50 protein-coding genes, 1 tRNA gene and 1 pseudogene (2 of these 52 running past the window's edge) are annotated in these 57,671 nt (G+C 71.8%); 27 read left to right on the forward strand and 25 right to left on the reverse strand.

Going from position 1 to position 57,671, the window contains the following annotated elements:
- The 3 genes in view from ACIG36_RS19790 to rfbB are tightly spaced (at most 49 nt apart) and all read left to right on the forward strand, a layout consistent with a single transcriptional unit that may run on beyond the window.
- Positions 1-144 carry the 3' end of an FAD-dependent oxidoreductase gene (locus tag ACIG36_RS19790; protein WP_399929191.1) on the forward strand. Its footprint begins 1,251 nt before the window's first position, so the window shows 144 of its 1,395 coding nt (coding positions 1,252-1,395); its start codon lies beyond the left edge, outside the window; the stop codon is at positions 142-144.
- 49 nt (positions 145-193) lie between these two features.
- Positions 194-1,564, forward strand: a complete 1,371-nt coding sequence (locus ACIG36_RS19795; RefSeq protein WP_399929193.1) for a nucleotide disphospho-sugar-binding domain-containing protein — start codon at positions 194-196, stop codon at positions 1,562-1,564.
- 19 nt (positions 1,565-1,583) lie between these two features.
- The gene (gene rfbB, locus ACIG36_RS19800) at positions 1,584-2,582 is read left to right on the forward strand and encodes a dTDP-glucose 4,6-dehydratase (RefSeq protein WP_399929195.1); all 999 of its coding nucleotides are present in this window, start codon (positions 1,584-1,586) and stop codon (positions 2,580-2,582) included.
- A 72-nt stretch (positions 2,583-2,654) separates the two neighbouring features.
- Here the strand turns inward: rfbB and cmdF are convergent, their stop codons facing one another.
- The 3 genes from cmdF to ACIG36_RS19815 all read right to left on the reverse strand — a co-directional run bounded on the left by cmdF (position 2,655) and on the right by ACIG36_RS19815 (position 6,820).
- Positions 2,655-4,253 carry a tyrosine 2,3-aminomutase gene (gene cmdF / locus ACIG36_RS19805; RefSeq protein ID WP_399929198.1) on the reverse strand — a complete coding sequence of 533 codons (1,599 nt, stop codon included), beginning with the start codon at positions 4,251-4,253 and terminating at the stop codon, positions 2,655-2,657.
- Positions 4,254-4,350: 97 nt separating this feature from the next.
- Positions 4,351-5,799: an amino acid adenylation domain-containing protein gene (locus ACIG36_RS19810; protein WP_399929201.1), complete on the reverse strand. Its 1,449-nt coding sequence runs from the start codon at positions 5,797-5,799 to the stop codon at positions 4,351-4,353.
- Positions 5,800-5,893: 94 nt separating this feature from the next.
- Positions 5,894-6,820, reverse strand: a complete 927-nt coding sequence (locus tag ACIG36_RS19815) for a ParB N-terminal domain-containing protein (RefSeq protein WP_399929204.1) — start codon at positions 6,818-6,820, stop codon at positions 5,894-5,896.
- Between the two features lie 154 nt (positions 6,821-6,974).
- Here ACIG36_RS19815 and ACIG36_RS19820 point away from each other — a divergent pair, with 154 nt between their 5' ends.
- The 3 genes from ACIG36_RS19820 to ACIG36_RS19830 all read left to right on the forward strand — a co-directional run bounded on the left by ACIG36_RS19820 (position 6,975) and on the right by ACIG36_RS19830 (position 10,829).
- A complete protein-coding gene (locus ACIG36_RS19820; RefSeq protein WP_399929207.1) occupies positions 6,975-8,327 on the forward strand; it encodes an MFS transporter in 1,353 nt (450 codons plus the stop codon).
- Positions 8,328-8,422: 95 nt separating this feature from the next.
- Entirely contained in the window at positions 8,423-9,760 is a 1,338-nt protein-coding gene (locus ACIG36_RS19825) for a hypothetical protein (RefSeq protein WP_399929210.1), read from the forward strand.
- Between the two features lie 13 nt (positions 9,761-9,773).
- The gene (locus ACIG36_RS19830) at positions 9,774-10,829 is read left to right on the forward strand and encodes a UDP-N-acetylmuramate dehydrogenase (RefSeq protein ID WP_399929213.1); all 1,056 of its coding nucleotides are present in this window, start codon (positions 9,774-9,776) and stop codon (positions 10,827-10,829) included.
- Here the strand turns inward: ACIG36_RS19830 and ACIG36_RS19835 are convergent.
- The 4 genes from ACIG36_RS19835 to ACIG36_RS19850 form a co-directional block, all read right to left on the reverse strand.
- A complete protein-coding gene (locus ACIG36_RS19835; protein ID WP_399929215.1) occupies positions 10,780-11,484 on the reverse strand; it encodes a histone deacetylase in 705 nt (234 codons plus the stop codon). The genes ACIG36_RS19830 and ACIG36_RS19835 overlap by 50 nt on opposite strands.
- Positions 11,485-12,230: 746 nt before the next feature.
- Entirely contained in the window at positions 12,231-12,881 is a 651-nt protein-coding gene (locus ACIG36_RS19840) for a creatininase family protein (protein WP_399929218.1), read from the reverse strand.
- A 73-nt stretch (positions 12,882-12,954) separates the two neighbouring features.
- Positions 12,955-14,079: a hypothetical protein gene (locus ACIG36_RS19845; protein ID WP_399929221.1), complete on the reverse strand. Its 1,125-nt coding sequence runs from the start codon at positions 14,077-14,079 to the stop codon at positions 12,955-12,957.
- A gap of 186 nt (positions 14,080-14,265) precedes the next feature.
- On the reverse strand, positions 14,266-14,649 hold the full coding sequence (locus tag ACIG36_RS19850; protein ID WP_399929224.1) for a GntR family transcriptional regulator: 384 nt from the start codon (positions 14,647-14,649) through the stop codon (positions 14,266-14,268).
- A 663-nt stretch (positions 14,650-15,312) separates the two neighbouring features.
- Here ACIG36_RS19850 and ACIG36_RS19855 point away from each other — a divergent pair.
- The 18 genes and pseudogenes from ACIG36_RS19855 (at position 15,313) to ACIG36_RS19940 (ending at position 30,299) form a co-directional block, all read left to right on the forward strand.
- Entirely contained in the window at positions 15,313-15,498 is a 186-nt protein-coding gene (locus ACIG36_RS19855; RefSeq protein WP_399929227.1) for a hypothetical protein, read from the forward strand.
- A gap of 96 nt (positions 15,499-15,594) precedes the next feature.
- Complete coding sequence (locus ACIG36_RS19860) at positions 15,595-16,374, forward strand: DUF4097 family beta strand repeat-containing protein (protein WP_399929230.1); 780 nt, start codon at positions 15,595-15,597, stop codon at positions 16,372-16,374.
- A gap of 95 nt (positions 16,375-16,469) precedes the next feature.
- Positions 16,470-16,643: a hypothetical protein gene (locus ACIG36_RS19865; protein ID WP_399930124.1), complete on the forward strand. Its 174-nt coding sequence runs from the start codon at positions 16,470-16,472 to the stop codon at positions 16,641-16,643.
- Positions 16,643-17,293, forward strand: coding sequence for a GGDEF domain-containing protein (locus ACIG36_RS19870; RefSeq protein ID WP_399929232.1), 651 nt, complete (start codon positions 16,643-16,645; stop codon positions 17,291-17,293). The genes ACIG36_RS19865 and ACIG36_RS19870 overlap by 1 nt, the downstream gene beginning before the upstream one ends.
- A gap of 11 nt (positions 17,294-17,304) precedes the next feature.
- Positions 17,305-18,315, forward strand: a complete 1,011-nt coding sequence (locus ACIG36_RS19875) for a DUF2637 domain-containing protein (protein WP_399929234.1) — start codon at positions 17,305-17,307, stop codon at positions 18,313-18,315.
- A gap of 45 nt (positions 18,316-18,360) precedes the next feature.
- Entirely contained in the window at positions 18,361-18,672 is a 312-nt protein-coding gene (locus ACIG36_RS19880; protein WP_399929237.1) for a hypothetical protein, read from the forward strand.
- 860 nt (positions 18,673-19,532) lie between these two features.
- Positions 19,533-20,378, forward strand: coding sequence for a hypothetical protein (locus ACIG36_RS19885; RefSeq protein WP_399929239.1), 846 nt, complete (start codon positions 19,533-19,535; stop codon positions 20,376-20,378).
- 32 nt (positions 20,379-20,410) lie between these two features.
- Positions 20,411-20,851, forward strand: a pseudogene (locus ACIG36_RS19890) (XF1762 family protein); the annotation flags it as partial.
- Positions 20,852-21,147: 296 nt separating this feature from the next.
- Positions 21,148-23,259, forward strand: a complete 2,112-nt coding sequence (locus ACIG36_RS19895; protein WP_399929242.1) for a hypothetical protein — start codon at positions 21,148-21,150, stop codon at positions 23,257-23,259.
- Between the two features lie 207 nt (positions 23,260-23,466).
- A complete protein-coding gene (locus ACIG36_RS19900; RefSeq protein WP_399929244.1) occupies positions 23,467-23,661 on the forward strand; it encodes a hypothetical protein in 195 nt (64 codons plus the stop codon).
- Positions 23,662-23,674: 13 nt separating this feature from the next.
- On the forward strand, positions 23,675-23,929 hold the full coding sequence (locus ACIG36_RS19905) for a hypothetical protein (protein ID WP_399929247.1): 255 nt from the start codon (positions 23,675-23,677) through the stop codon (positions 23,927-23,929).
- Positions 23,930-23,948: 19 nt separating this feature from the next.
- Positions 23,949-24,248 carry a hypothetical protein gene (locus ACIG36_RS19910; protein WP_399929250.1) on the forward strand — a complete coding sequence of 100 codons (300 nt, stop codon included), beginning with the start codon at positions 23,949-23,951 and terminating at the stop codon, positions 24,246-24,248.
- 17 nt (positions 24,249-24,265) lie between these two features.
- The gene (locus tag ACIG36_RS19915; protein ID WP_399929253.1) at positions 24,266-24,766 is read left to right on the forward strand and encodes a hypothetical protein; all 501 of its coding nucleotides are present in this window, start codon (positions 24,266-24,268) and stop codon (positions 24,764-24,766) included.
- Positions 24,767-24,857: 91 nt separating this feature from the next.
- A complete protein-coding gene (locus ACIG36_RS19920) occupies positions 24,858-25,688 on the forward strand; it encodes a phosphoadenosine phosphosulfate reductase (RefSeq protein WP_399929256.1) in 831 nt (276 codons plus the stop codon).
- Between the two features lie 84 nt (positions 25,689-25,772).
- Entirely contained in the window at positions 25,773-26,660 is an 888-nt protein-coding gene (locus tag ACIG36_RS19925; protein ID WP_399929258.1) for a bifunctional DNA primase/polymerase, read from the forward strand.
- Positions 26,661-26,662: 2 nt separating this feature from the next.
- Positions 26,663-28,138 carry an ATP-binding protein gene (locus ACIG36_RS19930; RefSeq protein WP_399930074.1) on the forward strand — a complete coding sequence of 492 codons (1,476 nt, stop codon included), beginning with the start codon at positions 26,663-26,665 and terminating at the stop codon, positions 28,136-28,138.
- Between the two features lie 527 nt (positions 28,139-28,665).
- The gene (locus tag ACIG36_RS19935; protein ID WP_399929260.1) at positions 28,666-28,866 is read left to right on the forward strand and encodes a helix-turn-helix domain-containing protein; all 201 of its coding nucleotides are present in this window, start codon (positions 28,666-28,668) and stop codon (positions 28,864-28,866) included.
- A 68-nt stretch (positions 28,867-28,934) separates the two neighbouring features.
- Positions 28,935-30,299 carry a tyrosine-type recombinase/integrase gene (locus ACIG36_RS19940; protein ID WP_399930077.1) on the forward strand — a complete coding sequence of 455 codons (1,365 nt, stop codon included), beginning with the start codon at positions 28,935-28,937 and terminating at the stop codon, positions 30,297-30,299.
- Between the two features lie 45 nt (positions 30,300-30,344).
- On the opposite strand, the gene ACIG36_RS19945 is transcribed toward ACIG36_RS19940, so the two are convergent.
- The 10 genes from ACIG36_RS19945 to bldG all read right to left on the reverse strand — a co-directional run bounded on the left by ACIG36_RS19945 (position 30,345) and on the right by bldG (position 46,851).
- A tRNA-Thr gene (locus tag ACIG36_RS19945) sits at positions 30,345-30,418 on the reverse strand.
- Positions 30,419-30,517: 99 nt separating this feature from the next.
- Positions 30,518-32,119, reverse strand: a complete 1,602-nt coding sequence (locus ACIG36_RS19950; RefSeq protein ID WP_399929263.1) for an alpha/beta hydrolase — start codon at positions 32,117-32,119, stop codon at positions 30,518-30,520.
- Positions 32,120-32,316: 197 nt separating this feature from the next.
- Positions 32,317-33,531 (reverse strand): DNA polymerase III subunit delta', encoded by a 1,215-nt coding sequence (locus tag ACIG36_RS19955; protein ID WP_399929266.1) that lies wholly within the window; start codon positions 33,529-33,531, stop codon positions 32,317-32,319.
- Between the two features lie 173 nt (positions 33,532-33,704).
- The gene (tmk, locus tag ACIG36_RS19960; protein ID WP_399929268.1) at positions 33,705-37,259 is read right to left on the reverse strand and encodes a dTMP kinase; all 3,555 of its coding nucleotides are present in this window, start codon (positions 37,257-37,259) and stop codon (positions 33,705-33,707) included.
- A gap of 173 nt (positions 37,260-37,432) precedes the next feature.
- On the reverse strand, positions 37,433-40,300 hold the full coding sequence (gene topA, locus ACIG36_RS19965; protein WP_399929271.1) for a type I DNA topoisomerase: 2,868 nt from the start codon (positions 40,298-40,300) through the stop codon (positions 37,433-37,435).
- A gap of 256 nt (positions 40,301-40,556) precedes the next feature.
- Positions 40,557-42,086, reverse strand: coding sequence for a methyltransferase (locus ACIG36_RS19970; protein WP_399929274.1), 1,530 nt, complete (start codon positions 42,084-42,086; stop codon positions 40,557-40,559).
- A 98-nt stretch (positions 42,087-42,184) separates the two neighbouring features.
- Positions 42,185-42,760, reverse strand: a complete 576-nt coding sequence (locus ACIG36_RS19975) for a small secreted protein (protein WP_399929276.1) — start codon at positions 42,758-42,760, stop codon at positions 42,185-42,187.
- Between the two features lie 258 nt (positions 42,761-43,018).
- Entirely contained in the window at positions 43,019-45,409 is a 2,391-nt protein-coding gene (locus ACIG36_RS19980) for a sodium-translocating pyrophosphatase (protein ID WP_399929279.1), read from the reverse strand.
- 473 nt (positions 45,410-45,882) lie between these two features.
- Entirely contained in the window at positions 45,883-46,347 is a 465-nt protein-coding gene (locus ACIG36_RS19985) for an ATP-binding protein (protein WP_399929282.1), read from the reverse strand.
- A gap of 162 nt (positions 46,348-46,509) precedes the next feature.
- Positions 46,510-46,851: an anti-sigma factor antagonist BldG gene (gene bldG, locus ACIG36_RS19990; protein ID WP_030367299.1), complete on the reverse strand. Its 342-nt coding sequence runs from the start codon at positions 46,849-46,851 to the stop codon at positions 46,510-46,512.
- Between the two features lie 54 nt (positions 46,852-46,905).
- Here bldG and ACIG36_RS19995 point away from each other — a divergent pair, with 54 nt between their 5' ends.
- Positions 46,906-49,413 (forward strand): DEAD/DEAH box helicase, encoded by a 2,508-nt coding sequence (locus tag ACIG36_RS19995; protein WP_399929285.1) that lies wholly within the window; start codon positions 46,906-46,908, stop codon positions 49,411-49,413.
- 38 nt (positions 49,414-49,451) lie between these two features.
- Here the strand turns inward: ACIG36_RS19995 and ACIG36_RS20000 are convergent, their stop codons facing one another.
- From ACIG36_RS20000 to ssd, 7 genes are all read right to left on the reverse strand, one after another.
- A complete protein-coding gene (locus ACIG36_RS20000) occupies positions 49,452-49,784 on the reverse strand; it encodes an Rv3654c family TadE-like protein (protein ID WP_399929287.1) in 333 nt (110 codons plus the stop codon).
- 7 nt (positions 49,785-49,791) lie between these two features.
- Entirely contained in the window at positions 49,792-50,157 is a 366-nt protein-coding gene (locus ACIG36_RS20005) for a TadE family type IV pilus minor pilin (RefSeq protein ID WP_399929290.1), read from the reverse strand.
- Positions 50,144-50,479: a DUF4244 domain-containing protein gene (locus ACIG36_RS20010; RefSeq protein ID WP_399929292.1), complete on the reverse strand. Its 336-nt coding sequence runs from the start codon at positions 50,477-50,479 to the stop codon at positions 50,144-50,146. The genes ACIG36_RS20005 and ACIG36_RS20010 overlap by 14 nt, the downstream gene beginning before the upstream one ends.
- A gap of 78 nt (positions 50,480-50,557) precedes the next feature.
- Entirely contained in the window at positions 50,558-51,382 is an 825-nt protein-coding gene (locus ACIG36_RS20015) for a type II secretion system F family protein (RefSeq protein WP_399929294.1), read from the reverse strand.
- A complete protein-coding gene (locus tag ACIG36_RS20020) occupies positions 51,379-52,293 on the reverse strand; it encodes a type II secretion system F family protein (RefSeq protein ID WP_399930080.1) in 915 nt (304 codons plus the stop codon). Before ACIG36_RS20020 ends, ACIG36_RS20015 begins: the two co-directional genes overlap by 4 nt.
- Before the next feature lie 8 nt (positions 52,294-52,301).
- Positions 52,302-53,459: a TadA family conjugal transfer-associated ATPase gene (locus ACIG36_RS20025; RefSeq protein WP_399929297.1), complete on the reverse strand. Its 1,158-nt coding sequence runs from the start codon at positions 53,457-53,459 to the stop codon at positions 52,302-52,304.
- Entirely contained in the window at positions 53,456-54,529 is a 1,074-nt protein-coding gene (gene ssd, locus ACIG36_RS20030) for a septum site-determining protein Ssd (protein WP_399930083.1), read from the reverse strand. The genes ACIG36_RS20025 and ssd overlap by 4 nt, the downstream gene beginning before the upstream one ends.
- Positions 54,530-55,016: 487 nt before the next feature.
- Between ssd and ACIG36_RS20035 the strand changes: the two genes are divergently transcribed.
- Positions 55,017-55,916 carry an HAD family hydrolase gene (locus ACIG36_RS20035; protein WP_399929300.1) on the forward strand — a complete coding sequence of 300 codons (900 nt, stop codon included), beginning with the start codon at positions 55,017-55,019 and terminating at the stop codon, positions 55,914-55,916.
- 351 nt (positions 55,917-56,267) lie between these two features.
- Here ACIG36_RS20035 and ACIG36_RS20040 read toward each other — a convergent pair whose 3' ends face one another.
- Positions 56,268-57,089 (reverse strand): oxidoreductase, encoded by an 822-nt coding sequence (locus ACIG36_RS20040; RefSeq protein WP_399929302.1) that lies wholly within the window; start codon positions 57,087-57,089, stop codon positions 56,268-56,270.
- A gap of 101 nt (positions 57,090-57,190) precedes the next feature.
- Between ACIG36_RS20040 and ACIG36_RS20045 the strand changes: the two genes are divergently transcribed.
- On the forward strand, positions 57,191-57,671 hold the start of the coding sequence (locus ACIG36_RS20045) for an ATP-binding protein (protein WP_399929305.1). It continues 512 nt past the right edge of the window; only the first 481 of its 993 coding nucleotides appear in the window; its start codon is at positions 57,191-57,193; the stop codon falls past the right edge of the window.

Genomic DNA, 57,671 nt, shown 5'->3' on the forward strand with positions numbered 1-57,671 from the left:
GCCGGACTGGTCGACCCGCCGCAGGCCCTCCTGCGCCCCGGCCTGGCCCTGCGCGTCCTGCGCGGCTCCGGCCGCCGGGCCGCGCACGCCCGGCCGCGCCGCGACGGGCGGGCCGGCGAGACCGGCGCGCGGGCGTCGGCGTGAGCCGCCGGCCGCCGCCCTCCCCCGTCCGCACCGGCCCCGAGGGACCTCCATGCGCGTGATGTTCACGGTCTTCCCCGCACCGGCGCACTTCCTGCCGGTCGTGCACTACGCCTGGGCGCTGCAGAGCGCCGGGCACGACGTCTGTGTGGCGACCCCGCCCGGCTACCCCAGCGGCGTGTCCGTCCCCGACTTCCACCAGGTCGTCAACGCCACCGGCCTCAAGGCCGTGACCTGCGGCGACCCCGAGCCCCTTGCGGTGCACGACCGGGCGTACCCGGGGTTCGCCGGTCTGCTGCCCACGGCGGCCGAGGGCGAACGGTACGCGGCACAGCTGGGCATCGCCCCCGCCGACCGCGAGGCGTGGGACGTCTACTACCACTTCGCGCTGCTGGCCATCCGCGACTACCACCCGCCCGAGCCCCGGCAGGACGTGGCGGCGGTGGTCGACTTCGCCAGGGCCTGGCAGCCGGACCTGGTGCTGTGGGAGCCGTGGTTCCCCTGCGGCGCCGTCGCCGCCCGGGTCACCGGCGCCGCCCACGCGCGCGTACTGATCACCCCCGACTACACGGGCTGGGCGCACGAGAGGTTCGCCCACGCGCGCGTGCCCGACCCGCTGGAGACGGTCATGCGGCCGCTCGCCGAGCGGTACGGCGTCGAGGTGGACGACGAGCTGCTCCTCGGCCAGTGGTCGATCGACCCGTTCCCCGACGGCGTCGGGGTGTCCGCGGACGTCACGACGCTGCGCTCCCGCTACGTCCCCTACACCGGCGCCGGCGTCATGCCGCAGTGGCTGCACGCGCGTCCCGAACGGCCGCGCGTGGCCCTGTCCCTGGGGGTGTCGGCCCGTACGTTCCTCAAGGGCGACTGGGGCCGCACGGCCACGCTGATGGACGCCGTCGCGGACCTCGACGCGGAGGTCGTCGCGACCCTGAACGCCAACCAGCTCGCGGACGTGCCCGGCCCGCTCCCGGACAACGTCCGCGCCTTCGACTACCTGCCGCTGGACCACCTGCTGCCGACCTGCTCGGCGATCGTCCACCACGGCTCCATCGGCACCCTCGCCGCGGCGTCCACCCAGGGCGTGCCGCAGCTGGTCTGCGACACCGACGAGCCGGCGCGCTGCTTCGGCACCCCGACGGCGGACGGCATCGCGTGGGACTTCCCGTGCGAGAAGCAGATCACCGCCACCAGCGTCTCCTCGTACGTCACCCGGCGCGGCGCGGGCGTCCGGCTGAACCACCAGACGCAGTCGCCGGACGAGATCCGGCGGGAGCTGCTGCGCGTCCTCGACGGGCCCTCGTTCCAGGAGGGCACGGAGCGGGTGCGCCGCGACTGGCTGGCCGCGCCGAGCCCGGCCGAGCTCGTCCCGGCACTGGAGAAGCTGACCGCCGAACACCGCGGCGGCCGGGCACGTGGCTGACGGCGAAGGAGAGGGCGGCATGCGGATCCTGGTCACCGGCGGCGCCGGTTTCATCGGCTCGGAGTTCGTCCGGGCCACCTTGCGGGGCGAGCTGCCGGGGGCGGCCGGCACGCGCGTCACCGTCCTCGACAAGCTCACCTACTCGGGCAACCGGGCCAACCTCGACCCGGTCGCGGGCCTGCCGGGCTACCGGTTCGTCGAGGGCGACACCTGCGACCCGGCCACGGTCGAGGAGGCCGTGGCGGGCCAGGACGCGATCGTGCACTTCGCCGCCGAGTCGCACGTGGACCGCTCCATCGACAGCGCCCGGCAGTTCGTGACCACCAATGTGCTGGGCACCCAGATCCTGCTGGAGGCGGCCTCCCGGCACGGCGTGGGCCGCTTCGTCCACGTCTCCACCGACGAGGTCTACGGCTCCATCGACCACGGCTCCTGGACCGAGGACGCGCCGCTGTCCCCCAACGTCCCCTACGCGGCCACCAAGGCGGGCTCCGACCTGCTCGCGCTGGCCTGGCACCGCACCCGCGGCCTGGACGTCGTGGTCACCCGGTGCACCAACAACTACGGCCACTACCAGTTCCCGGAGAAGGTGATCCCGCTCTTCGTCACCAACCTCCTCGACGGCGGCCGGGTGCCGCTGTACGGCGACGGGGGCAACCGGCGCGACTGGCTGCACGTGTCGGACCACTGCCGGGCCATCCAGCTGGTCCTGCGCTCCGGCCGGGGCGGCGAGGTCTACCACATCGGGGGCGGCACCGAGCTGACCAACGAGGAGCTCACCCGGCGGCTGCTGGCGGCCTGCGGCGCCGACTGGTCGCGCGTCGACCACGTCCAGGACCGGCAGGGCCACGACCGCCGCTACTCCCTCGACATCACCAAGATCCGCGACGAGCTGGGCTACGAGCCCCGCGTGCGGTTCGAGGACGGGCTGGCGGCGACGGTCGCCTGGTACCGCGCCAACCGCCCGTGGTGGGAGCCGCTGAAGGCGAAGGCGGGGCTCGCGGAGGTCCGCGTCTGAGGGCACCGAACAAAGGAAGCGGAAGGGCCCGGGGGCCGAAGCCCCCGGGCCCTTCCGCTTCCCCGAGGTTTCTCAGCGCAGGTCGAGCCCCACGGCCGCCAGGAACGCGCCCCGCGCGATGGCGGCCGCGACCGTCTCGATGTCGTCGGCCATGAACCGGTCCGTCTCCAGCGTCGGCACCAGCGCCCGCACCGCCTCGTACGTCGCCCGCCCGGCCTCGCTCAGCCCCTCGCGCCGCCCGGCCACGTCCACGGCCTGCGCGGCCGCCAGGAACTCCACGGCCAGGATCAGGTCGTTGTTGCCCAGCACCCGGCGCGCGTTGCGGGCACCGATCAGGCCCATGCTGACGACGTCCTGGTTGTCGCCGTTGGACGGCACGCTCTGCGTGCTGGCCGGGCCGATCGTGCGGTTCTCCGCCACCAGGGCCGTCGCAGGGTACTGCGCCCCGGCGAAGCCGCTGTTGAGCCCGGGGTCGCCGGCGACCAGGAACTCCGGCAGCCCGTAGCTGAGATGGCGGTTGAGGACCCGGTTGGTCTGCCGCTCGGACAGCACGCCGAGCTGGGTGAGCGCGATCGTCACGAAGTCCATGACGAACGCGATCGGCTGGCCGTGGAAGTTGGCGCCGTGGAAGATCTCCTGGCCCTCGAAGAACAGCGGGTTGTCGTTGGCGGAGTTGAGCTCGATGACCAGCTTCTCCTCCGCGTGGTACAGGGTGTCCCGCACGGCCCCCAGCACCTGCGGGATGGCCCGCAGCGAGTACGCCTTCTGCAGGTAGATCTCCGACCGCTGGACCGTCTCGCCCGGCCGCTTGCCCTCCTGCACCTGGCGCCGCAGGTCCGCGTGCTCCACGGTCAGCCGGCTGCCCCGCATCAGCGCCCGCATGTTGGCCGCCGTGTCGATCTGCCCCTGGTGCGGGCGGGCGACGTCGTGGCCCTCGGCCAGGAACGGGCTGGTCGAGCCGCGCAGCGCCTCGATGAGCAGGGCAGTGCAGATCTCGGCCTGCCGCACCTGGTTCAGGGCGCGCCCCACGACCAGGGCGCCCAGGCCCGTCATCCCCGAGGTGCCGTTGATCAGCGCGAGGCCCTCCTTGAAGCGCAGCTGCAGCGGCTCCACGCCCAGCTCCCTGAGCACCGGGCCGGTCTCGACGCGCCGGCCGTCGCGCAGCACGTACCCCTCGCCGATGAGGGTGGAGGCTATGTGCGACAGCGGCGCGAGGTCACCACTGGCGCCCAGGGAGCCGATCTCGGGGACGGCCGGGGTGATGCCCTCGTTCAGGTACAGCGCCATGCGCTCGAGGACCTCGGGGCGCACCGCCGAATGGCCCTTGGCCAGGGCGTTCAGCCGGGCGGACAGGATGGCCCGCGACTCGTCCTCGGCGAACAGCGGGCCGACGCCGGCGCTGTGGCTGCGCACCAGGTTGGTCTGCAGTTCCACCTCCTTCGAGGCGTCGACCTGCATGTAGATCATCTCGCCGTAGCCGGTGGTGACGCCGTAGATGGGAATGTTCTGCCGGGCGATCTCCTCGAAGATCTTCCGGCTTGCGGCGGCCCGGTCCAGGGCGGCGGGGTCCACGCGGCAGGAGGCCCGGTCCTCGGCGACCTTGCGCACGTCCTCGATGTCCAGGGTCTCGCCGTCGAAGGAAACAGCGGCTTCGGTCTCGGTAGCAGTCAATGTCCCCACTCCATGCTGTCGTCACTGATGTCGCTGTCGTCGCTGTCGTCAGAGAATGTCCCGCCGGTGTCGGGCGGCTTCCTGGTGCTCTTCGTGATCAACGAAGCCGGGAGCGGTCCACCTTGCCGGCCGCGTTGCGCGGCAGCCGTCCGTCGAGGGTCTCGAACGTCGCGGGGAGCACCAACGTGCCGAAGCGCCCGCGCAGATGGGCCCGCCACGCCTGTGCCGTGGCGACGGGTTCACCGTCGGCGGCACGGCGCGGCACCACGTACACCACCAGCCGGTCGACGAGTCCGTCCCGGCCGGTCAGGACGCGCACGGCGCACTCCTCGACCGAGTCGTGCCCGGCGAGCGCCGCCTCGATGTCGGTGAGCTCCAGGCGGTGGCCGTAGAGCTTGATCTGGAAGTCCTTGCGCCCCCGGAACTCCAGCAGCCCGTCCGCCCGCCGCAACCCCAGGTCGCCGGTCCGGTACAGCTCCGGGAGCAGGGGCGTGACGTACGGACTGCGGATGACGATCTCCCCGGTGACGCCCGGCGGGCAGGGGTGGTCCGCCTCGTCCAGCACGCTCACCTCGCGCCCCGGGATGGGCCGGCCGATGGGCACCGTCCCGCTCATGGGCGTGGTGATCTCGTACCAGGTCGCCGCGATCGTCTCGGTGGGGCCGTAGAGGTTGAACAGCCGGGTGCCGGGCAGGGTCGCGCGCAGCTCGTTCGCCAGCCGGTCGGGCAGCGCCTCGCCCATCAGCAGCAGGTGGGAGAGTGCGGTGGGTCTCTCCCGGTCGAAGGCGGCCAGGAGTTCGCGGGCGAAGCCGGGGACGGTCTGCAGATGGGTGATCCGCTCCCGGGCCAGCCAGCCGGCGAGCCGTTCGGGGTGCACCCTGACGGCGTCGGGCACCGGGCACAGGGTGGCGCCCGCGACGAGCGCGGCGAAGGTCTCGCACAGCGCGGGGTCGTGCTCCGGGGTCACCCACTGGGCCACGCGGGAGCCGGGCCCGATGCCGAATTCCCGGGCCATCCAGGTGACGAACTGCGCGAGCGCGCCGTGCGTCTGCGGAATCGCCTTCGGCGTTCCGCTCGAGCCGGAGGTGTAGGCGACGTACGCCCAGTGCTCGGCCCGCGCGGGCGGGACGTTGCCCGGCCCGGCAGTCAGCTCCTCTGCCGCACCGTCCAGGACGTGCCCGCCGAGCTCGTCGCAGTACCAGCGCGTCAGCCCGTCGCGGGCCGGGGGCCCGTCCGTCACCAGGCAGCCGGGCCGCAGGTCGGCCAGCACCTGCCGGGTGCGGTCACCGGCCGTCTGCGGCCCGAGCCACAGCAGGTGCGCGCCGGCCTCGAACACCCCGAGCAGCGCGGCGATCCGCCGCGCTCCCGCCGGCATCCGCACCGCCACCGCCGTGCCCTCGCCCGCGCCGGCCGCGCGCAGGGAGGCGGCCGTCGCGGAGGCCTGCCGCATCAGTTCGCCGTAGGTGACGGCCTCGCCGTCCCAGGCGACGGCGACGGCACCGGGATGCCGTTCGCCCTGCCCACGCACCATTTCGAGGACCGCCACAGGCTCATTCTCATGCGGTGCCGCCGTGCCGCGCTTCTCCTGGAATGCGGAACCGGCACCCGCCCCGACGCCCCGCCGGGCCCCCGGCGTCCCGTCAGGAGACGCGCTTCTCCATCCCCCGGCGCTCGACCTCCCGGGCGAAGGTCAGCCACTGCTCGGCGCAGCGCCGGGCGGCACGCGCCACGTCGGCCGTGCGGTGCGGGGGCACGCTGTCGACGAGCCACCGCAGCTTGTCGCCGTCCAGCGAGCGGAAGCTCAGCAGCCGCAGCAGCATGCGGCCGGACTCGGAGAAGCGCAGCGAGGGATCCCTGCGCATGGCGGCGGCTCCCCGCTCGCACGGTTCGTGCGTCTCGGGCCCCGAACCGCGCTCGGCCGCCCGCAGCTTGGCCGGCACCGGGTCCTCGCCGTGCCGCAGCCGCTCCCGCACGTCACGGGCCGTCGCCACGGCCACCCCGGCCACCTGCGCGATCTCGCGCAGGGAGGCCCCCGGGCGGTCGGTGATGTACTGCACGGCCCGCCGCCGCCCGTCCGCCGCGTTCAGCGGCCGGACCCGTCCGTCGCGGCCCGTCCTGGCGCTCAGGCCCTTGTCACGGCCGATGGAACGTCTGCGCTGGGCGACGACGCTGGCCGAGATGCCCGTCACCGCCGCGATGCGCCGGTCCGACCAGTGCGGATGACTGACGAGGATGCGGGCGGCCGCGGCCGTGCGGTCCTCGTGGGTCAGCGGCAGCCCGTGGCCGGTGTTCAGCCGCACGGCGAGGACGAAGGCGTCCTGCGGCGTCCCGTCGACGAAGCGCACCTCGATGCGCGCGTCGCCCCGCAGCAGGGCGGCGCGGTGGCGGTGCGTCCCGTCGACGATGCGCATGGTGGGGCGGTGGACGACGACGGGCGGCAGCGCGTCCGCCGCCGTCAGCGCCAGTGCCCGGGTGTGCCGCGTGTTCTCCCCCGCGAGGCGCGGCGAGTCGGCCGGCAGCAGGGCATCGACGAGCACGAACTCGGTTCCGGCCAACACATCGGACATGGCTTCTACTCCCCCGTTCGACGCGCGAGTGGTGGGGTCAACTCCATCGCACCTGAGATCCTTTATGAAGGCATGACGGCGGTCAGCTTGGTCAGACCGGTCAGTTCGCCGTCGGGGGCGTGCCGAGGACGCGGCGGAGAGAGGACGAGGACCGGTGGCACCCCGAGGACGTACGCGCTGGGCGATCGGCGGGCTGATCGCCGGCGGCATCGTGGTCAACTTCGTCGACCGGACCGCGCTGTCCGTGGCGAGCTCGTCCATCGCCGCCGACTTCGGCCTCGACCTCACCCAACTCGGCATCGTCCTCTCGGCCTTCACCTGGTCGTACTGTCTGGTGCAGCTGCCGGCCGGCCTGCTCGTGGACGTCCTCGGCATCTCCCGCCTGACCCGCGTCGCCTCCCTGCTGTGGGCGCTGGCCGGGCTGCTGACGGCGGTGGCGAGCGGGCTGGGGATGGTCATCGCGGCCCGGCTGCTGCTGGGGGTGGCCGAGGGGCCCTCGATGGTCGGCGCGTCGAAGGCGACGGCGGCCTGGTTCCCGCTCGGCGAGCGCGGCATGGCCACGGCGCTCTTCGACGGGGCGACAAAACTGGCCAACATGGTGGCCTTCCCGGTGCTCGCCTTCGTGATGAGCGAATGGGGCTGGCGGGCGGGCTTCCTGTTCACCTCCGCGCTCAGCCTGCTCTTCACAGCCGTGTGGTGGTACGGCTACCGGGACCCGTCGGAGCATCCGCTGCTGCGCCCGGCGGAGCGGACGTTCATCCTCGAGGGCGGGGCCCGCGACGGCGACCGGGCGCGGGCCGGGCAGCTGCGCCGGGCGCTGCGCTCCCGCCGGGTGTGGACCCTCTCGCTGGGCTTCGCCTGCTACGGCTACACGATCAACATCGTGCTCACGTGGATGCCGGAGTTCTTCCAACGGCAGTTCCACGTCGAGCTGATGGCCTCCGGTCTGTACTCGATGGTCCCGTGGGCGGTGGCGACGGTCGCCGAGCTGCTGCTCGGCGGCTGGCTGGTCGACCACCTCGTGCGCCGGGGCCGCGACCCGTGGGCCGTCCGCCGGGCCGTGCTCGCCGGCGGCCTGGCCTGCGGCGCGACGATCGGCGCGGCCGGCACGGCCGGCTCCCCGGCGGCCGCCGTGTGCTGGATGTCCGTCTCGCTGGCGGGCCTGGCCGTCGCCGCGCCCGTGGCGTGGAGCCTGCCCGGACTGCTCGCCCCGGCCGGGGCGGTGGGGGCGGTGAGCGGGCTGATGAACTTCGCCAACACGGCGGCCACGGCGGGCGGCGTGCTGCTGACCGGCTGGCTGGCGCAGGCGACCGGCTCGTTCCACGCGCCGTTCCTGTTCGCGGACGCCGTGCTGGCCGTGGGGGTGGTGCTCTACTGGCTCGTCCTGCGGCCGGCCGCCGTCCGCGACTCCGGCCCCGGCCCCGGCTCCGGCCCCGGTCCCGGTCCCGGTCCCGGGACGAAGCGTCCGTACGGGCGGTCGCGGGAGCTTGGCGAAATCGCACGATGAGTAACCGTCTGTGGCTACCGTCACAGATTGGCCCGACGGACAAGGGGAATGCCTGGCTACGTTCAGGAGCGTCCGGGACGGGCGGGGGAGCGACGATGGATGCCGGCGGCACGTCAGTACTGGCCTCCTGCCTTCAGCACCTGGCCTGGACCCCCGAGCAGCTGGCCCGCGAGATCAACAGGAAGTGCGGCCCCGGCACGATCAGCCCCAAGGCCCCCTACAACTGGCTCAAGGGCTCGCTGCCGCGCCGCCGGCTTCCGCACGTCGTCGCGTCGATCCTGTCGGAGCGGCTGGGCGAGACGGTCACGGTCGGGGAGCTGTGGCCCCGGCACTTCCCGGCGGCGACTCCGGCACCGGCCGGCCCTCCTGCCCCACCGGTCGCGGACGTGACCGCGGCCGCGGAGGCGGAGGCGGAGGCGCTCGATCCGCTCCCCGCCGCCGTGGACTGGCTGGTGGGCGACGACAGCCCGCTCCCGGCACGGGCGCACGGCGCCGAGATACCGGACGAGGCACTGGAGATCCTGACCGCCCGCATCCGCCAGCTGCGCCTGCTCGACGACAGCGCGCGCAGCCGGCTCGTCATGGACTGGGCGCTGCAGGACCTGCGCTGGGCCCGGACGATGGCCGCCGACTACGCCTACCCCGCGCCCACCGGCGTCCGGCTGCACCGCATCATCGCCGAACTGGCCCAGCTCGCGGGCTGGCTGGCCGCCGACCTCGGCCTGGAGGCACGCAGCCGCTCGTGCTTCCTGACCGCCCTGGCGGCCGCCCGCGCCGCCGGCGACCGCCCGCTCGCCGCGTACGTCATCTCCTGCATGAGCTACCGGGCCGCCTGGGCCGGACAGGGCGAGCAGGCGCTGCGACTGATCCGCATCGCCCGCAAGGGCTCGGCCGGCGAGGAACCCGGCATCACCCAGGCGCTGCTGGCCACCCGTCAGGCCAGGGCCCACGCCGGCCTCGGCGACGAGGTGGGCTGCCTGCGGGCCCTGGAGGAGGCGGCCGAGCTCTCCGCCGCCGGCGGCCCGCCCGCCGACGCCCCCTGGGCCTACTGGCTCTCGCCCGCGGTGATGGTGGCCGACGCCGGCCGGGCCTGGCTGGAGATCGGCCGCCCCCGGCAGGCCGAGTGGCACCTCCAGCACGGCATCGAACTGCTCGGCGACAGCCAGCCGCGCAACAGACTGCTGCACAGCGCCTCCCTGGCCGAGGCCCGGCTGGCCCGCGGCGAGGTCGACGGCGCGGCCGAGGCCGCCGCCGACGCCCTGGACCTGACCGACACCGTCACCTCGCTGCGCGCCACCGCCCGCCTGGCCGAACTGCGGCGCCGCTTCCTGCGCTTCGACAGCGCCACGGCCCGCCGCATCGTGCAGCGGACCGACGACCTCCTGACGGCGGACCGCCCACCGGCGGCCGACAGCCCCCGCGCAGCCTGCTAGGCAGAAGGAATCCATGCACGTCACCCACGGCTTACCGCTGGCCCCGCTCACCACCCTGGGGATCGGGGGCCCCGCGTCCGTCGTCGCAGAGCTGCACGACGCGGCGGACTTCCCGGACTTCGCCGCCCTCGCCGCCACCCGCCCCGGACCGCCCGTCTGCCTGGGCGAGGGCAGCAACGTCCTGGCCGCCGACGCCGGCTGCTCCCCCGCCGTGCTGCGCATGACCACCAAGGGCGTACGCGTCACCGGAACCGCCCCCGACGACACGGTGCTGCTCGAGGTGCAGGCCGGGCACCCGCTCACCGACCTGGTCGACCTCACCATCGCCGAGGGCCTGACCGGCATGGAGATGCTCAGCGGCATCCCCGGCACCACGGGCGCCACCCCGGTGCAGAACGTCGGCGCCTACGGACAGGAGATCGCCGACACGCTGGTGAGCGTCACCGCCTGGGACTGGCGGCTGGGCCACCGCGTCACCCTCGACGCCGGCGCCTGCGGCCTGGGCCACCGCACCAGCGTCTTCAAGCACTCCCGCCGCTGGACCCTGCTCACCCTCACCCTCGCCCTGCGCCGCTCCCGGCTGAGCGCCCCCGTCGCCTACGGCGCGGTCGCGGCGGAACTCGGCGTCGCCCGGGGCACCCGCGTCCCCCTCGCGGACGCCGCCCGCGCGGTCCTGGCCGTCCGCCGCCGCAAGGGCATGGTCCTCGACGACTGCCACACCCCCGACCGCCGCTCGGTCGGCAGCGTCTTCCTCAGCCCCGAGGTCACCCCGGCCCAGGCCACCGCCCTGCGCGCCCGCCGGGCCCCCGTCAACCGCTTCCCGGACGGCTCCACCCGCGCCAGCGCGAGCTGGCTCGTCCACCACTCCGGCTTCCCCCTCGGCACACCCGTCGCCGAGGGCGTGCGCGTCTCCACGCTCCACCACACCCTGGTGGCGGACGACGGCGCGACGGCGACGGCCTTCGCGGAGGCCATCGCGGTCGTCAGGGACCAGGTGCTGCGGGAGACGGGCGTGACCCTCACATCGGAGATCGATTTCCTGGGCGACTGGAAGGAGGCCCGTCCATGAGCCCCAGAATCCCCTCGGCGGTCCAGTTCCCGCAGGCACCGGGCGCCCGCGCCAGATAGGAGGCGATGGCGAGATCACTCCAGGCCCCGGCCAGGCGCAGCCCGACCACAAGATGCCACAGGTAGGGGGCGGAGGGGACGGTGTGTGGCACCTCCGCCAGCGCCCAGGGCGCGGTGAAGGTCAGCACGGGCACCCCGTCGAGCTCCCCAGGACACACCAGCGTCTCGTACCGCCCGTCCCCCAGCACCTGCCGCCCCTCGCTCAGCACCACGGCGAGATCGAGGTCGACGCCCGGAGCCCGGTACATCTCCTGAGCGACGATGTCGGAGAACTGCTGCGCGGTGACAAGATGCGCATACCCCCGCACGGTCCCGGCCACGTGCGGATCGTAGAAGGCCCGCCCGCCCGTCCAGACCGCCGACTCGGTGGCGAAGTACAGCGCCCCGCCCATCTCGACGGGCACCGACTCCCGGGGCGGCGCCTGATCACGACAGCCGGGATACGTCCGCGCACCCCCGTCGGGCCGCCCCCCGACGAGATAGTGCCGCAGCCGCTCCGGATCCATGTTGGACCCGTAGGAGGCGTACCAGACCAGTCCGGAACACGAAGGGCGGCCGGGGGCCACGGAGGTGACGAGACGGTAGGCGGCGACCAAGCTCACTCCCGGGGACGTGTACCGAAAAACCGAAAGGCCCAGGTCATGCATACATGACCTGGGCCTCGGGGGTCACGCGCGGCGTTCGACGCCCAATACCGCCCCGACGTCATCCGCAGGCCCCTGGCCCATCTCACTGGCATCGACGAGGGTGCCGAGGCTGCGGACACGGAAGGACTTGCGTCGGCCGACCTCCGTCCACGACGTGGATGGGGAAGCTTCCGTTGCACACGAGGTCTTTCGGCACAGCCTTCCTTCCGATATCGCGACTCCGGAATGCGCACAGCAAAGGCTGTACCAAGGACGGTCGTTTACAAAAGAGGGACAGCGTATATGCAGCACCGTTCCCTGCCACCCCGACCACTCGCCAGCCGCAGCACCAACCGACGGCACATGCCACGCGTGCACCATGCAAGCTCTGCGCCGCCTCCCCACGCACATCACCGCGCAGTTCCATCTCGCCCGCACCCCGGACCGTCGCGTCCCGGCATAAGAAAAAGCCCAGGTCACGGGCTGAGTGACCTGGGCTTCGCCTGAGCCGCCTTCGGGATTCGAACCCGAGACCTACGCATTACGAGTTGTCCGATCTTGGTCCGGGGCGATCCACAGGCGTCCACCGTTCGGGCTTAGCCCCAGGACAGGCCACTCGCCGGACCACGACGGACGTCATCGGACATGGACGGAACTTCCGGTGTTCGAGACCACAACTGAGACCAGGCGGCGCCGCCTGGACGTCCGGGAACTCATCAGCCCAGCACTCTCAGATGTTCGGCGAAGTCCCCGACAAGGCTCGCCAGCACAGCCTTGCCCTTCTCCGCGGTCGCGTACGACGGGAAGCCGATGACTCCGGTTTCGGTGTACGCCTTCATGCCCTCAGTGAGCAGGAAGCGTCGCTCGCCACCGTCATGGTCAGCCGTCTCGTAGCCGGGGCGCACGAGGGAAGGCTCGGCGTGGAGCAGGATTGAGGTTTCGATCTCCCCGGCATGCATGTCAGCGTGCCCGTCGCTGATCAGGCCGGCGCGCTCGCGGGCGCGCTTCCAGTCGTGACTCAGCGGGAAGAGGCTCATTCGCGGCTCGCTGACGTTGGCCTCTTGGACGATGTTGGAGAGCACATAGTTACCGCCGTGAGCATTGACGAGTACGAGCTTTCGGATGCCCGATGCCTCCAGCGACTGGGCGATATCCGTAATCACGGCGTGCAGGGTGCGAGAACTGATGCTGACGGTTCCGGCCCATGTCCCGTGCTCGTGACTGCACGCGATGCTCAGGGGAGGCAGCACCAGCACGGGGTGGATGGCAGAGACCTCACGGGCGATGACGCAGGCGATGGCCGTGTCCGTGATGAGCGGTAGGTGTGCCCCGTGCTGCTCGTACGAACCGACCGGGAGTATCGCCACCTGCGGTGCCTGCGCCTGGACGTCCGTCGTGGTGATCGTAGGCAGTAGGTTCACAGCTCTCCTTCGGTGTGGTTCAGTCGCCCTTCATACTGCCCAACAGCCGATTGAGTTCCGCGATCTCCACCAACTTTCGCCAGGGTGCGAGATGGGTTTGCAGCCGCCCCAGCTCTGCGAGGATGCGTGCTGAGCCGGTGCTTTGGGCGATGGCGACCGCCTGCGAGGCCGCAGCATGAGCGCCTTCAACGTCCTGAAGTTGTGCGTACGCAGTCGCGAGCCGTGCGAGGCACAGGCCACGGTCTCGTTGCTGCTCGGCCGGCCACCGCGTGAGGCTGGCTTCCAGCGTCCTCACTGCTTCTTGAGGTCGCTCAAGCTGCAGTGCACAGTTCGCGGCCTCCATGTCGATGTAGGCGGGCGTGCAGTAGGCGACGAGTGTGGTGTCGTCTGCCTCTTTGCCTGCGAGCGCTCGGGCTTCATCGATGGCGCGGGCGCACTCGTCTGCCTGTCCGAGCTGGGCGTAAGCGTTGGCTCGGGCGCGTAAGGCGACCGCACGAACCTGGTGGGGAAGCTTTCGGGGTTCTCGCAGTGCGGCATTGGCGAGACCCATTGCGTAGCCTGCTTGACCTGCCTCAGCAGCGATGTTGCTGCGGCGCTGGAAGACGTAGGCGCTGAGAACGGCATCGTCCAGCTCGTACGCGTAGTCCAGAGCCCGGTTCGTCCACAGCATTGCCGCCTGCGAGTCGCCGATGTCCTGGTAGAGCCAGCCCAGGAACTCGGAGTACCGCGCACCGACGTGCACCGCTTCCTCGCGAAGGGAGCCTGCAGCGTCCTTGCATAACTGTTCGATCAGAGGCACTTGGCTCTGCACCGCGGGCACTAGGAAGCGCGGTCCAACAAGCGGCTCCGCCTGCGCATGCTGGACGAATACGGACTGCAGGTAGCTGAGTACTTCGGGGTTCACCTGAGGCGACAGGGCACGTGGACTGGGCAGTGTGGGCAGGGATTCGAGTTGGGAAGGAGCGGTCTCGAGGGCAAGGCCCAGCTCGATCCGAGTTGCCTGGTAGACCTCGCAGAAGATGGCCTGATAGTCCGATCCGGGCGCCCGTCGGCCGTTCTCGAACATGGAGATTTGCGTCTTAAGGCTGGAGCGTGCCGGTAATGCGGCATCAAGGCGCCGCGCAGCGTCCTCCATCGCATCCATCAGCTCGTTTTGAGACCATCCCCGAGCCAAACGAGCTGCCTGCAACTTCGTCTTCAAGGTTCCCCCCGACATCGGCGATGCGACGGGCCCCCATCATGCCGAACGCCGGTGTCTGACGTGGGGAGTTAACAGGTAACAGTGAGCGGGTGTTAACCCTGTCCACTGCGCTTCAGCACAGTTTGCGGCCTACTTGTTCTCGACAGGGAGATCGGGAAGTCCGGCTTCCAGCCGTTCAACCCGACCGCGAAGGTCAGAGAGCTGGGAGGTGACATGTTCGAGCTGGCGCAGAACCTCGGAGAGGTTGCCGCCGCCGGCGCTTTCCGTGACTCGACTGGCCTGCTTCGGGTCGCGGGCGAAGTTGCCCCGACCCGTAGTCACGAGCAGGTCTTCGTCCCTGAGCAACCTGAGGGCCCGCTGCACCGTAGTGGGCGAGACATGGAACCGTGCAGCGAGATCACGCACGGACCCAACCTTTTGACCAGGGGCGATGTCGCCCCGCTCGATCTCACGTCGCAGCGACGCAGCTACCTGCTCGAACGGCTGTCTCGGGTCATTCTCGGAGATCGTCACGCCATCGAGCGTACCCACTAGCACGAGTTAGCACGGTTCCCGCCCGAGAGGGTTGCGCCATGGTTCGTGCTAGTACATGCTGTCACGTGCCAGCGCTACTCCCCCCGGGGGCAGCAGCGGCAGTACGACCCTTGCTTGACCTGCACAAATGCGCGCCCGGAGGGCCCCGCGCGAAACGGGCCAGAAGGAAGCGTCGGTTGCTTGAGAACTCAACAGTGTGCCAATTTGACGGGGTGCGTCCCCGTCCCCGCAGCGGCCCGGGTGATGGCCGCGGCGGCCACTTCGTGGCAGGTGAACCTGTCCTGCCCCGCATATCAGCTCTGGAGAACAGCCCTGGAGATCATCCCTTCATTGCTGAAGGTCAACCCCTTGGCTGCCACCTGGTGTGCGCCGCCCTGCTGGCGTCAGAGCAGTGATGATGACGCACCCGATCCCGGGCACGGGACCGGATGACTGTGGCAACGGTTGGTCCGGTGAAGCCCGTTCTGCTTCCGCAGCGTTTGCGCTGCGGCCGGCTGCCTCCTCCGCCTGTCCGGCTGCTCGGCCGTACGGGCGGGGTTGAGGGGAGCTGGATGCCCCAGCGCCAGAGATCAGACATGAAGGCGGGCGCGCCCTCGCCTGGACAGCTACCGGGCGCGCCCTTGAGGACCCTCGAAAGGATCGATGGTGAGCATATTCGGCTCGCACAGCGATGCCCAGAGCCCGGAGGTCGAGGAGTTGCTGGCCCAGGCTCGTGAGGACTACCGGCGGCACAACAGCCCCGAGACGCGGGGCGCGGCGCGTGAGCAGTCCGGGCAGGCCCGGACGAACGGTAACGCGGCCGCCGGCGGCTGGCACGGACGCAGGTAGTCGTCCGGCACGACCCGCTCAGCACCACCACGTGCGGCGGTCGGCATTTTCGCCGCCTCACCTCATTCGGATTCACTCTTCTCCCGAAGGACAGCAATGACTGACCGCACCTTCGTTTCCCAGTCCAGCGGCCCGATCGTGCTGGGCATCGACCTGCCGGTCGGCAGCGTCCGGGTACAGGTTCTCGACAACATCACGGCTGCTCGGGTCGTGCTGCGGACGGACGATGCGTCCGGCCCCGCTGCCGACGCCATCAGCCGGGCCCGCAGCAATCAGGACGGGCAGGCACTGGCGGTCGAGGTTCCCGAGATCCCCAGCAATGTGATCACCCAGACCATCCGGGGCAACCGCATCACACAGACCATCGGCACCCTGCACGGGTCAGTCACCGGCGCCACGTTCGTCAACGGCAAGTGGGTTGCGGGCGGCGTGACGGGGGTGATGGACGTGGTCAGCCCGATCGAGGCCATCGTGACGTTGCCGGTCGGGTCGTCCCTGGCGGTGGTGTCGCAGTCCGCTGACGCCATTGTGCGCGGGAACGTCGACCGGATGGAGTTCCGGTCGGTCTCCGGTGACCTGCGGATCGACGGGGCCGGCAGTCTCAACGCCACCACAACGTCGGGTGATCTGTCTGTCGGCCACCTGACCGGCCGCCTCCACGCCGGTTCGGTCTCCGGTGACATCGCCGTGGGTTTCTACAGCGGCACCCACGCCGACCTGAGCACCACCTCCGGCGACGTCCTCGTACGTGCTGCGGACGCGACGTCGGGTTCGCTGCGGGCCGAGACGGTGTCCGGGGACGTCCGTGTCATCGGCGGTAGCAGCGGCCTGCGGATCAGCGCCCGCAGCGTCAGCGGCGACGTCCGCCGTTCCTGACCTCTCTCGCACGGCCCCGGGGTGGCGGCACTCCCCTGCAAGGACCCCCCGCCGCCTCGGGCTCCCCATCCCGACTTCCGAAAGAGCTGTCAGCCATGACGACTTTCATCGAACTGGCCTTAGGCACCCCGCTCGAACTGTGGCTCGGCGAGCCAGGGGAGGGCGAGGAGGAGCGCGCCGCCCGGCTGGACGCGGCTCGCGACATCCTCGCGGAGAACCCCGATCTCGCCGACGGGATCCGCCCACTGCGTGAGGCGGTGGCGGCGTGATGAACACCCTGCTGGCCGCATCTGCTGCGGCCGGGCCGCTGGCTGCCGGGTGGTCCGTCCACACCCTGCTGCTGCGTCGGCGTATCGACCGTGCCCGCCGCGACCCTCTGACCGGCCTGCCGGGGCGCGGCATGTTCGAGGCCGCCGCCCGGCGCGCTGTGCGCAAGCCCGGGGGCGCCGTGGTCCTGGTGGACCTTGACCGCTTCAAGGCGCTCAACGACACCCACGGGCATGCGGCCGGTGACGCTGTCCTGGCTGCGGCTGCCGAGCGGTTGTCGGCGTTTGCCTCGATGCTGGATGGGTGTGCTGGCCGGTTCGGTGGCGACGAGTTCGCCGCCGTTGTGTTCCCCCAGCGCCCCGAGGCACTGTCCTTCAACCTTGCCGGCCTCCATGAGTGTCTGTGTGAGCCGGTGCCCTTCCGCGAGACGCAGCTTCGGGTCGGCGCCTCCATCGGCGCGTTCATCGCCGATGCTCTTCCCGGTCCGGATCTGTCACGCGCGCTGCGGTTGGCGGATGAGGCCATGTACGACGCCAAGAAGTTCGGCGGCGGATGGCGTATCACCAGGAGTCCGATCCCGTCGATGACAACCACCAATGGCCGCCGTACCGGTCGTCCGGGCACCCGCGGTGTGCCGGGGTGGTCACGGTGAACGCGCCGGGGATGAACACCGTTCAGATTCGTTCAGCCGAGCGCGCGTTGTCGATCGGCACGTGGCTGATCGTGGGTGGGGCCATGCTCTATTCGGTCCTGACCGTGACCCCGCTGATGGCAGCTCACACCCCGGGCACATGGGCCTGGACATCCCCGATTCTGCCGCTGGTCGTGGACGCCGCAGTCGTGATCGTGGTCCGGCTGGACTCAGTCCTGGCCCGGCTGGGAGGGCACGGCGGGAAGTGGCCGATCGCCCTGCGCTGGATGACCGGCGCCATGACCCTCGCCCTCAACGTGGGCGACTCCGCGCTCAACGGCGACCTCGTAGGTGTCGCTGTCCATTCGGTCTCGCCCCTGTTGCTCATCGTCACCGCGGAGACCGGCCTTGCCTACCGGCGAGCTATCACCGCTGCTGTGACGGCTCTGAGGGCCCAGGAACGGGCTGAGCAAGAGGCACGACAGAAGACGGCGGTGCAGCGGGAGGAAGCGGCCGCACAGCGCGCACGGGAGGAGCGGGAACACCAGGCTCAACTTGCCCGTGAACAGCGCGAGCATGAGGCCCGCCTGATCCGTGAGCAGGCTGAACGGGAGGAGCGGGCGCGACGCGAAGAACACGAGCGCTCCGCGGCCCGTGAGCGCGAGGAGCGTCAAGAGCGCGAGCACCGTGAGCGTGAGCGTGAACAGCAGCAGCGTGAGCATGAGCAGCGTGAACGTGAGGCTGCCCAGCGTCTGGAACAAGAGCGCCGGGAGCGGGCCGAACGTGAGCGCCGTGAACAGCAGAGGCAGATCGAGCGGGCCGAGCGTGAACGGGCCGCTCGCCTGGCCGCCGGCCCGGCCGCCGAAAAGCTGCCCGAGGACGACGCCCGCGCGACCGTACAGGCCGCCTTCGAGGCCGGCCTGGCCGTACGCGCGGCAGCAGAGCTGACCGGCTGGTCCGTCGGCTGGGTCTCCCAGCGCTACCAGGAACTGCGGGAAGCGCCCTCCTCAACGGCGGCCACCGCCTCCGCTATCGCAGCCTGACCTCCCACTCCTCGACCTCAATGAACTCAGAGCGAAGGAACTGGCATGACCCATGAGAAGAAGGCTCTCGCCCGCTTATCCCTGGCCATCGCCATGGCCGTTGGCGCCGCCGTCGCCGCTGTCAACGCCGCCCAGTTGGCCACCTACGGCGTGCCGAAGCTGTTGATCGCGAGCTGCGCGCTGAGCGTGTTCGCCTGCATCGCCGCTGTCGGGGATGCCGTGGCCGCCGCCGTGACCTCGACGACCCACCGCTGCATGGTGCAGGGCTGCACATTCAAGATCCGCGTCCGTGGCGTCGACCCGGGCGAAAACCGGCGCTGGCAGGAAGTCGCCGCGTCGCACCCCGTTCACATCTGACCGCAGCGCCGTGCTGTGGCGCCCCCAGCCCGCTTGTCTAGGGCCCGGCCGGGGGCGCCCTCTCCCCATGGAAGGGAGCACTACTCATCATGTCGGAATCCACGGCCGAGACCGTGACGGAAGTCCAGATCCCGCCCCCGCCTCCATATCCGCCGGCCCCTGCGGTCGTCGCGCCAGCGCCGTTGCCGGGCGTGCCATTGGCCGTGGCCGGGGCGAACGCTCTCGGCGCCGTGGCTGTTGGCGCGATGACGGTTGGCGGCCCGGTCGGGCTCGCCGCGACGGGAGCTGCTGCGGGGGCGGTGGCGCTGGGCACCTGGGCCGGTAACCGGCGGCGCAGCAACCGCCCCGGCCGCCGCCGTCATACAACCACTGCTGAACGCGGCGGGACGGTACGCGCGGCAGGCCGCCGCTCGGCGCATCAGTCGGCAGGCTTTGGGGCTGTACCGGCTGCCGCTCGAGGTACACGTGGGGCCGGGCGTGGGGTCCGCTCGAGGGCGGGCAGTCTGCGTGCTGCTGCCCGGTCGGCGGCCCGGCGCGGTTCTGCTTCAGGCCGGATGAGCGCCGGCCGGGGCGCCTCGACGGAAGGTGCGGCTGGCCGCAGGCAGGCCGGGCCACGCGTGGGAAACGCCTCGGGGGCCAGTACGGGCCCGCGGCAGCCTGCATCCGGGCGCGGGACTGTCTCTCGTTCCGGCCGTGCGGCCGGGCCGGGCACGTCGTCCCGCTCGCGAGGTGGGCGTGCTGCTGCCCTGACAGCAGCTGGTCGACGCGCTGCTGCTGATCGGCTTGCTGCTGGCCGCGCCCGTTGGCAGGCCGGGGCCCCTGCCCGTGCGGCCCGTGCGGCTGAGCGCAGTAACCGGCGGATGGCCAAGGGCATAGCCAAGGCCTACAAGAAGGCCGGAATCCCCGTCCCCGACTCCACCCCCACACCCGCCAAAGGCAAGCGGCGGGAGCGGAAGGCGCCGATACGCGGTGCCGTGCAGGCGAAGGCACAGCGCCGGGCGTTGCGCCGTTCGGCCGCACGGCATGGAGCGCGGATGCTGGGCAGTGCGCTGCTGGCTGGTGCCGTCTGGGGGCTGTCGGGCTTGTGGAACATCAAACGGCCCGGTGTGGCCTCACGACACAGGAGCGCGATCTGGCGCCGCCTGGCCGCTCGTGCGCGGCGAGCACGCGAGAAGCGTGACGCCCGCATCCGCGGGATCCCGCAGGACGGCCAGGCGCCGGTGCCTGCCGAGATCGTCAACGACCCCGCACGCCCCAAGCCGCAGGAACTGGCACCCGTGTTGCCTGGCCGGCCGGTCCGGCCGCAGCCGCTGGGCGGGAACCCCCGTGAAGGAGCACCCATGTCCGAGACCACTGCTACCGGGTTTGCGCGGCTGTCGGATGCGGCCGACGTGATGCTGCAGGCCGCGTCCACCTTCGACCCCGAGCACATGACTGAGTTCCAGACCCTCATCGACGATCTGCCGGTCGCGATGGAGACCGTGCAGGAGACGCTGCGGGTCCTGACGGAACTGTCCGACGAGAAACTGCCGGTCCACCCGCACGTGGTGGAAGAGATCGGTGAGGGCTACCGCGCCATGAACCGTGTCGTGCAGGCCCTTGAGGAAGTCGGCGCCGTCTACCGCCGAGTGCACGCCGACGACATCGAGCGCAACGAGAACCCGCGCAAGGGCATCGACGGCGAACGCCGCTGGAACGTCGGCTAAGTGTGCCGTCTCATGAGATTGGTGCCACGCAGATGACCATCACTGTCGTACCGATGGTGTTCCGGGACGCATGCGCCTACGTCGACCGCGTTCACCGCCATCACGCCGCCCCACGGGGGCACAAGTTCTCCCTTGGCGCCATAAACGCAGACGGGCGCCTCGTCGGCGTCGCCATTATCGGGCGCCCCGTCGCCCGCGCGTATGACGACGGCCTCACGGTCGAGGTCACCCGACTAGCCACCGATGGCACCCCAAACGCCTGCTCTGCCCTCTACGGCGCCGCCTGGCGTACCGCCAAGGCCGCCGGGCACCGACGGGCCATCACGTACACCCAAGACGGCGAGAGCGGCGCCAGCCTGCGGGCAGTCGGGTGGCGTCGGGCAGCTGACCGCCCTGCACGAGCTGGTTGGGACGCACCCAGTCGCCCTCGACGCAGTCTCGGAAGCGAGCAGGTTGCCCGCACGCTGTGGGAAGTCACCGCGAAGGGTGCGCCACCGCTGGCGCCTCAGCAAGACGAAACCCGTGACGAAACCCGCCGGGCACAGCGCCGCTGTGCCGTTCGCACATGCAGGCGACAGGTTGCCGCGACAGCGACCGGACGCCCGGCTCGCTACTGCTCCCATGCCTGCCGCCAACGCGCCTACCGCGAGCGCCTCACCGCGACACCAACGTCCTGAGACACCACAGCTAACCCCCTCGTATTCACGCATCACAGCCTTCCGGTCCCCGCCCGCGGCGGGGGCCGGTCGCGTCTTCAGATGAGGAGACCATGAGCAGCAGCAAAAGCAGCCGTGCGCCGCTGGTGGACTGGCGCGCCGGGCACGGCATCCTGACCGGCACCCTGAACGGAACCGCCGGCACCCTGGTCACCACCGCACTCGCCTCCACCGCCGCCATGCCCGCCGGATGGGCACTAGCCGCAAGCGTCGCCGGGGCCGCTGGCACGCTCGCTACGGGATGGCGCAAGCGCATCACCCGCGCCACGCTGGGCTTCCGCTCCTCGTGCTGGCTGGTGGCTGGCGCGTGGTCGTCCTGGGCACTGGCCGGTGACGGCCCCTTGACCCTGCCCGCGCTCGGTTCACTGGCCGTAGCCGGTATCGCCGCGGGCACCATGGCCGTGGGGTTCGCCGCGCGCGAGGAGACCGAGCAAGTCCGCCGCTCCACGCTGTTGATGATCGGCACCCGCCGCGCGCTGGCCGCCGAGTGGATCGACCGCATCGCGCGCGTGTGCAGGGTGGACGACAGTGAGATCGTCGGGATCGAGCACTGGCCGTCCGGCCGCGGCTACACCGTCGAGGTCAAGCTCCCCGAAGGCGGCACCACCCGCAAATCGATCGCCGACCGCACCGACGCGCTCGCCTCCGACCTCGACCTGCCCACCGGCTGCGGACTGAGCGTCCACGACGGCATGTCCCGGCGCCTGGTCCTGATCAAGGTCACCACCAAATCCGCCGCCGGCAGCGAACTGCCCTACCCGGTCGGGGAAGCAGCCGAGATGACGACCGTGAACAACCCCGTCCCGGCGGCCCTGTTGTCGGACGGGGGACGCTCGGAACTGGACCTTCGGCAGGCCTCGACCATCGTGGCCGGGCCGACCGGCTCGGGCAAAACCAACTGGCTCCACACGCTGATCGCCCGCCTGGGCCAGACCAATGACACGCTCGTGTGGGTCATCGACCTCAACGGCGGCTCCATCGGCCTGCCCTGGCTCCACGCCTGGCGCGAAGCCCAGCACCACACCGAAGGCTCACGCTGGGCTGGAGCCGACATCCCGGTACCGGGCGTGGACTGGGTGGCCAGCACCCCCGCGGAAGCGACCCGCATGCTCAAAGTCGCGGTCCGGATCGCCAAGGCGCGCAAGGTCGCCTACCAGGCCCACATGCGCGCTGAGGACGACGACAAGCTGCCCGTCAGCCCTCAGATTCCCGAGATCGTCATCGTGGTCGACGAGGGTGCGGAAGTAGCCGCCACCCGCGAAGCCAAGGCCGTCATGGCAGGCATCTCGGAGGTCATCCGCATCGCACGGGCCATGGCCATTCGTGCTGTGGTGTCGGTGCTGCGCGTCACACAGGACGTCCTGCCAGACCCGATGGTGCGCAAGATGGCCTCCAACCGCGTCTGCACCGGAGCGACCGAGGATTCGGAGCTGGGCCACCTCTTCGGCTGGCGCGCCCTGTCAGCTGAGAACAGCTTCGAAGGCCCCGGATCGCTGCTGGTGGGCACGGAAGGCAAACAGCCCGACAAGGCCCGGCAGTGGCGCATCACCCCCAGCCTCATCGAAGAGATCTGCGCCGCCACCGCCCGCCGCCGCCCCGCCCTGGACACTCCCTCGCTCACCGCGGCCGGCACGGACTACGAGGAACGGTGGACGCTGGAACGCTGCGGCCACCTGTGGGCCCCCGAACCCGTGGCCGCCGCCACCATGGCTGACGGCCGGGCGACGGTCGGGCGCGAGTGGAAGGCGACTGCGGACTGGGACGCCCCGCGCCCCGCCCGAGACGTACCCACGCCGGAGACGGATGAGCTGGAGGAGATGTTCCGCCTGCCCGCCGCCGACCCACGCAGCACCACTTCGGTGGCGGATGACGGGACTGATTGGTCAGACCCCTCCACATGGACCACCGGACGCAAGCCGCGCGAGCCCGAGCAGCCCGACGCACGCCAGGCCGCACTCATGCTCATCGTCGCCGCCGGCCCCGAAGGCACCGGCGCATCGGCCATCGCCCGAGAACTGGCCGACGACTTCGGCACCACCCGACCCACCGTCCAAGGCTGGCTTAAAGACTGGCTGGAAGCCGGGGAAGTCGTCCGCATCGGCACCGGCACCAAGACCCGCTACGTCCACCGTCAGCACGCCCCCGACACCCCCGGCAACGACTGACCCGATCACTTGTCTGTCGCTTGTCACCCCTGCCCGAGAGGAAGGGGCTGCGCAACGTACGACGCCCAGAACCCCCTGTGACCTGGGGATTACAAGCGACAAGACAAGACAAGCGACAAGCCGCACAACAAGCAGACGACAAGCCCGAGCCCTGCCCGAACCACATCACCGGGCGGGGCTCAGCACACCCCAAGGAACGGAGTGCCCGTGACCCTGAGCGTGTCCGCAGCCGTCCTCCTCGGCATCGCCGCAATCGTCATCCTCCGCGCCCGCCACGTCAGCTACGGCAACGCCATCGTGCTGTTCCTCTTCGGCTTCTTCATCGCCGGCACCGGCGCCTACAGCCCCATCTACCGCCTGTGCACGGCTATCGCCAACGCCGCCACGCATCTCGCCTCCTGACAGGAGAACCGCCATGCAGCACCTTCCCGCTGACCACTACGCCCGCGGTGGCCCCCACATCATCACCCCCGCGGCCTCCCGTCCGACCCAGACCTACATGCGACCGCTCGCGTTCGCCCTGGCGATCACCTTCGCCCTCATGGGCCTGACCGCCGCAGCACTCGCCCTGTTCGAGTTCGCGATCCGCACCGCCGCCGTCATCGGCTCGCTCTCCGGCCCCGTCGGCATGGGCCTGACCATCCGGCTTCTCCACGCCAAGGCCAAGTAGCCCGACCGAGAGGAACGGCATGAACCGCCGCGCTCTGCCCCGGCTGCGCATCCAGCGCGCCATATGGCCCCGCCCAGCACTGATCCTGACCGACACGCCCCGTCCCGACTGCCCCACCTGCGACGGAAACGGCGGCATCGAGCACCCCTACGGCCACCCCGAGACCGGCGAGTACGACGGCTGTGACTGGCAGCCCTGCAGCTGCTGGAACCAAAACCGCCGCTGGGTCCTGCTGCCACTGCCGCGCTTGCCCCGCCGCCCCTCGCACCCCAGCGACCCGTGGGCGACCAACGCCCACAGTGACGAACCGCCGTTCTAACCCGAAAGGAGACGTCCATGTTCGAGATCCGCATCATCTGCGACGACACCGACACCGACCAGATCACCAAGACCCTGTCGGGCGCCTTCGCCACCGGCTCCGTACGCCAGCACCCCACGCGCGACGGCAAGCGCATGCGCCTGTACGTCACGGCCGACCACCATGAGCACCCCGCCGACGACCCATACGCCAAGGCCCCGTCGCTGCTGCGCGAGATGGCGGACGTCATGGACCTGGCCCTGCAGCTCGGCCAGGACGAGGAACCCTTCCCGCCGCTCGAGCGCGAGCACCGGCTCCGCAAGGCCGCCATGCTCGACCGCATCGCGCTGCAGGAAGCCGCCACCTACCCGCCGGACGTCGCCGCCAACGCTGCCGAAGCAGCAGAAGTTGCGGCCATCACCCTCGCTCTGACCGACGGCGACAAACACGCCAATGACCTGCGCGTCTGCGCTTGGACCAGCTACCGCGACTACGTCCGCCAGGAGTACGCCACCTGGCTCCGCGAGAACCGGCACTAGATACGCCCGAGGGCGGCGGCACTCCCCTGCAAGGACCCCGCCGCCCCCGGCTCACCCATCCCGTCCAAAGGACAGAAGGAGAACCACCAGCATGACCCAACATGCCGAGAAACGCGAAGAGCTGAGGACATTCAGTTTCGGGGGCGGTTGGCAGTCCACCGCTGCTCTAGTTCTCGCAGCTCGTGGGGACGTCGATTTCCGAACATTCCTGATGGCCAACGTCGGCGATGACTCCGAGCACCCCGGAACGCTTCAGTACTTGCGTGAACACGCCATCCCGTTCGCTCAGGCACACGGAATCGAGCTGACCGTTCTCGATCGCGTCATGAAGCGCACCGGTGAGACCCGAACGCTCTACCAGGATCTCACCCGCCAGGGTTCACGGTCGCTGAAGATCCCCGTACGCATGTCGAACGGGGCCCCAGGCACACGCTCGTGCACAGCCCAATTCAAAATCAAGGTCATCGGCGACGAGCTCAAGAGTCGCGGCGCGACACCCAGCACACCAGCGACCGTTGGCATAGGGATCAGCCTCGACGAGATCGGCCGGGCGAACAAGCGACGCTGCGAGCCTCACGAGCGCATCGAATACCCACTCTTGGAGCGCGGCATCCGCCGCGTGGACTGCGCCCGCATCATCCGCAGCGCAGGTCTACCGGTGCCACCGAAGTCCTCCTGCTGGTTCTGCCCGTTCCACCGCCCCGAGACATGGCACGAGATGCGCCGCAGCGAACCGGAGCTCTTCGAGAAGGCATGTCACCTCGAAGAACTTCTCAACCGCCGACGCGACGCACTCGGCAAAGACCACGTGTTCTTAACCCGCTTCGGCAAGCCGCTGCGCAAGGCCATCCCCGACGGTGTCGACACCTTGCCCTTCGACGAGTTCGACACCGGCTGTGATTCGGGCTGGTGCATGACCTGACATGCGCCCGGGGCGGCCGCCCTCTCACCAAAGACCGCGGCCGTCCCAGCGCTCCAGCCCACTCAGAACAGGAGGGCTCTCAGCATGCCCGAACCCACCCCCAACCGGGTAGCGCCCGGCTACCGCTCACCTCTACCAGATGCATTCCGCACCGCTCTGGAACTGGCCACAGCCGGCGTACCCGTGCTCCCGCTACGAGAAGGCAAAGTTCCGTTCGGTAACTGTCACACCTGCGCAGGCCAGGCTTGCGGCGGGCGCCCCCACATGCAGACCACAGGTCCCTGTCAGTGCCCGGCCGTCTGCCACGGCTGGGCGGCCGCCACAACCGACACCAGCCTGATCACCTCGCGCGCGTGGGCACCAGCATGGCGCCAAGCCGCCGCCGTCGCCTACCACCCCGGCGGGGCCGGGCTAACGGTGGTCGACCTGGACGACGCGGCAGCCATCGCATGGGCCCGTGAGGCCCTGCCCGCCACCCGCACGGTACCGACGACGCGGGGCGAGCACTGGATCTACCGGGGCGCCATGCAGTCATCCAACGCGGTCCGGCCGGGCGTCGACATCAAATCGCTCATGTCCTACGCGCGGTGGCTCGGCCCCGGAACCGGCACCATGACCGATCTGCCCGACGCCGTGCGCACGCTGGCCGTGAAGAAGCCCCTCACGGTCCGGCCTGTACAGCCTGCCGTCACCGTTCCCGCTCCCGCCGGCGGCGGGGAGTGCCGTCACCGCACGCCTGCCTATCTGGAGCGGGGCATCGCCATGGCCGAACAGCGCATCACCGAGGCCCGCAGCGCGATCCACACCACCGTCTACCGCACGTTCCTCGCCGTACTGTCCGCTCATGGGCGGTGCGGCTGCCTGACCGACACCCACATCATGCGGCTGTTCACCGCCGCGCAGGCCAAGGGCGAGTCCCTTCGGCACTGCACCGACGCGTGGACCAACGCCCGCACCAGGCTGGGACTGTGACCATGGCCGACGACGACAAGACACCGGCCCGCGAGATCATCACCGAGTACGCGCAAGCGCACTTCCGGTACTTCCGCACCGCCGACGGGACCGTGTACGCGCAGAAGAACGACCACCCCGTGGCCCGCCCGATCCGCTCGCAGGGCACGACCGGCAGCCACCGCCAGGAACTCATGGTCGGCCTCTTCCGCGACGGGTACGGCGTGTTCAACGGCACCGCCCTCAAGGAGGCGTTGGACTTGATCGAGGCGCTCGCGCTGACCGAGGACGTACAGCCCGTCCACATCCGCGTCGCCCCCGGCTTCGACGGCGCCACGTGGCTCGACCTGGGCCGCAACGACGGGCAGTCCGTCCGCATCCACCCCACCGGCTGGGACATCGCCATCCCCGACCCCCGCGAGGTGTGCTGGCGACGCACCCAGCTCACCGGCGAACTTCCCTTGCCGGCCAAGGACACCGGCGGCAAGGGCATCGACCTGCTGCTGAGGCTGTGCAACTTCGCCACCGCGCAGACCGAATGCCTGGCCATCGCCTGGCTGATCGGCTGCCTGGGGCCGTCGGTGCCCGTCCCCGCTCCTTTCCTCACCGGTCCCCAGGGCGCGGGCAAGTCAACCGGCGGTCGGATGCTCGTGCGGATCGTCGAGGGCATGAGCGGGGACCTTCGCCGGGCCCCGAAGGATGAGGAGAACCTGATCGCGGCGGTGGCGGCCGGATGGGTCACTGCCCTGGACAACCTCTCCCACATGACCCCGGACCTGTCGGATGCGATGTGCTGCATCGTCACCGGCGCCGAGAACGTCAAGCGCGCCCTGTACACCGACGGCGACGTGGTCCGGGCCCGCTACCGCCGCCCGATGCTGCTGACCGGCATCGATGTGGGCGTCATCCGGCCCGACCTCGCCGAACGCCTCCTGCCCCTGCGTCTGGAGCGCCCGCGCGTGCGACGCACGGAGGCGGAGCTGTGGGCGGAGTACGCGGAGGTTCTGCCGGTCGTTCTCGGGTCCTTGCTCGATCTGACGGTCAAGGTCCGTGCGGCTGAGGCGGAAACCCCTACCGACCTGCGGATGGCGGACTTCGCGCATCTGTGCGCGCAGCTCGACGCGGCGACCGGCTGGGGCACGCTCACCGCCTACCGGGCCAGCCTGGATGATCTCAATGACGACGTGATCGAGGGTGACCTGCTCGCGCAGACGGTCCTCAGGCACGCCGACAGCATCGAGGCGGGCGCAGAGCAGCGGATGACCTCTACCGAGTGGCTGCACTGCCTCAGCCGCCTCTACAACGGCGACGACCTGCGTCCGCTGCCCAAAGGGTGGCCGACCACAGGCAAGGTCCTCTCCGACCGGCTCAAGCGCCTCCAACCGACGCTGGCCGCTCGGGGCGTCCTGATCGACTGGGGTCGCACCAGCGAGGGCCGATACATCGAGATGACCCGACGCCCGATCCTGCAGCCACATGAGCAAGGGCCAATGCTCTGACCGGTGCACCGAGGTCGCGGGGACAAGCAAGAAGAGCACGCCCCCGCCTCGCCACGGGTGCTCTTCTTGTTGTTCGGCGGAACGCCGCTCGATGGTCGCGCCGCGAAGCGGCTCCTTCTTCACGCTTGAAGCGGCACCGCACCACAACAGACACCACCCCCTCTTTTGTCCTAAGAGGAGAGACTCTGCGTCATCCGCGTCATGCACGCGCAGAGACGGCCCCTGACCTGCGGCTAGAGGGATGACGCAGACGGCGGCGTCTGCGTCATCCTGCGTCATCTGCGTCATCGGATGACGCAGCCCATGACACGCCAGTGACGCACCCCCAAACCACTGCGTCACGCAAATCCTCAGGTCAGAAGCCCCAATGACGCTCATGACGCAATGACGCAGAAATCCGCACCTCGGACAGAACAGCCCGGCGCCCCGACCACCATCCCGAAGCCCGTAGGTCAGCTCTGAGCCGCGATGAGTCGCGCCCCAGAGCATTGCGGGCCCACCACACGAACCGTAGGGAGGCACCACCGATGACCGCCCCGGTCGCCCCCGTCGTCCCGCTCCTCTACACACCCGAAGAAGCCGCGCAGGCCCTGCGATTCGGCCGCTCCACGGTCTACGAGCTCATGGCCGACGGAACCCTGCCTTACGTCAAGCGCGGGGCTTCTCGCCGCATCCGCGTGTCCGACCTCCAGAACTACGTGAAGAACCTCGAGCCGCAGGCCAACTAGCAACAGGCGGGGCCGGAGCACCGCTCCGGCCCCGTCGAGGGAGCGCAGTGAAGTCCCGGAAGCCGAATATGGAGTCCTCCATCTACCTGGGCGCGGACGGCTGGTGGCACGGTCGCGTCACGATGGGCGTGAAGAACGACGGAAGCCCCGACCGCCGTCACCGCACCGGCAAGACCGAACCCGAAGTGCGGCGCAAGGTACGGGCGCTGGAGAAGCAGCGCGATGAAGGGCGCGCGCCCGTGGCCGGCCGTAAGCCGACCGTGGAAGGGTGGATGACGACGTACCTCACCACGATCGCGAGCCTGAAGCTCAAGCCCCGGTCGCTGGACGACTACTGGTCCAAGACCCGCAACGACATCATCCCCGGCGTCGGGCAGCACCGCCTCGACAAGCTCGCCCCGGAGCATCTGGAGACGATGTATGCCGCCATGCTTGCCGAAGGACACGCGCCGTCCCATGTGCTCAAGGTGCACCGGATCCTGTCGAGAGCCCTGAAGATCGCACACCGGCGCCGCCTGGTGGTCGAGAACGTCGCCACACTCGTCGACCCGCCGTCGGCTGAGGAGACCGAAGCGAACCCGTTCGAGCGGGAAGAGGCCAAGGCGTTCCTGGAAGCCGCGGCCAAGCGCCCCAACTTCATGCGCTGGGCCATGGGCATCGGAATGGGCCTACGGCCCGGCGAAACGCTCGGCGCACGCTGGCCCTACGTCGACCTGGACAACGGCCTACTTCACCCTTCGTGGCAGCTCCAGCGCCTCACCTGGCGCCACGGCTGCAAGGACCCCCAGGCCTGCGGCAGCCGCCTCCACCGGTTCGAGCCGTGCCCGCCCGACTGCACGACCCACAAGGGGTACAAGAGAGGCTGCCCGAAGCCGTGCCCGAAGGGCTGCACCCGGCACGCCAGCGCGTGCCCGGAGCGGAAGGACGGTGGCCTCACCTTCACCCGGCCCAAGACCAAGAAGAGCCAGCAGCCCGTGCCGATCCCCCCGCCGTTCATCCCCTACCTGCGTGAGCACAAGACGTGGCAGGAGGAGCAGCGGGCCGCCGCCGGGGACGAGTGGCAGGAACACAACGTGTTGTTCGCCCGGCCGGATGGCCGGCCGATCGATCCCCGGGAGGACTGGGAGGAATTCAAGGAGATCCTTGCCGAAGCGGGGATCAGTGACCGGCGCCTGTACGACGGGAGTCGGCACACCGCCGGCACGATCCTGAACGAGCTGGGCATCGACATGCCCACGATCATGGAGATCCTTCGGCACACCCAGATCAGTCAGACCCGCCGCTACGTGAAGGGGCGGAACCTTCTGGCCAAGGACGCGATGCAGCGCATGGGGAATGCCTTCCTGCTGCAGGTCTCCCCCGGCACTGAGACCAGAACTGAGACCACGGACAGCAGAGCAGCGCGCGCCAGGCGCCGCCGTCGCATCCGCTGAACAAGAAAGCCCAGGTCACGGGCTGAGTGACCTGGGCTTCGCCTGAGCCGCCTTCGGGATTCGAACCCGAGACCTACGCATTACGAGTGCGTTGCTCTGGCCAACTGAGCTAAGGCGGCAAGCTGCGGTTCGCCAAGGTTGGCTTCAGCAGCGCGCCTAAGTCTACACAGTCTCCGGGGGTGCTCCGTACACGGTGGTCCGGGCGGGGACCTCGCAGGTCAGGAGCACTTCCGGGAGGCGGGCGGCGGGGTGGCGGTCAGGAGGTAGTCGTTGATGGCGGAGTCCACGCAGGAGCTGCCGCGGTTGTAGGCGGTGTGGCCGTCGCCGTCGTAGGTCAGCAGACGGCCGGAGGAGAGCTGGGACGCCAGGGCGCGGGCCCACGGGTAGGGGGTGGCGGGGTCCCGGGTGGTGCCCACGACGAGGATGGGGGCGGCGCCCGTGGCCGGGATGCGGTGCGGGGCGCCGGTGGCCGGGACCGGCCAGTATGCGCAGGTCAGAGCCGCCCAGGCGAAGCTGGTACCCAGGGCGGGCGACGCCTTCTCGAACTCCGGCAGGGCGCGCCGGACGCCGGCCGGGCCGCGGAAGGCGGGCGGCAGGTCCAGGCAGTTCACGGCCGAGTTGGCGGGCATCAGGTTGCTGTAGGAACCGCGCGCGTCACGCTCGTAGTAGGCGTCGGAGAGCCGCAGCAGGAGGGCGCCGTCACCGTGCTGCGCGTCATGCAGCGCCTTGCGCAGGACGGGCCAGGACGCCTCGTCGTACATGGCCGAGATCACACCCGTGGTGGCGAGGCTCTCGGTCAGCCGGCGGGACGTGCCGGTGGGAAGCGGCCGATGGTCGAGCTGTTCGAAGAGCGTCTTGAGCCGGGCGGCCGCGATGTCGGTGCGGCCTCCGGCGGCCAATGGGCAGTCCTCGCGCCGGGCGCAGTCCTGGGAGAAGGAGGCGAAGGCGGTCTGGAAGCCCGCGTTCTGGTCGCGGTTGACCTGCTCCTGGCCGAGCGAGGGGTCCAGCGCGCCGTCCAGGACGAGCCTGCCCACGCGCGCGGGGAAGAGCCCGGCGTAGGTGGCGCCGAGGAACGTGCCGTACGAGGCGCCGACGTAGTGCAGCTTGTCGTCACCCAGGGCCGCCCGGAAGATGTCCATGTCACGGGCCGCCTCGACGGTGGAGACATGGCGCAGGAGCTTGCCGGAGCGGGTCGCGCAGGCGGCCGCGAACTTCTTGTACGCGGCGACCAGTTCGCGGACCTCCGAGGCGTCGTCGGGCGTCTGGTCGACCTGCGCGTAGTCGTCCATCTCGGCGTCGGACAGGCAGGCGATCGGCTCGCTGGCGGCCACGCCGCGCGGGTCCATGGCCACCATGTCGTACCGGGCACGGACGCGGGCGGGGTAGCCGGCGGCCGCGTACCCCCGCAGGAAGCCGATCGCCGAGCCGCCGGGACCGCCGGGGTTGACCATCAGCGAGCCCAGCCGCTTGCCGGCGCCGGTGGCCTTCTTGCGCGAGACGGCGAGCTTGACGTCGCCGCCCCCCGGCGCCGCGTAGTCCACCGGCGCGAGCAGCGTGGCGCACTCGAACCCGGCGGCCGACTTGCCCGGACAGGCACGCCAGGCCGGCTTCTGCGCGTAGTACGGGCGCAGGGCGGCGGGAATCGCGGCGGGCAGCGGTTCCAGGGGCGGGGCCGGGGCGTCCTCCACCACCGCGCGCGCTCTGGCCGGGGCCGCCGCGGTCACATTCGGCGAGGCGCTCCCCGAGACGGCGGCCGAGATCAGCAGGGCCGCGGCGGCGACGAGCGTGCCGGACGTACGGAGCAGGCGGCTGGAGTACATCGGCTGGTCCCTCGGGGTGGGAGACAGGTGGCATGACGCGCACTTCCACGCATACGCGCGCTTACGGAGCGTATCCGGACGGATACCCGCCTTGGCCAGCCTTACGGGCCACTACTCCTCGTAAGAGTGAGGAATCACCCAACCGGGGTGTGCCCTGTCCGGCCCGTACTACTCACGCCCCCGCCCCGTAATTCCGCTCACCCGGCCCGGAGGGCCACCGCCATCGCCTCGACGGCCAGCAGGGGCGCCACATTGCGGTCGAGGGCCTGCCGGCAGGCGGCGATCGCCTCGATGCGGCGCAGCGTGGCCTCCGGCCGGGAGCCGGCCGCGATCCGCTCCAGGGCGTCGCGGGTGTCGGTGTTGGCCAGTTCGACGCGCGAGCCCAGCTGTATCGCCAGGACGTCGCGGTAGAAGCCGGTCAGGTCGGTCAGCGCCAGGTCGAGGCTGTCGCGCTGGGTGCGGGTCGCGCGGCGCTTCTGCCGGTCCTGGAGCTCCTTCATGGCACCCGCCGTGCCGCGCGGGAGCCGACCGCCGGTGCCGGCCGCGGCGCCGAGCGCCGCGCGCAGTTCCTCGGTCTCCTTGGTGTCGATCTCCTCGGCGACCTGCTTGGCGTCCTCGGTGGCGGCGTCGATCAGCTCCTGGGCCGCCTTGAGGGCGCCGCCCATGTCCGCGACCCGCAGCGGCATCCGGAGCACCGCCGCCCGGCGGGCGCGGGCCCGCTCGTCCGTGGCGAGCCGGCGGGCCCGGCCGATGTGCCCCTGCGTGGCACGGGCGGACTGCGCGGCCAGCTCCGGCTCGATGCCGTCCCGGCGCACGAGCAGGTCGGCGACCGCTGCGGCGGGCGGCGTCCGCAGGGTCAGCGACCGGCAGCGCGAGCGGATTGTCGGCAGCACGTCCTCCAGGGACGGCGCGCACAGCAGCCACACCGTGCGCGGAGCAGGCTCCTCCACCGCCTTCAGCAGGACGTTGCCGGCGCCTTCGGTCAGCCGGTCCGCGTCCTCCAGGACGATCACCTGCCAGCGCCCGCCGGCGGGCGACAGCTGGGCGCGCCGCACCAGGTCGCGGGTCTCCTTGACACCGATGGACAGCACGTCGGTCCGGACGATCTCGACGTCCGCGTGCGTGCCCACGAGGGTGGTGTGGCAGCCGTCGCAGAACCCGCACCCGGGGGCGCCGCCGCGCGCCCGGTCCGGGCTGACGCACTGCAGCGCGGCGGCGAAGGCACGGGCGGCGGTGGCCCGCCCGGAACCGGGCGGCCCGGTGAACAGCCACGCGTGCGTCATCTTGGACGCCGCACCGGGGCCCGCGTCCCCCGCGGCCTCCGCCGTGACCAGCGCGTCCCCGTCCCGCGCGGCAGCGGCGAGCTGCTCGATCACCCGGTCCTGCCCGACCAGGTCGTCCCACACCGCCATGGCTGTTCCTCCGCGCTTCCGTCCTGCGGCTACCCATTGTGGGTCACACCACTGACAGCGCGGGCCGCGTTTGCGGCGGGGCCGGCCCGCCGGCCGGTCCCGGACGGACTGCGGGAGGGGGCGGGGGCCGAAGGCCGGCCTCAGCCCCGTCCCACGCCGCCCAACCGACGCTCCTACCCGCGCCCGCGGCCCCCGCGGCCCCCGCGGTCCCCGTGCTCACGACGGCCCAGGAGGTCGTCGGCGAGGGTGGGGGCGTCGTCGTCCGCCCACTCGGGCCTGCGGCGGGCCTTGCGCACCGGCCGGTCCGCCCGCTCGTCGTCCTCCACGGGCGGCAGCTCGCGCGTGCGCTCGGCCTCGGCGCCCGCCTCGGGCCCGGCGTCCGGTGCCTGCGGCGCGGCGTCGTCGTCCTCCGGGCGGAAGAGCCACGTGGGAACCCGGTCGGCGGGGTTCTCCGGCCGGGCGGCTGGCTTCGGCAGCACCGCGGTCTCCTCCGACTCCGAGCCGTCGGCCGAGGCCGACGGCGGCTCGACGCCCCAGGTGACGCGCTGCTGCGGCGGCGCGGCCGTGGGAACCGGCGGCAGCACGGCCGTCTCGTCCCCGTCGGCGGGCACGGGCGGCAGCACCGCGGTGTCGTCCCCGTCGGCCGGTACGGGCGGGAGCACGGCCGTCTCGTCCTCGGCCCCGGCGGGCGCGGACGTACGGGGAGCCGGCGTCTCGACGGTCGGGGCGTCCCCGGCCTGCGCGTCCGCCGCCGGCTTGCGCAGCGACGCGGTCCCGACGACCGGCGCCCGCACCGCACCCCGCGCGCTCCGCGCACTCTGCGCACTCTGCGTACTCCGCGCCTCCTGCGACGCCCGCGGCGCGGGCGCGCCCGCGGCCGAATCGGCCGCAGCCGCACCGGACGGCTTCGCCGTCCAGGACCCCGCCACGACCCGCGGGTCGGCGGCACGCTGAGCGGGCGCCCCGGCCGCGCGCGCGGTCCCCTCAACACCCTCAGGGCCCGCCTCGGAACCCGCACCCGGCGCCGGCGTCTCCACCGTGGGAGCGTCCCCGGGGGCCTCGGCGGCCCGCGCATCGGGCTTGCGCAGCGACGGCCGCTCAACAGTCGGCGCCTCGTCGGCGGGGCCGGCATCCGCGGCGGCGGCCTCGGCCGCCACCCGTGCCCGCTCCGCCTTCAGCAGGGCCTCCTCGGCCTTGCGCTGCTTCTCCAGGCGCCGCTCCTCGGCCTCGGCGCGCAGCCGGGCCTCCTCGGCCGCCTGCTTGCGCAGGCGCTCCTGCTCGGCGGCACGGGCGGCCTCCTCGGCCTCACGGCGCCTGCGCTCCTCCTCCGCCTGCCGGCGGGCCTCCTCGGCCCGCCGACGTGCCTCCTCGGCCAGGCGCGCCTCCTCGCGGAGCCGGGCCTCCTCGGCCTCGCGCCGCTTGCGCTCCTCCTCCTCGGCCCGCAGCCGGGCCAGCTGCTCCTGGCGCTCGCGCTCCAGGCGCGCCTCCTCGGCCTTGCGCGCCGCCTCTTCCTCGGCCTTGCGCCGCGCCTCCTCCTCGGCCGCCTTGCGCGCCGCCTCACGGGCGGCGATCTCGGCGGCGGACAGCGGCAGCATCCGGTCGAGCCGGTGGCGTACGACCGTGCTGACGGCGTCCGGCTCCTGGCCGGCGTCCACCACCAGGTAGCGCGCCGGGTCGGCGGCGGCCAGGGTCAGGAAGCCGGCGCGCACCCGCTGGTGGAACTCGGCGGGCTCCGACTCCAGCCGGTCCGGCGCCTCGGTGAAGCGCTCGCGCGCGGTCTCCGGCGAGACGTCGAGCAGCACCGTCAGGTGCGGCACGAGCCCGTCCGTCGCCCAGCGCGAGATCCGGGCGATCTCGGTCGGCGACAGGTCGCGCCCGGCGCCCTGGTAGGCGACGGAGGAGTCGATGTAGCGGTCGGTGATGACGACGGCACCGCGCTCCAGGGCGGGCCGTACGACGGAGTCGACGTGCTCGGCGCGGTCGGCGGCGTACAGCAGCGCCTCCGCCCGGTCCGAGAGCCCGGCGGACGCCACGTCCAGCAGGATCGCGCGCAGCCGCTTGCCGATGGCCGTGGCGCCCGGCTCGCGGGTGACGACGACCTCGTGGCCCTTGGCGCGGATCCACTCAGCGGCGGCCTGCACCTGCGTGGACTTGCCGGCGCCGTCGCCGCCCTCGAAGGCGATGAAGAACCCGGACGGGAACGTGCCCTCCGCCGGGTCGCCGCCGCGCAGCGAGTCCAGCAGGTCCTTGTGGAAGGGCACCCCGTGCCGGTCGTCCGTCCGGCCCAGCACGAGCGCGCCGACGGGCAGCAGCAGCGCGCCGACGAGCATCAGCGTGAAGGCGGCCCCGCCGTGCGCGAAGACGAAGTTGCCGCTCTCGACCCGGTGCGGGCCGACGAGCGCGGCGAAGACGGGCGCCACGACGGCGGCGAACGCGATGGTGACGCGGACGACGGCGTGCAGGTGCTCGGTGGTGCGGGCCCGGCGGGCCTCCTCGGTCTCCTGGTCGAGCAGGGCGTGGCCGGTGTTGGCGACGACGCCCGCGCCGACGCCCGCCAGCAGCACGAGCAGCAGGACGGTCGTCGGGTCGGGCACCAGGCCGGCGGCCAGCAGCGCCAGGCCCGTCAGGGCCAGCGAGAGCGCCAGCAGGCGGCGCCGGGAGAAGCCGGGGAGCACCTTGCGGGCCCCGCGGATGCCCAGGACCGGTCCGCCGCTGAGCGCGAGGACCAGCAGCCCGAAGGCGACCGGACCGCCGCCGAGCTCACCCGCCTGCAGCACCGCGACGCCGACGGCCGCGGCGACCGCGCCCGCGATGGCCGCGCAGGCCAGGACGAGGACGGGGATCGCGCCGGTGCGGCCCGTGTCGGGCGTGCCCTGGCCCGTCCTGGGGCGACGCATCCCCTCGAGCGGGGAGCGCACGCGCGGCGCCTTGGCACCCTCGGGGAGGCCCGGCAGGCGCAGGAAGTACAGGATCGCGCCGGAGGCCGCGAAGAGCCCGGCCGCCAGGTACGCGCCGAGGGCGGGCTGGTGCGCGTGGAACCAGTCGACGCCGGAGCCGCCCAGCAGGTTGCCGAAGAGCGTGATGAGCACGAGGGACGCCGCCGCGATGGGCAGGGCGACGAAGGTGGTGCGCAGCGACAGGCGCCGCAGGGCCTCGTAGTGGTCCGGCAGCGGGCGCACGGCGTCGCCCTCGGGCGGCGCGTTGGGCAGCAGGCCGGGGATCGCGCCGTCCTTGGCGACGGTCCACACGCGCTCGGCGACGCCCACGACGAAGGCGGTGACCAGCAGCCAGGCGAGCGCCTTGTCCTCGGCCAGGTCGATCCACGTCGGCGCCAGGCCGAGCAGCACCAGCCGCAGCCCGTCCGCGCCGATCATGGTCCAGCGGCGGTCCAGGGGCCCGGCGGGCGCGAAGAGCGTCGAGAGCGGTCCCAGCAGGACCGCCCCGAAGAGCAGGGTCGCGAACAGTCGCACGCCGATGACCGCGGCCACGGCGAGCGCCGCGCCCCGGTAGCCGCCGCCGAACGATCCCGCCACCAGGGCCGCCTGCAGCGACAGCAGCAGGAGGACGAGGAGGGCGAGGGCGTCGGCGACACCCCCGCTGAACTGGGCGCTCCACACTCGCCTGAGCGGACGGAAGCGCAGCAGGGCCCGTACGGCACGCTCGCGGGAGTCCGCCGCCAGTGCTCCGGATGTGGGGCTTTCCCCCGTTGGCTGCTCGGCTCGCGTCATCCTGCCAGCCTATCCGGAGTGCCCGAATGCCGAACCTTGCTCCGAACGCGTGAACGAACATTCGTGCGGTCGAATACCTGTGAAAACGCGAAGGGGACGCACGAGGGGCGGTGAACCGGAAGATCCGGTTCACCGCCCCCTACGGGACCGCCCGTACAGGCCGGCCCGACGCCCTACTCGCCGTCCGCACCGTTCGCCGCCGCCGCGGCCGTCTTCTTCGCCGCCGTCGTCTTCTTGGCGGTGGCCTTCTTCGTCGCCGTCGTCTTCTTGGCGGCCGTCTTCTTCGCGGCGGTCTTCTTCGCCGGGGCCTTCTTGGCCGCCGCCGTCGTCTTCTTCGCCGTCGTCTTCTTCGCGGTCGTCTTCTTCGCGGCGGTCTTCTTCGCCGGCCCCTTGGCCCGCTTCTCCGCCAGCAGCTCGTAACCGCGCTCCGGCGTGATCGTCTCGACGTCGTCGTCGCGGCGCAGCGTCGCGTTCGTCTCGCCGTCGGTGACGTACGGGCCGAAGCGGCCGTCCTTGACCACGACCGGGCGCTCGCTGACCGGGTCGGTGCCCAGCTCCTTCAGCGGCGGCTTGGCCGCGGCGCGGCCGCGCTGCTTGGGCTGCGCGTAGATCGCGAGGGCTTCCTCCAGCGTGATGGTGAAGAGCTGGTCCTCGGTCTCCAGCGACCGCGAGTCCGTGCCCTTCTTCAGGTACGGGCCGTAGCGGCCGTTCTGGGCGGTGATCTCCACGCCCTCGGCGTCGGTGCCGACCACGCGCGGCAGCGACATCAGCCTGAGCGCGTCCTCCAGCGTCACCGTGTCGAGGGACATCGACTTGAAGAGCGAGGCCGTCCGCGGCTTGACCGCGTTCTTGCCCGTCTTCGGCGTGCCCTCGGGAAGGATCTCGGTGACGTACGGCCCGTAGCGGCCGTCCTTGGCGACGATCTGGTGGCCGGTGGCCGGGTCCTTGCCCAGCTCGAAGTCGCCGCTCGGCTTGGCCAGCAGCTCCTCCGCGTACTCCACCGTCAGCTCGTCCGGCGCCAGGTCGCCCGGCACGTCCGCGCGCTGGTGGCCCTCGGCGTCCTTCTCGCCGCGCTCCACGTACGGGCCGTAGCGGCCCACGCGCAGCACGATGCCCTCGCCGACGGGGAACGACGACACCTCGCGGGCGTCGATCGCGCCCAGGTCGGTGACGAGCTCCTTGAGGCCGCCGAGGTGGTCGCCGTCGCCGTTGCCCGCGTCGGCGGCGCCGCCCTCGGGCCCCTCGCCGAAGTAGAAGCGGCGCAGCCACGGCACGGCCTGGGCCTCGCCGCGGGCGATGCGGTCGAGGTCCTCCTCCATGGAGGCGGTGAAGTCGTAGTCGACGAGCCGGCCGAAGTGCTTCTCCAGCAGGTTGACCACGGCGAAGCTCAGGAAGGACGGGACGAGCGCCGTGCCCTTCTTGAAGACGTAGCCGCGGTCGAGGATCGTGCCGATGATCGACGCGTACGTCGACGGGCGGCCGATCTCGCGCTCCTCGAGCTCCTTGACCAGCGAGGCCTCGGTGTAGCGGGCCGGGGGCTTGGTGGCGTGACCGTCGGCGGTGATCTCCTCGGCCGTCAGCGCGTCGCCCTCGGCGACCTGCGGCAGCCGGCGCTCACGGTCGTCCAGCTCGGCGTTCGGGTCGTCGGCACCCTCGACGTAGGCCTTCATGAAGCCGTGGAAGGTGATGGTCTTGCCGGACGCGCTGAACTCCGCGTCCCGCCCGTCGGCCGAGCGGCCGCCGATGCGGACGGTGACCGAGTTGCCCGTCGCGTCCTTCATCTGGGAGGCGACGGTCCGCTTCCAGATCAGCTCGTAGAGCCGGAACTGGTCGCCGGTCAGACCGGTCTCGGCGGGAGTGCGGAAACGATCACCCGAAGGACGGATCGCCTCGTGCGCCTCCTGGGCGTTCTTGACCTTGCCCGCGTACGTGCGCGGCTTCTCCGGCAGGTAGTCGGCCCCGTAGAGCTGGGTGACCTGCGCACGGGCCGCGTTCACGGCCGTGTCGGACAGCGTCGTGGAGTCCGTACGCATATAGGTGATGAAGCCGTTCTCGTACAGCTTCTGCGCCACCTGCATGGTCGCCTTGGCACCGAAGCCCAGCTTGCGCGAGGCCTCCTGCTGCAGCGTGGTGGTACGGAACGGGGCGTACGGGGAGCGGCGGTACGGCTTGGACTCGACGGACCGCACGGCGAAGGACGCGTCGGCGAGCGCCGCGGCCAGCGCACGGGCGGCGGCCTCGTCCAGGTGCAGCACCTGGGCGCTGTCCTTGAGCGTGCCCGTCGAGCCGAAGTCTCGGCCCTGCGCGACGCGGCGGCCGTCGACCGAGGCCAGGCGCGCGGTCAGCGTGGCGGGGTCGCCGGCGTCACCCGTGCGGCCGGTGCCGAAGGTGCCCGTCAGGTCCCAGTACTCGGCGGAACGGAAGGCGATGCGCTCGCGCTCCCGCTCGACGACGAGACGGGTGGCCACGGACTGCACCCGGCCGGCGGACAGCCGGGGCATGACCTTCTTCCACAGGACCGGCGAGACCTCGTAGCCGTAGAGGCGGTCGAGGATGCGGCGGGTCTCCTGGGCGTCGACGAGCTTCTTGTTCAGCTCGCGCGGGCTGGCGACGGCCGCCTGGATCGCGTCCTTGGTGATCTCGTGGAAGACCATCCGGCGGACCGGGACCTTGGGCTTGAGCACTTCCTGCAGGTGCCAGGCGATGGCCTCGCCCTCGCGGTCCTCATCGGTGGCGAGGAAGAGCTCGTCGGAGTCGGCCAGCAGCTCCTTGAGCTTCTTGACCTGGTCCTTCTTGTCGGCGTTGACGACGTAGATCGGCTGGAAGTCCGCCTCGACGTTCACGCCGAGCCGGGCCCAGGACTCGCCCTTGTACTTGGCCGGGACCTCGGCGGCCCCGTTCGGCAGGTCACGGATGTGCCCGACGCTCGCCTCGACGACGTATCCGGGGCCGAGGTAGCCCTTGATCGTCTTCGCCTTGGCAGGCGACTCGACGATGACGAGTCGGCGGCCGCCCTGTGCGGTCTCGCTGGTCGGGGACAACTTCGCTCTTCTTCCGGTCGGCACTCGGTGTGGGCGTTATCGGTGTGGGCGTTACGTGACGCTGCGGAGTGTGACGGTACATCCCGCCCCCGTGTCAAACGGAAAAAGCCCGCAACGCCACTCGAACGGTAACCCGACAAGCGTCCTGTCTGCCGCCCGGACCGTCACACCACCGCCAGGAAGCCGGTCAGGGCGCGGCAGGATCGGGGGAAGGAGAAAAGTGACGAGAACACGACCCCTCCTTCCCCCCTTCTCGTCAGTCGGCCACCGGCGTGATGAACCCCTGCTCCACCAGCATCCGGATGGCCTCCGGCGTACGGTCGCGCAGGAGCACCGGGTCCTCGCCCATCAGCTGGGCGATCGCGTCGAGGATCCGGCCCGCGCTGAGAGAGCCGTCACACACGCCCGCGAAGCCGGCGCCGACGGTGTCGACCTTGGTGGCCCGGCGCATGCCCCGGTTCTGGCGCAGCACCACGTGCTCGGGGTCCTCGGCGCCCGGCAGCCCGACCTGCTCCTGCACGACCTCGGGCGCCAGCCGGTAGCGCGCGGCCAGCAGCCCGGCGTCGTCGTGGCCGCGCAGGAAGTCCTGCCGCTCGAAATGCGCCCGTACGGTCGCGCCCAGCGGCTGCTCCACGGGGTGCGGCCACTCTTCGGCGATCACGGAGGGCCGGTCGGAACCCGTTCTGCGCAGCGTGATCCAGCCAAATCCGACGGCCTTCGTCCCGCGGGCCTCGAATTCCTCCAGCCAGGCGTCGTAGCGGGAGGCGTACTCCGCCGGGTCGGTGCGGTGGTCGCCGGCGTCGCGCAGCCACAGCTCGGCGTACTGCGCGATGTCCTGCACCTCGCGCTGGACGATCCAGGCGTCGCAGCCGCGCGGCACCCAGGCCGCCAGCCGCTCGCGCCAGTCCTCGCCCGCCACGTGCTGCCAGTTGGCCAGCAGCTGGCAGTAGCCGCCGTCGTTGAGCCGCTCGGCCGCCTGGCCCACCAGCGTGCGGCACAGGTCGTCGCCGCCCATGCCGCCGTCGCGGTAGGTCAGCCGGGCGCCGGGGGAGATGACGAAGGGCGGGTTGGAGACGATCAGGTCGAAGGTCTCCCGGGCCACCGGCTCGAAGAGCGAACCCTGGCGCAGGTCGGCCTCCGGTGCGCCGGACAGTGCGAGCGTGAGCCGCGCGATGTGCAGTGCGCGCGGGTTGAGGTCGGTGGCGGTGACCCGGGTGGCGTGCTGGGCGGCGTGCAGGGCCTGGATGCCGGATCCGGTGCCGAGGTCGAGGGCGCTCGCCACGGGCGTGCGGACCGTGATCCCGGCGAGCGTGGTGGACGCGCCACCCACGCCGAGCACCAGCTCCGAGCGGTCGACGCCGCCGGGACCTGCGCCGATCCCGCCCGCGCCGCCGACGGCGCAGCCCAGGTCGGAGACGATCCACCAGTCCTGGCCCTCGGGGCCGCCGTACGGGCGTACGTCCACGCTGGCCCGCACCAGGTTGCCGTCGGCTGCGTCCGGGACCAGCCAGCCGTCCGCGAGGCAGTCCTCCACCGGCAGCGCCGCGGCGGCCCGCGCGCGGGCCACGGGCCGCTGCAGCAGGAAGAGCCGGGTCAGGGTCTCGAGCGGGCCGTCGCCGCGCGTGGCGCGCAGGGCGGGGACGGTCTCGCTGCGGGCCAGCGCCGCGTAGGCGGAGGCGCCGAGCATCTCGAGGAGGCCGTCGGCGGTGAACGCGGCGGCCAGCAGGGCGTCGCGCAGCCGGGCGGTGCGGGCGGGGTCGGCGGCGGGGAGGTGCGTCGTACTCACCCGGCCATTGTCGGGTGCCGCGCCGGCAAATGGCGAAAGCCCGGCGCGGCGCCCGGTGGGCGCGGCGCCGGGCGGAGCCAACTACAGGCGGGCCCGGGTCACTTCTTGGTCGGCGTGGGCGTGACCGAGGACTTCTGGCAGCCCGGCTGCTTGGCCATCGCCTTGCCGACGTCACCGGACTGCAGCTTCTTGAGCGCGTCGTCGCTCTTGCTGCTGAGCTTGCCGATGTCGCCGGCGATGCCCTTGAGGCCCTCGGCGAACTTGGCCTTGTCCTTGGTGTCCAGGGCGTCCATGCGCTTCTTCAGCCCGGCGTAGGCGCCGGAGAGGTCGTTGAGCGCCTTGACCGCGTTCTTCTGGCTGGTCTCGCCGTCCTTGACGGGCGGGGCGCCCGCGCGGTCGACGGAGGTGGCCAGCGCCTTGTAGGCGTCCGCGTTGGCCTGGAAGGCCGTCGAGTCGGTCTGCTGGATCTTCTTCGAGTCCTCCTCGTTCTGGACGTCGGCGATCGAGGCGTTGGCCTCCTGGATCTTCTTCACCTGAGGCTGCATCTGGTCGCAGACGCTCTTGGCCCAGTCGTCGAGCTTCTTCTTGCTGTCGTCGTCGCCACCGCCGCAGCCCGTCAGCGCCAGGACAAGTGCCGCCCCGCCGGACAGAGCAGCCACAAGCTTCTTGTTCACCGGATTGGTCCCTTCAATGGCTCTCGGCCCCGGAACTTACACGTCCAGGCGGCAGGGGCCAGGAGCCAAGCACACCATACGTCCGCTTTTAGAGCCGTTTGCACCAAGCTTGGCGTGGCATTCGCCGCACCTGACGACCGGTTCCGAAGGCTCCGAAGCAGACGGGAAGCGGACGTACGGTGCACCACGGCCGACCGCGCGCGAACGGTATGTGCGACCGTTCGCGCGCGGCCGGTCCGCCGTCCGGCTGAGCCGCCGTCAGGACACCACCGCCGGGTCGGCGGGCCGCGCCGCCGCCTCGGCGTCGTCGCCGTCGTCCACGGCCACCCCGCGCCGCTTGGAGACGTAGACCGCGCCCACGATGACCACGATCGCCAGCACCGCCACCGCGATCCGCAGCCCCCTGTTGGCGTCCGCCCCGTACGAGAACTTCACCACGGCGGGCGCGATCAGCAGCGCCACCAGGTTCATCACCTTCAGCAGCGGGTTGATCGCCGGACCGGCCGTGTCCTTGAACGGGTCGCCCACCGTGTCACCGATGACCGTCGCCGCGTGCGCCTCGCTGCCCTTGCCGCCGTGATGGCCGTCCTCGACCAGCTTCTTGGCGTTGTCCCAGGCGCCACCGGAGTTGGCGAGGAAGACGGCCATCAGCGTGCCGGTGCCGATCGCCCCGGCCAGGTACGAGCCGAGCGCGCCGACCCCGAGCGAGAAGCCGACGGCGATGGGCGCCATGACGGCCAGCAGGCCGGGCGTGGCCAGTTCGCGCAGCGCGTCCTTGGTGCAGATGTCCACCACCCGCCCGTACTCCGGCTTCTCGCTGTAATCCATGATCCCGGGGTGCTCGCGGAACTGCCGCCGCACCTCGTAGACCACCGCGCCCGCCGACCGCGACACCGCGTTGATCGCCAGCCCCGAGAAGAGGAAGACCACGGCCGCTCCCAGCACCAGCCCGACAAGGTTGTTGGGCTGCGATATGTCCAGACTCAGGCCCATCTCCCCGGCCTTGGCCCCGACGTCGGCGACGGCCGTGGCGATCGCGTCCCGGTACGAACCGAACAGCGCGGACGCGGCCAGCACGGCCGTGGCGATGGCGATGCCCTTGGTGATCGCCTTGGTGGTGTTGCCCACGGCGTCGAGGTCGGTCAGCACCCGCGCGCCGGCGCCCTCGACGTCGCCGGACATCTCGGCGATGCCCTGCGCGTTGTCGGAGACCGGGCCGAAGGTGTCCATCGCGACGATCACGCCGACGGTGGTCAGCAGTCCCGTACCGGCGAGCGCGACGGCGAACAGCGCCAGCATGATCGACGTGCCGCCCAGCAGGAACGCCCCGTACACGCTCAGCGCGATCAGCACCGCCGAGTACACCGCGGACTCCAGGCCGATGGAGATGCCGGAGAGGACGACCGTCGCCGGACCGGTCAGGGAGGTCTTGCCGATGTCGCGCACCGGCCTGCGGTTGGTCTCGGTGAAGTAGCCGGTGAGCTGCTGGATGAGCGCGGCGAGAACGATGCCGATCGCCACCGCCACGAGCGCGAGAACGCGCGGGTCACCGCTGTGGGCACTGATCGCCGCGTCGCCGATGCCCTTCAAGTCCGCGTAGGTGGACGGCAGATACACGTACACCGCCACGGCCACCAGGACCAGGGAGACGACGGCCGAGATGAAGAAGCCCCGGTTGATCGCGGTCATCCCGCCGCGGTCGTTGCGGCGCGGCGCGACGGCGAAGATCCCGATCATCGCGGTGAGCACGCCGATGGCGGGAACCAGCAGCGGGAAGGCCAGACCGGCGTCGCCGAAGGCGGCCTTGCCGAGGATCAGGGCGGCGACCAGCGTCACGGCGTACGACTCGAAGAGGTCGGCCGCCATGCCCGCGCAGTCACCGACGTTGTCGCCCACGTTGTCCGCGATGGTGGCGGCGTTGCGCGGGTCGTCCTCGGGAATGCCCTGCTCGACCTTGCCGACCAGGTCGGCGCCCACGTCCGCGGCCTTGGTGAAGATGCCGCCGCCGACCCTCATGAACATCGCCAGCAGCGCCGCCCCGAAGCCGAAGCCCTCCAGCACCTTGGGCGCGTCGGCCGCGTACACGAGCACGACGCAGGAGGCGCCCAGCAGGCCCAGGCCGACGGTGAACATCCCGACGACGCCACCCGTCCGGAAGGCGATCTTCATGGCCCGGTGCGCCACGGCCGTCAGGTCCTTCTCCGGCTCGCCCTCGGCCGGGGTGGCCTCCCGCGCGGCCGCCGCGACGCGCACATTGCTGCGCACCGCCAGCCACATGCCGATGTAGCCGGTCGCCGCCGAGAAGAGCGCGCCGATCAGGAAGAAGAGCGAACGACCGATGCGCTGCGACCAGTTGTCGGCCGGAAGCAGCATGAGCAGAAAGAACACGATCACGGCGAAGATGCCGAGGGTGCGCAACTGCCGGGCGAGATAGGCGTTCGCGCCTTCCTGCACCGCCGCGGCGATTCTCTTCATGCTGTCGGTACCCTCGCCTGCCGAGAGCACCTGTCGCACCAGCACCACGGCCACCACGAGCGCGGCGATCGCGACCGCCGCGATCACCATCACCAGGGTGCGATTGCCGTCGGTCAGCTCGACCGCGAGCGACTGAGTGAAGTCCACCTGTCGAGGGGTAAGGGGCCCCGCCATTCGTCCTCCCTGACGTTTGGCACATGGGCGCGCAGCCGTACCGCGGCACAGGGGCAACCACGACAACAGCCGCCACGCTCAGGCGTCCTGAGCTCAAGATGGACGGATTGTAGGGAGCATGGCGAGATCAAAACAGAGCACGGGAAACGGAATGAGCCTGTGCATGTAAGGACCCGGTGTCGGAAGCGGAGACGATCCGCCGACGATCCGGCCGCCGGGTGAAGATCGGTCGGGGACGGTCGGAGATCGGCCGGAGACCGGTCCGGGATCCGTCATCGCCCGGAGATCCGGGGCCCCTGTTCCGGCCCGGGGGCGGCGGGGGAAACACTCGTTTACGACGCCTGCGGCCCGCCCGCTACAGCAGAAGGAGCCTCCGGCCTACGGGAACGCGACCGGCCGGACGGGCACCACGGCAGCACGCGGCACTACGACGACACGCGGTACTACGCAACGCGGTACTACGCAACGCGGCGCTACGGCACCGACGGCGCGGTGGTCGTGGGCCAGCTCATCCGGATCAGGCCGCCGCTCTCGCCCGCCGTCACCTCGACGTCGTCGACCAGACCGCTGATCACGGCCAGGCCCATGTCGTCCTCGCTGTCCCCACCCGCCTCGTCCACCCCACGCGACGGGCCGGCGGCCCCGGACGCGGCGGAACCGGCCGTGGCCAACGCCACGGTGGTGGCCCGGGGGGCGTCGTCGGCGACCTCGATGGAGAACTTCTTCTCGTCCTCGGTCAGCACGACCCGCACCGGGCTGGAGATCCCCTGACTGACGTGCAGACCCACCGCCCGCGAACACGCCTCACCGACGGCCAGCCGGACCTCGTCCAGCACGGCCTCGTCGACCCCGGCCCGGCGCGCCACCGCGGCCGCCACGAGCCTGGCCGTCCGGACGTGCTCGGGAAGGGCACTGAAGAGAAGTTCGACGGTGGCCATGCCATCCCCCTCGGTGGAACGTGCCCTCTGTCCCTCTTCAGGCAAGAGGGCGAACTCGCAGAGGGGCCGGACCCTGCACGGCCCATGACCCCCCGGCGCGGCTATGTCGCCGGGCGCCCGCCACCGGCCGGTACGCCGGCCGCCGACCGCGCCCGACCGGTGTCAGTCGGTCGCCTGCACCGCGTCCTCGACCGAGGTGTGGATCGGGAACACCTTGGTCAGGCCGGTGATACGGAAAATCTTGAGAATGCGCTCCTGGTTGCAGACCAGCCGCAGCGAGCCCTCGTGGGCACGCACCCGCTTCAGCCCGCCGACCAGAACGCCGAGCCCGGTGGAGTCGAGGAAGTCGACGCCCTCCATGTCCACGACGAGGTGATAGCTGCCGTCGTTGACAAGCTCGACCAGCTGCTCACGCAGCTTGGGCGCGGTGTACACATCAATCTCGCCACCGACCCGGACAACCGTACGGTCGCCTACGGTCTCGGTCGACAGGGACAGGTCCACGGATCCTCCAGCACCTTGCATCGAGCGGTCGCCCCCCATGGATCGGCAGCCGCGATGGCATTCAATCACTTACCGGCAGGCGTGCACGACGCCTTGGCGCCATTGTCCGTCACTCCGGTGACACACTCGGTGTCGATGGCCAACGATCAACTCCCGCCGGAGGCGGGCGTACATCCCGCTCCCCGGACGGTCCTCGACCGACTGACCGCCGGGCCGAGCCGGGCTGCACGCATCACTCATACGGAGCACTTGCCCCCGCGTCCCGGACGTCATGCCCCCTGGCCCGAGAAGATCCGGCCGGAAGTGATCGACGCCATCCGGGCCGCCGGAATCGAGCGGCCCTGGGCCCACCAGGCGCGCACCGCCGAGCACGCGCTGCGCGGCGAGTCCGTGGTGGTGGCCACCGGCACCGCCTCCGGTAAGTCCCTCGCCTACCTCGCCCCGGTGCTCAGCACCCTCCTGGACGGCTCCGAGGCCCCCAACGGCCGCGGCACCACCGCCCTCTACCTGGCCCCCACCAAGGCCCTGGCCGCCGACCAGCGCCGCGCCGTGCGCGCCCTGGCCGAACCCCTGGGCAAGGGCGTCCGCCCCGCCGTCTACGACGGCGACACACCCGTCGAGGAACGCGAGTGGGTACGGCAGTACGCCAACTACGCGCTGACCAATCCGGACATGCTCCACCGCTCGATCCTGCCCGCCCACCCCCGATGGGCCTCCTTCCTGCGCGCCCTGCGCTACGTCGTCGTCGACGAGTGCCACACCTACCGCGGCGTCTTCGGCTCGCACGTCGCCCAGGTGCTGCGCCGGCTGCGGCGCGTCTGCGCCCGCTACGGCTCCGACCCCGTCTTCCTCCTCGCCTCCGCCACCGCCTCCGACCCCACCACCGCCGCGAGCCGCCTCACCGGCCTGCCGGTCACCGGCGTCACCGACGACGCCTCACCGCGCGGCGAGCTCGTCTTCGCCCTCTGGGAGCCCCCGCTCACCGAGCTGCACGGCGAACGCGGCGCCCCCGTCCGCCGCACCGCCACCGCCGAGACCGCGGACCTCCTCACCGACCTCGCCGTCCAGGGCGTCCGCACCGTCGCCTTCGTCCGCTCCCGGCGCGGCGCCGAACTGGTCGCCCTGATCGCCCAGGAACGCCTGGCCGCCGTCGACCGCTCCCTCCCCTCCCGCGTCGCCGCCTACCGCGGCGGCTACCTCCCCGAGGAGCGCCGCGCCCTCGAGCGCTCCCTGCACACCGGCGAGCTGCTGGGCCTCGCCGCCACCTCCGCCCTCGAGCTCGGCGTCGACGTCGCCGGACTCGACGCCGTCCTCCTCTCCGGCTACCCCGGCACCCGCGCCTCCCTGTGGCAGCAGGCCGGCCGCGCGGGCCGCACGGGCCGGGGCGCCCTCGCCGTCCTCGTCGCCCGGGACGACCCCCTGGACACCTACCTCGTCCACCACCCCGAGGCGCTGTTCCGGCAGCCCGTCGAGTCCACCGTCCTCGACCCGGACAACCCCTACGTCCTCGCCCCCCATCTGTGCGCCGCGGCCGAGGAACTGCCGCTCACCGAGTCCGACCTGTCGCTGTTCGGCCCCGAGGCCATGGTCGTCATCTCCCAGCTCGAGGCCCGCAAGCTCCTCCGCCGCCGGGCCTCCGCCTGGCACTGGACCCGCCGCGAGCGCGCCGCCGACCTCGCCGACATCCGCGGCGCGGGCGGCCGGCCCGTCCAGGTGGTGGAGGAGGGCACCGGCCGGCTGCTGGGCACCGTGGACGCGGGCGCCGCCCACAGCACCGTCCACGAAGGCGCCGTCCACCTCCACCAGGGCCGCACCTACCTCGTGCGCCACCTCGACCTGGACGAGGCCGTCGCCCTGGTCGAGCAGGCCGACCCGCCCTACTCGACGACCGCCCGCGACACCACCGCCGTCTCCGTCCTGGAGACCACCACCGAGGTCCCCTGGGGCGACGCCAGGCTGTGCTTCGGCTCCGTCGAGGTCACCAACCAGGTCGTCTCCTTCCTCCGCCGCAAACTCATCACCGGCGAGGTCCTCGGCGAGACCAAGCTCGACCTGCCGCCCCGCACCCTGCGCACCCGCGCCGTGTGGTGGACGGTCACCGAGGACCAGCTCGACGCCGCCCGCATCACCCCCGAAGCCCTCGGGGGGGCCCTGCACGCCGCCGAACACGCCTCCATCGGCATGCTCCCCCTCTTCGCCACCTGCGACCGCTGGGACATCGGCGGTGTCTCCGTGCCCCTCCATCCCGACACCCTGCTGCCGACCGTCTTCGTCTACGACGGCCAGCCCGGCGGCGCCGGCTTCGCCGAGCGCGCCTTCCACACCGCAGCCAGCTGGCTCGGCGCCACCCGCGAGGCCATCGCCGCCTGCGAGTGCGACACCGGCTGCCCTTCCTGCATCCAGTCCCCCAAGTGCGGCAACGGCAACGACCCCCTCGACAAGAAGGCCGCCATCCGCCTCCTCACCCACCTCCTGGCCGGCGCCCCGGCCCCCGAGGAACCGACGGACCCGGAGCCGGGTGCGGAGGCGGGGGCAGGGTCCGGGGCGGGACCGGGCGCCTAGAGGCCGTCCGTCACCTGAGGAGACGCTCCCGGGCGGGCTCATCCAGCCCCGCCGGGAACGGCCGCCGCCGGCCCCGCACGGGACCGCACCCGGACCGTGTAGGGCCCGGCCCGTGCCTCCGCCGCCACTTCCGCGAACTCACCCCTCACCTCGCATCGCACCACCCTCGCTCCCTGGGCCACGGCGACCTCGCGGGCGAGGCGGCACGCCTCCCCCGGGCCGGAGAGGGCATGGTCGGCGGCCGCCAGCACCGCCAGGTCCGCCGCGCCGCCCGCCCGGTGGCGGGCCGCCACGGCCTGGCCCATGGCCAGGACCGCGGCGAACACCGCGCAGAACGCCGTCGCGACGACCGCCACCCACAGCGCCGCCATGCCTCCGTCACCCCACCGTCTCCTCCGCAAGAGCCACCGCCTCTCCCCGCAGCGGCACCGCCAGCGGCCCCGGGCCGGCCGCCACGGCCTCGACCCGGACCCGCACCAGATCCCCCTCGCGGGCCAGCCCGATCCTGGCCCCGCGTGGAGCCGCCGACCTGGCCGCGGAGACGGCCACCTCCGGCGGATCCGAACGGGCCGCCGCCCGCGCCCCGGCCCTGGCCGCGTCCACACACTGGATCTGCGCGGCCGCGGCCATCACCCCCCAGAGCATGGCCAGAGTCAGGAACACCAGCGTCGGCAGCACCACCGCGGCCTCGGCGGTCACATAGCCGCCGTCAGCGGTCGGGCCACCGCCGTCAGAACGTCGCATGGAGCGCCTTCACGATCAGCTGCTGCAGCGCCGCGTTCACGGGCCCGCTGGTGACCACCTTGTAGAGCACCGCCGCCAGCGCGCACGCCGCGAGTGTCCCCACGGCGTACTCCGCGGTCGTCATTCCCGCCTCACCGGCCGCCCTGATCCGGCCCCCGCGCCGCGACCACCACCCCACGAAGCCGGCTGCCGTCCTCGTCACCGCCGTCCTGGCCACCGCCGTCCTGGCCACCGCCGTCCTGGCCACCGCCGTCGTGACCATCGTGGCCGTCGTGGCCGGTGTCGCCACTGTTGCCGCCCCTGTCGCTGTCGTCGCAGTCATGACCGATCCCCCTTCTGTCACGCGGGCGTCGCCGCCTCGCGCGCCGTCAATTTCCTCGCACTGCCGCCGAACCGGCCCTCACTGGCCTCGCGTCAGCCCACTGGCCAGTCCGATGACCACCGGGACCACCCCGACCGTCAGGAACGCGGGCAGGAAGCACAGACCCAGCGGGGCCGTCGCCAGGACTCCCGCCCGGCGGGCCCGTATCCCCGCCGCCCGCGCCTGTGCGGCACGCAACCGGCTCGCCAGCCGCGCCATGGGCTCCACCGCCGGAACGCCCGTCACCTGAGCCCGTTCCAGGCAGCGCGCCGTGCCCTCCGCCCCGGGAAGCCCGCCGAGCCGCCCCCATGCCGTGGCCGGCTCGGCGCCGAGCCGGACTTCCGCCGCGGCCTGCGCCAGCCCTTCCCCCACCGGGCCGCCCAGCGAGCCGCCGACCGCCTCCGCCGCCTCCCGCGGCCCGGCACCGGCGGCGAGACAGGCGGCCAGGAGATCCGCCGCGAGCGGCAGTTGCCGCTCCACCTCGTCGGCCGAGACCTCGACTCCGGCCCGCTCCGCCTTCCGGCGCCACCACCGGATGCCGTACGCGGCGACGAGCCCCGCCACGCAGCCCGTGGTTCCCGCGGCGAAGCCGACCAGAACGAGTCCGGTCACCCCCACCACACCGACGGCCGCCCGCCTGGCGCCCGGCGACAGAGCAAGCCATCGCTTCCGCAACCGGTTCGCCGTGTCCTGCTCGGCCGCCGGGCCCGCTGATCCCGCCGCCGCCCGCCGGTCGAACAGTGACGCCGAGCGACGGCGCACCGTTCTCCTCCTGCGGGCCCCGCCTCCGATGCCCACTGTCGCCACCGCCGCCACGACGGCGAGAACCGCCGCCCACAGGCTGTGGACAACCTCCGCGCTCACTTCCGCCCCCTTCCCGGGCCCTCGGCGGCCCGCACGATCCGCTGTGTCCAGGCGATCCCCGCGCACTCGAGCAGCCCGCCGAGGACGAGACAGCCGAGCCCGGCCAGGGTGTGCAGCAGCACACGCAGCGGCTGCGCCCCAAGCGCGCCGCCCATCAGCAGGGCGAGCACCGGCAGCAGGGCGAGCATCACGGCGGTGGACCTGGTGCCGGCGAGCTGCGCCCGCAGTTCCTCTCGTTGGTCGCGCTCGGCTCCCAGGGCGGCCGCCACCCGTTCCAGCCCGGCGGCCAGCCCCGCTCCCCCGTCGACCGCGACCCGCCAGCACGCGGCGACTCCATTGAGCCCCTCGGCCCCTGGCTGCAGACCCGCCGTCCGCAACGCCCCCGGCACGTCTCCCCCGAACCGGGCGGCCGCCGGGACCGCCGGCCAGCCCGGCCCCAGATCCGTTCCGGTCAACGCCGCGACCGCCTCACCGGGTTGTCGCCCCGCTCTCAGTTCGCCCGCGACCGTGCCGCACATGTCGATGACGGCGGCCTCCCGACGCTCCTGTTCGGCTTCCCGCCTCCGTGCCGCCAGCCACCGCCGTACGAGCGGCACGGCCAGCACCCCGGCGACGAACGGCAGCGGCGACGCGCCCAGCAGCGCGACCGCACAGCCGAGCGGCAGGCACACCAGCTCACGTCGCTCGCTTCCCGCCCGCCGCAGCCACGCTGCCCACTGCCCGAACCACGCCGGCGGCAAAGGTCCCCCGCCGCCACCGGACCCACCGCCACCGGCTGCGGCACCCCCGGCGAGCAGCAATCTGGCCCGCCGCAGCTGCACTCGTGGGCGCGCCGAGAGCCCCACCGCCGCCGCGGCGTACAGCAGCAACGCCACGCACCACGGCACGACCTGCGACACCGGCGCGGGCATCCAGCCGTTCACGACACACCCCTGCCGCGCCGGCACAGCGACACCAGCCGCCCCCATCCGGGCGCTTGCTCGAAGCCGTCCGCGCCCCAGACGGCGGCCGGTACGGTCGTCACGAACCCCGCGCGATCGCGATCCAGCACATGCACCTCCGCGATCCGTCGCCGGCCGCCGTGGTCCCGTACGAGATGGATCACCACCGACAGGGCGGCGGCCAGCTGGCTGTGCAGCGCGGCCCGGTCGAGCCCCGCGGTCGACCCCAGCGCCTCCAACCGGGCCGGGACATCGGCTGCCGCGTTGGCGTGGACCGTGCCGCAACCACCCTCGTGGCCGGTGTTGAGCGCGGCCAGAAGATCGGTCACTTCCGCGCCCCGGACCTCGCCGACCACGAGCCGGTCCGGCCTCATCCGCAGGGCCTGGCGCACCAAGTCCCGCAGGGTGACCAGGCCGGTGCCCTCCTGGTTCGCCGGCCGGGTCTCCAGGCGCACGACATGCGGATGGTCCGGGCGGAGCTCCGCCGAATCCTCGGCGAGCACGATCCGTTCGTCCGGTGCGACCAACCCCAGCAGGCTGGACAGCAGCGTGGTCTTGCCCGATCCCGTGCCCCCGCTGACGAGGAACGACAGCCGGGCTTCAAGGACGGCCCGCAGCAGCCGCTGGCCTCCGACGGGGACGGTGCCCGCGGCCACCAGCTCCTCCAACGCGAAGGCACAGGGCCGCACCACGCGCAGGGAGAGACAGGTCGAGCCGACGGCCACCGGCGGCAGCACCGCGTGCAGGCGCGTACCGTCCGGCAGACGGGCGTCCACCCACGGCCGGGCGTCGTCCAGCCGCCGCCCGGCGATCGCGGCGAGCCGCTGCGCGAGTCTGCGCACCGCCGCAGGATCGGGGAAGGACACCTCCGTGCGTTCCAGGCCCGCCCCGCGGTCGACCCACACCTGGTCGGGCGCGGTGACCAGGACGTCGGTGACGTCGGGCTCGGCCAGCAGCGGTTCCAGCGGGCCGGTGCCGACCAGCTCGGACCGCAGCCGGGCCGCGACACCCAGGACTTCGGTGTCGCCCAGCAGCCGGCCCTCCGAGCGCAGGGCCTCCGCGACCCGCGCGGGAGTGGGCTCGGCCCCGCTCTCGGCCAGCCGCAGCCGTACCGCGTCCAGCAGCGCGCCGCTCATACCGGCATCCCCCCGGTCCCGGCGAGCGCCCGCCCCCAGAACTCGGCGCTGAAGCGGGCCAGCGGCCCCCGCTCACCGCCGCCCGGCGGGCGGCCGGCGTTCAGAGCCTCCGGAAGGCCGGGCTCCGGGTCCAGTTCCCCCGCCAGCGGCAGCCCCAGCAGCCGCGCGACCTCCTGGCCATCGAACCCCGGCCCGAACGGGCCGCGCACCACCGCGCGCAGATCGCCCAGCATCATGCCCACCACGGAGGCGACCCGGTGCGCCGCCGCGACGGCCCGCAATTCGGCGGGCACCACCAGCAGCCCCATGTCGAGCTGCCCGAGGGCTTCCAGTGCTGTCTCGTCCAGCCTGCGCGGCAGGTCGACGACCACCACTCCGCCGCGTCTGCGAGCGGCGGCGAGGACCGCCCGCATCGCATCGGGCGGTACGGCCGTGCACTCACCCCGGTCCCAGCTCAGGACGCGCAGGGAGTACAGCTCGGGAAGGGCCTCCTCCAGCGCCCGGCCGGCCACGCGGCCCCGTGAATCGGCGAAGGCGGGCCACCGCAGCCCCTCGGCCCTCTCGCCGCCGAGCAGCACATCGAGGCCGCCGCCCAACGGGTCGCCGTCGATCAGCATGGTTTGCCGGCCGCCCCGTGCCGCGCCGACCGCCAGCGCGCAGGCCAGCGTGCTCGCCCCCGCACCGCCCCGGCCCCCGATCACCCCGACCGTGACCGCGGGCCGCCCCATGCCCTCGACGGCATCGGCGATGCGGTCGACCAGCCAGCTCTCCCCGTCTGGCAGCAACGCCACGTTCTGGGCGCCGACGCCCACGGCCCGCTGCCATACGCCGGAGTCGTCGTGATCGCGGCCGACGAGGACCACGCCCTCCCTGCGCGCGACGCCGCTGAGCCGCATGGCGCAGTCGTCGCCCACCAGAACCAGCCGGGCGTTCTCCCAGCCCCCTCTGCGCGGGGCCGCCCCATGGGCGACCTCGGGCACGGCGCCCGCCGCCGCGCACAACCGCAGCAGATCGTCGAGCAGCCCCTCGTCCTCCGTGACGATCAGCGGCCCGCCCTGCCGCACGTCCATGGCAGCGGGCGAATCGGATGTGTTGGATCCGGTCACGGTCTCCTCCCCTCTCACTACGCGCTCTCGCATCCGCGGGCATCGCGGAACTCGCGGGGAATCACCGTGCAGCGAACTGGGAAATCGTGTGGATCTTGGTCAAAAACTGTGGACAACTCAACGGATGTGAATATCCCGCTCACCTATACCGGTGACTTCCGGAGAGCAGCATGGCGATTACCCTGCGTAACGGGTAAGAAGGAGGCCGCGACCGTGCCCGTCGGGGCGCGCGAGGGAGGGGAAGGCCCGATGGCGATGACCGAAACGCATCCGGACATGCGACGACCCCCGCCGGGGGGGAGAGCGGGGGTCGTCCCCACGGCCGACTCGGGGGGGGAGGAGTCGGACCGGGTTAGACACGGTCGCGAACGATCCGTGACTTCCATGGTGTACCCGAGAGCCTTCTCAGGCAAACCCACACGCCTCAGCTTACGCCGAATGGAGGGCCCCTATGCTCGGCGGAGTGGAAAACCACTCCTTGCCTCGGACTGCCGCGTTCTTTGATCTGGACAAGACAGTCATTGCGAAGTCGAGCACGCTCACCTTCAGCAAGTCCTTCTACCAAGGCGGCCTGATCAACAGGCGCGCCGTGTTGCGTACCGCCTACGCGCAGTTCGTCTTCCTGGCCGGCGGCGCCGACCACGATCAGATGGAGCGGATGCGCGAGTATCTGTCGGCGCTGTGTCGCGGCTGGAATGTCCAGCAGGTCCGCGAGATCGTCGCCGAGACCCTGCACGAGCTCATCGATCCCATCATTTACGACGAGGCCGCCTCGCTCATCGAGGAGCACCACACCGCCGGACGCGATGTGGTGATCGTCAGCACCTCCGGCGCGGAAGTCGTCGAGCCGATCGGCGCGCTCCTGGGCGCGGACCGGGTCGTCGCCACCCGAATGGTCGTCGAGGACGGCGTCTTCACCGGCGAGGTCGAGTACTACGCCTACGGCCCCACCAAAGCGGAGGCCATCCGCGAGCTCGCCGCCTCAGAGGGGTACGACCTGGCGCGCTGCTACGCCTACAGCGATTCGGTGACCGACATCCCGATGCTCGAGTCCGTCGGCCACCCGCACGCCGTCAACCCCGACCGGGGGCTGCGCCGCGAGGCGGTCGCCCGGGACTGGCCGATCCTCTCCTTCAGCCGCCCGGTACGGCTCAAGCAGCGCGTTACCTCGCTGTCCATGCCCTCGCGCCCGGCACTGGTCGCGGCCGCCGCGGTCGGTGCGGCGGCCGCCACGGCGGGCCTGGTGTGGTTCGCCAACCGGCGCCGCACACCCATGTCCGTCTTGGTGGGTTTCGCCCCTAAAAGCAAAGAACTGCGGCTTGGACTTCCGCTTCCGCCGCGACAGGAGTAGAAAGGACTTAACGGCCCGCGAGACCAGGGACATCCGGGAGGACGCCCTTCACGCACCAAGGCCCCACGGACCGCGCATGAAAATCGGGCACCCACGCGACGCCGACCCGTCGATTACGGGCCAGCCGCACCAGGTGACGGGCGAAGTTCCCGACCTGATGGGCAAATATCGTGCACGCATGGTAACCCGATGGACGTGCCAGCGGCGGTACCAGAGCAGTACGGGTACCGCCGCAACCCTTGTCCGGGGCAAGCGGATTACGGAATTCACCTGATGCCTGCCGACCAGCGCATCATGCCCCGCTCGTGAGCCCCGCAGTGTGACGTCCGACTGTCAGGCCGCTCAGGCCGCTCAGGCCGCTCCGCGCTGAAGCGCCTCGCACACGGCCGTACTCTCCCGCACGCCGAGCTCCACGGCACGACCGCAGTGCGCGATCCAGGCCGCCATGCCTTCGGCTGTGCCGGACACATAGCCGTCGAGCGCGGCCGCGTAGGCCTCCCGGCCCAGTTCCGCATGTCCGACCTCCGCCGGGCAGATCGACTTCGGGTCCAGTCCGCTGCCCACCAGCACGATCCGCTCGGCCGCGCGCGCGACCAGGCCGTTGCAGGACCCGAACGGCCGCAGGGCGAGCAGTTCGCCGTGCACCACGGCCGCCGTCACCAGCGCGGGGGCCTCGCTTCCGGCGATCAGCAGGTCGGCCAGCCCCTCGAGCCGGCCCGACATCTCCTCCGCGTCCGGCAGCGGAAGCTGGATCAGCGGTTCGTCCACCGCCTCACCTGCCAGCCGCGGACGGCCGACCACGTCGTCGGAACGACCGCCTCCGGCGGCCACGAGGTGCAGCCTGGCCAGCACCCGCAGCGGCGACTGCCGCCATACGCTCAGCAGTTGCCCCGCCTCCGCGGTCAGCCGCAGCGCGGCACCGACCGTGCGCGGCTCGCCCTCACCGCCGAAGTCGGAGCGGCGCCGCACCTCCTCCAGGGCCCAGTCCGCGCCGGACAGCGCGGCCGAGCCACGCGCGCCGCGCAGGGCCGCCTCGGAGGTGATCTCGTTGCTGCGGCGGCGCATCACCCGGTGGCCGTACACCCGGTCGACCGCCTTGCGTACGGAGTCCACGGAGTCGGCAACGCCCGGGAGCGAGCCCAGGGCGGCGAGCGGATCGGCTGTCGTACTCATGGGTACGACAGTACGCACTTTGCCCGGATGCCCCTCGAAAGAGTGGTCCTCTTCACTCACCGCTCTCACTCAGAGCACCCCCGCACCTACTCTTGGTGAACATGAAGATCGCTTTCGTAGGTAAGGGTGGCAGCGGCAAGACCACGCTGTCCTCTCTGTTCATCCGTCACCTCGCCGCCGAGCAGGCCCCCGTCATCGCGGTGGACGCCGACATCAACCAGCACCTCGGCGCGGCGCTGGGGCTCGACGAGGCGGAGACCGCCGCCCTGCCCGCGATGGGCGCCCATCTGCCCTTGATCAAGGACTATCTGCGCGGCACCAACCCGCGGATCACCACCGCCGACACCATGATCAAGACCACGCCGCCCGGCCAGGGCTCCCGGCTGCTGCGGATCGGCGAGGACAACCCCGTCTACGACGCCTGCGCGCGCGAGGTGCGGCTGGACGACAGCGACGCGGTACGGCTGATGGTGACCGGCCCGTTCAATGACGCCGACCTCGGCGTGGCCTGCTACCACTCCAAGGTCGGCGCGGTCGAGCTGTGCCTGAACCACCTCGTCGACGGCCCCGGCGAGTACGTGG

This window comes from Streptomyces sp. NPDC053048, assembly GCF_044547045.1.
Lineage (GTDB): Bacteria > Actinomycetota > Actinomycetes > Streptomycetales > Streptomycetaceae > Streptomyces.

Excerpts from the sequence above, each read along its gene's own strand:
- ACIG36_RS19795 (WP_399929193.1), top strand. The coding sequence starts at position 194 with ATGCGCGTGATGTTCACGGTCTTCCCCGCACCGGCGCACTTCCTGCCG.
- rfbB (WP_399929195.1), top strand. The coding sequence starts at position 1,584 with ATGCGGATCCTGGTCACCGGCGGCGCCGGTTTCATCGGCTCGGAGTTC.
- ACIG36_RS19815 (WP_399929204.1), bottom strand. The coding sequence starts at position 6,820 with ATGTCCGATGTGTTGGCCGGAACCGAGTTCGTGCTCGTCGATGCCCTG.
- ACIG36_RS19825 (WP_399929210.1), top strand. The coding sequence starts at position 8,423 with ATGGATGCCGGCGGCACGTCAGTACTGGCCTCCTGCCTTCAGCACCTG.
- ACIG36_RS19830 (WP_399929213.1), top strand. The coding sequence starts at position 9,774 with ATGCACGTCACCCACGGCTTACCGCTGGCCCCGCTCACCACCCTGGGG.
- ACIG36_RS19845 (WP_399929221.1), bottom strand. The coding sequence starts at position 14,079 with ATGGATGCGATGGAGGACGCTGCGCGGCGCCTTGATGCCGCATTACCG.
- ACIG36_RS19855 (WP_399929227.1), top strand. The coding sequence starts at position 15,313 with ATGGTGAGCATATTCGGCTCGCACAGCGATGCCCAGAGCCCGGAGGTC.
- ACIG36_RS19860 (WP_399929230.1), top strand. The coding sequence starts at position 15,595 with ATGACTGACCGCACCTTCGTTTCCCAGTCCAGCGGCCCGATCGTGCTG.
- ACIG36_RS19865 (WP_399930124.1), top strand. The coding sequence starts at position 16,470 with ATGACGACTTTCATCGAACTGGCCTTAGGCACCCCGCTCGAACTGTGG.
- ACIG36_RS19870 (WP_399929232.1), top strand. The coding sequence starts at position 16,643 with ATGAACACCCTGCTGGCCGCATCTGCTGCGGCCGGGCCGCTGGCTGCC.
- ACIG36_RS19875 (WP_399929234.1), top strand. The coding sequence starts at position 17,305 with ATGAACACCGTTCAGATTCGTTCAGCCGAGCGCGCGTTGTCGATCGGC.
- ACIG36_RS19880 (WP_399929237.1), top strand. The coding sequence starts at position 18,361 with ATGACCCATGAGAAGAAGGCTCTCGCCCGCTTATCCCTGGCCATCGCC.
- ACIG36_RS19885 (WP_399929239.1), top strand. The coding sequence starts at position 19,533 with ATGGCCAAGGGCATAGCCAAGGCCTACAAGAAGGCCGGAATCCCCGTC.
- ACIG36_RS19895 (WP_399929242.1), top strand. The coding sequence starts at position 21,148 with ATGAGCAGCAGCAAAAGCAGCCGTGCGCCGCTGGTGGACTGGCGCGCC.
- ACIG36_RS19905 (WP_399929247.1), top strand. The coding sequence starts at position 23,675 with ATGCAGCACCTTCCCGCTGACCACTACGCCCGCGGTGGCCCCCACATC.
- ACIG36_RS19910 (WP_399929250.1), top strand. The coding sequence starts at position 23,949 with ATGAACCGCCGCGCTCTGCCCCGGCTGCGCATCCAGCGCGCCATATGG.
- ACIG36_RS19915 (WP_399929253.1), top strand. The coding sequence starts at position 24,266 with ATGTTCGAGATCCGCATCATCTGCGACGACACCGACACCGACCAGATC.
- ACIG36_RS19920 (WP_399929256.1), top strand. The coding sequence starts at position 24,858 with ATGACCCAACATGCCGAGAAACGCGAAGAGCTGAGGACATTCAGTTTC.
- ACIG36_RS19925 (WP_399929258.1), top strand. The coding sequence starts at position 25,773 with ATGCCCGAACCCACCCCCAACCGGGTAGCGCCCGGCTACCGCTCACCT.
- ACIG36_RS19930 (WP_399930074.1), top strand. The coding sequence starts at position 26,663 with ATGGCCGACGACGACAAGACACCGGCCCGCGAGATCATCACCGAGTAC.
- ACIG36_RS19935 (WP_399929260.1), top strand. The coding sequence starts at position 28,666 with ATGACCGCCCCGGTCGCCCCCGTCGTCCCGCTCCTCTACACACCCGAA.
- ACIG36_RS19940 (WP_399930077.1), top strand. The coding sequence starts at position 28,935 with ATGGAGTCCTCCATCTACCTGGGCGCGGACGGCTGGTGGCACGGTCGC.
- ACIG36_RS19950 (WP_399929263.1), bottom strand. The coding sequence starts at position 32,119 with ATGTACTCCAGCCGCCTGCTCCGTACGTCCGGCACGCTCGTCGCCGCC.
- ACIG36_RS19955 (WP_399929266.1), bottom strand. The coding sequence starts at position 33,531 with ATGGCGGTGTGGGACGACCTGGTCGGGCAGGACCGGGTGATCGAGCAG.
- tmk (WP_399929268.1), bottom strand. The coding sequence starts at position 37,259 with ATGACGCGAGCCGAGCAGCCAACGGGGGAAAGCCCCACATCCGGAGCA.
- ACIG36_RS19980 (WP_399929279.1), bottom strand. The coding sequence starts at position 45,409 with ATGGCGGGGCCCCTTACCCCTCGACAGGTGGACTTCACTCAGTCGCTC.
- ACIG36_RS19985 (WP_399929282.1), bottom strand. The coding sequence starts at position 46,347 with ATGGCCACCGTCGAACTTCTCTTCAGTGCCCTTCCCGAGCACGTCCGG.
- ACIG36_RS19995 (WP_399929285.1), top strand. The coding sequence starts at position 46,906 with ATGGCATTCAATCACTTACCGGCAGGCGTGCACGACGCCTTGGCGCCA.
- ACIG36_RS20000 (WP_399929287.1), bottom strand. The coding sequence starts at position 49,784 with ATGGCGGCGCTGTGGGTGGCGGTCGTCGCGACGGCGTTCTGCGCGGTG.
- ACIG36_RS20005 (WP_399929290.1), bottom strand. The coding sequence starts at position 50,157 with ATGCGACGTTCTGACGGCGGTGGCCCGACCGCTGACGGCGGCTATGTG.
- ACIG36_RS20010 (WP_399929292.1), bottom strand. The coding sequence starts at position 50,479 with ATGACTGCGACGACAGCGACAGGGGCGGCAACAGTGGCGACACCGGCC.
- ACIG36_RS20020 (WP_399930080.1), bottom strand. The coding sequence starts at position 52,293 with ATGCCCGCGCCGGTGTCGCAGGTCGTGCCGTGGTGCGTGGCGTTGCTG.
- ACIG36_RS20025 (WP_399929297.1), bottom strand. The coding sequence starts at position 53,459 with ATGAGCGGCGCGCTGCTGGACGCGGTACGGCTGCGGCTGGCCGAGAGC.
- ssd (WP_399930083.1), bottom strand. The coding sequence starts at position 54,529 with ATGGACGTGCGGCAGGGCGGGCCGCTGATCGTCACGGAGGACGAGGGG.
- ACIG36_RS20035 (WP_399929300.1), top strand. The coding sequence starts at position 55,017 with ATGCTCGGCGGAGTGGAAAACCACTCCTTGCCTCGGACTGCCGCGTTC.
- ACIG36_RS20040 (WP_399929302.1), bottom strand. The coding sequence starts at position 57,089 with ATGAGTACGACAGCCGATCCGCTCGCCGCCCTGGGCTCGCTCCCGGGC.